At 61.6% G+C, this 57,671-nt stretch carries 45 protein-coding genes (2 of these 45 running past the window's edge); 18 read left to right on the top strand and 27 right to left on the bottom strand.

All coding sequences use genetic code 11. The features are described from left to right. The 9 genes from GM655_RS01545 to GM655_RS01505 all read right to left on the bottom strand — a co-directional run. A protein-coding gene (locus GM655_RS01545; RefSeq protein ID WP_155432874.1) for a ribonucleoside-diphosphate reductase subunit alpha crosses the window boundary here: on the bottom strand, window positions 1-2,433 show its 5' portion. It extends 480 nt beyond the left edge of the window; 2,433 of the gene's 2,913 nt are visible here — the first part of the coding sequence; its start codon is at window positions 2,431-2,433; its stop codon lies beyond the left edge, outside the window. Between the two features lie 278 nt (window positions 2,434-2,711). After that, on the bottom strand, window positions 2,712-3,341 hold the full coding sequence (gene ampD / locus GM655_RS01540) for a 1,6-anhydro-N-acetylmuramyl-L-alanine amidase AmpD (RefSeq protein ID WP_155434068.1): 630 nt from the start codon (window positions 3,339-3,341) through the stop codon (window positions 2,712-2,714). 29 nt (window positions 3,342-3,370) lie between these two features. Further along, window positions 3,371-4,930, bottom strand: coding sequence for a sigma-54-dependent transcriptional regulator (locus tag GM655_RS01535; protein WP_155432873.1), 1,560 nt, complete (start codon window positions 4,928-4,930; stop codon window positions 3,371-3,373). Window positions 4,931-4,942: 12 nt separating this feature from the next. After that, window positions 4,943-6,625, bottom strand: a complete 1,683-nt coding sequence (locus GM655_RS01530; RefSeq protein WP_371866678.1) for an ATP-binding protein — start codon at window positions 6,623-6,625, stop codon at window positions 4,943-4,945. Between the two features lie 6 nt (window positions 6,626-6,631). Then, the gene (locus GM655_RS01525) at window positions 6,632-6,913 is read right to left on the bottom strand and encodes a PP0621 family protein (RefSeq protein ID WP_155432872.1); all 282 of its coding nucleotides are present in this window, start codon (window positions 6,911-6,913) and stop codon (window positions 6,632-6,634) included. After that, window positions 6,910-7,713, bottom strand: a complete 804-nt coding sequence (locus GM655_RS01520; RefSeq protein ID WP_155432871.1) for a cytochrome C assembly family protein — start codon at window positions 7,711-7,713, stop codon at window positions 6,910-6,912. Before GM655_RS01520 ends, GM655_RS01525 begins: the two co-directional genes overlap by 4 nt. 22 nt (window positions 7,714-7,735) lie before the next feature. Continuing rightward, entirely contained in the window at window positions 7,736-8,533 is a 798-nt protein-coding gene (locus tag GM655_RS01515; RefSeq protein ID WP_155432870.1) for an ABC transporter ATP-binding protein, read from the bottom strand. After that, the gene (locus tag GM655_RS01510) at window positions 8,533-9,372 is read right to left on the bottom strand and encodes an ABC transporter permease (RefSeq protein WP_229632331.1); all 840 of its coding nucleotides are present in this window, start codon (window positions 9,370-9,372) and stop codon (window positions 8,533-8,535) included. The genes GM655_RS01515 and GM655_RS01510 overlap by 1 nt, the downstream gene beginning before the upstream one ends. Further along, on the bottom strand, window positions 9,372-10,355 hold the full coding sequence (locus GM655_RS01505; protein WP_155432869.1) for an ABC transporter substrate-binding protein: 984 nt from the start codon (window positions 10,353-10,355) through the stop codon (window positions 9,372-9,374). Before GM655_RS01505 ends, GM655_RS01510 begins: the two co-directional genes overlap by 1 nt. Before the next feature lie 163 nt (window positions 10,356-10,518). Here GM655_RS01505 and ffh point away from each other — a divergent pair, with 163 nt between their 5' ends. Both ffh and GM655_RS01495 read left to right on the top strand, forming a co-directional pair. Next, a complete protein-coding gene (ffh, locus tag GM655_RS01500; protein WP_155432868.1) occupies window positions 10,519-11,886 on the top strand; it encodes a signal recognition particle protein in 1,368 nt (455 codons plus the stop codon). Between the two features lie 193 nt (window positions 11,887-12,079). Further along, entirely contained in the window at window positions 12,080-12,469 is a 390-nt protein-coding gene (locus tag GM655_RS01495) for an SWIB/MDM2 domain-containing protein (protein ID WP_155432867.1), read from the top strand. Between the two features lie 526 nt (window positions 12,470-12,995). Here GM655_RS01495 and GM655_RS01490 read toward each other — a convergent pair. Both GM655_RS01490 and GM655_RS01485 read right to left on the bottom strand, forming a co-directional pair. After that, on the bottom strand, window positions 12,996-13,658 hold the full coding sequence (locus GM655_RS01490; protein WP_371866677.1) for a lytic transglycosylase domain-containing protein: 663 nt from the start codon (window positions 13,656-13,658) through the stop codon (window positions 12,996-12,998). Further along, a complete protein-coding gene (locus GM655_RS01485) occupies window positions 13,655-15,391 on the bottom strand; it encodes a proline--tRNA ligase (RefSeq protein WP_155432866.1) in 1,737 nt (578 codons plus the stop codon). The genes GM655_RS01490 and GM655_RS01485 overlap by 4 nt, the downstream gene beginning before the upstream one ends. Before the next feature lie 203 nt (window positions 15,392-15,594). On the opposite strand from GM655_RS01485, the gene GM655_RS01480 reads away from it, so the two are divergent. Both GM655_RS01480 and GM655_RS01475 read left to right on the top strand, forming a co-directional pair. Next, window positions 15,595-16,269, top strand: coding sequence for an RNA pyrophosphohydrolase (locus GM655_RS01480; RefSeq protein ID WP_229632330.1), 675 nt, complete (start codon window positions 15,595-15,597; stop codon window positions 16,267-16,269). A 97-nt stretch (window positions 16,270-16,366) separates the two neighbouring features. After that, on the top strand, window positions 16,367-16,789 hold the full coding sequence (locus tag GM655_RS01475) for a DUF1841 family protein (protein WP_155432865.1): 423 nt from the start codon (window positions 16,367-16,369) through the stop codon (window positions 16,787-16,789). A 102-nt stretch (window positions 16,790-16,891) separates the two neighbouring features. Here GM655_RS01475 and GM655_RS01470 read toward each other — a convergent pair whose 3' ends face one another. Further along, window positions 16,892-17,233 (bottom strand): c-type cytochrome, encoded by a 342-nt coding sequence (locus GM655_RS01470; protein ID WP_155432864.1) that lies wholly within the window; start codon window positions 17,231-17,233, stop codon window positions 16,892-16,894. Window positions 17,234-17,243: 10 nt separating this feature from the next. After that, window positions 17,244-17,576: a c-type cytochrome gene (locus GM655_RS01465; RefSeq protein WP_155432863.1), complete on the bottom strand. Its 333-nt coding sequence runs from the start codon at window positions 17,574-17,576 to the stop codon at window positions 17,244-17,246. Between the two features lie 220 nt (window positions 17,577-17,796). Here GM655_RS01465 and GM655_RS01460 point away from each other — a divergent pair, with 220 nt between their 5' ends. The 3 genes from GM655_RS01460 to GM655_RS01450 are packed head-to-tail and all read left to right on the top strand — an operon-like array spanning window position 17,797 to window position 20,436. Further along, window positions 17,797-18,651, top strand: a complete 855-nt coding sequence (locus GM655_RS01460; RefSeq protein WP_155432862.1) for an AAA family ATPase — start codon at window positions 17,797-17,799, stop codon at window positions 18,649-18,651. Next, window positions 18,651-19,265, top strand: a complete 615-nt coding sequence (locus GM655_RS01455) for a GNAT family N-acetyltransferase (RefSeq protein WP_155432861.1) — start codon at window positions 18,651-18,653, stop codon at window positions 19,263-19,265. The genes GM655_RS01460 and GM655_RS01455 overlap by 1 nt, the downstream gene beginning before the upstream one ends. Window position 19,266: 1 nt before the next feature. Then, window positions 19,267-20,436, top strand: coding sequence for a vWA domain-containing protein (locus GM655_RS01450; protein ID WP_155432860.1), 1,170 nt, complete (start codon window positions 19,267-19,269; stop codon window positions 20,434-20,436). Between the two features lie 19 nt (window positions 20,437-20,455). Here GM655_RS01450 and kdpE read toward each other — a convergent pair whose 3' ends face one another. The 7 genes from kdpE to GM655_RS01415 all read right to left on the bottom strand — a co-directional run bounded on the left by kdpE (window position 20,456) and on the right by GM655_RS01415 (window position 29,633). Beyond that, window positions 20,456-21,154, bottom strand: a complete 699-nt coding sequence (gene kdpE / locus GM655_RS01445) for a two-component system response regulator KdpE (RefSeq protein ID WP_155434064.1) — start codon at window positions 21,152-21,154, stop codon at window positions 20,456-20,458. Next, the gene (kdpD, locus tag GM655_RS01440) at window positions 21,147-23,939 is read right to left on the bottom strand and encodes a two-component system sensor histidine kinase KdpD (protein WP_155434063.1); all 2,793 of its coding nucleotides are present in this window, start codon (window positions 23,937-23,939) and stop codon (window positions 21,147-21,149) included. Before kdpD ends, kdpE begins: the two co-directional genes overlap by 8 nt. A gap of 15 nt (window positions 23,940-23,954) precedes the next feature. Next, window positions 23,955-24,560, bottom strand: a complete 606-nt coding sequence (gene kdpC, locus GM655_RS01435) for a potassium-transporting ATPase subunit KdpC (protein WP_308807399.1) — start codon at window positions 24,558-24,560, stop codon at window positions 23,955-23,957. A 24-nt stretch (window positions 24,561-24,584) separates the two neighbouring features. Next, a complete protein-coding gene (kdpB, locus tag GM655_RS01430; protein WP_371866740.1) occupies window positions 24,585-26,663 on the bottom strand; it encodes a potassium-transporting ATPase subunit KdpB in 2,079 nt (692 codons plus the stop codon). 60 nt (window positions 26,664-26,723) lie between these two features. Then, complete coding sequence (gene kdpA / locus GM655_RS01425; protein ID WP_155432858.1) at window positions 26,724-28,550, bottom strand: potassium-transporting ATPase subunit KdpA; 1,827 nt, start codon at window positions 28,548-28,550, stop codon at window positions 26,724-26,726. After that, on the bottom strand, window positions 28,550-28,639 hold the full coding sequence (kdpF, locus tag GM655_RS01420) for a K(+)-transporting ATPase subunit F (RefSeq protein ID WP_155432857.1): 90 nt from the start codon (window positions 28,637-28,639) through the stop codon (window positions 28,550-28,552). Before kdpF ends, kdpA begins: the two co-directional genes overlap by 1 nt. Before the next feature lie 226 nt (window positions 28,640-28,865). Then, on the bottom strand, window positions 28,866-29,633 hold the full coding sequence (locus GM655_RS01415; protein ID WP_155432856.1) for a TorF family putative porin: 768 nt from the start codon (window positions 29,631-29,633) through the stop codon (window positions 28,866-28,868). A 330-nt stretch (window positions 29,634-29,963) separates the two neighbouring features. Between GM655_RS01415 and GM655_RS01410 the strand changes: the two genes are divergently transcribed. The 4 genes from GM655_RS01410 to GM655_RS01395 all read left to right on the top strand — a co-directional run bounded on the left by GM655_RS01410 (window position 29,964) and on the right by GM655_RS01395 (window position 36,251). Further along, window positions 29,964-31,961, top strand: coding sequence for a DNA topoisomerase IV subunit B (locus GM655_RS01410; protein ID WP_155432855.1), 1,998 nt, complete (start codon window positions 29,964-29,966; stop codon window positions 31,959-31,961). Window positions 31,962-32,168: 207 nt separating this feature from the next. After that, entirely contained in the window at window positions 32,169-34,610 is a 2,442-nt protein-coding gene (parC, locus tag GM655_RS01405; RefSeq protein WP_229632431.1) for a DNA topoisomerase IV subunit A, read from the top strand. 206 nt (window positions 34,611-34,816) lie between these two features. Next, entirely contained in the window at window positions 34,817-35,017 is a 201-nt protein-coding gene (locus GM655_RS01400; protein ID WP_155432854.1) for a hypothetical protein, read from the top strand. A gap of 40 nt (window positions 35,018-35,057) precedes the next feature. Next, on the top strand, window positions 35,058-36,251 hold the full coding sequence (locus GM655_RS01395; RefSeq protein WP_155432853.1) for a sensor domain-containing diguanylate cyclase: 1,194 nt from the start codon (window positions 35,058-35,060) through the stop codon (window positions 36,249-36,251). A 15-nt stretch (window positions 36,252-36,266) separates the two neighbouring features. Here the strand turns inward: GM655_RS01395 and GM655_RS01390 are convergent, their stop codons facing one another. The 4 genes from GM655_RS01390 to GM655_RS01375 all read right to left on the bottom strand — a co-directional run bounded on the left by GM655_RS01390 (window position 36,267) and on the right by GM655_RS01375 (window position 43,326). After that, complete coding sequence (locus tag GM655_RS01390) at window positions 36,267-37,751, bottom strand: IgA Peptidase M64 (protein WP_155432852.1); 1,485 nt, start codon at window positions 37,749-37,751, stop codon at window positions 36,267-36,269. Window positions 37,752-37,824: 73 nt separating this feature from the next. Then, entirely contained in the window at window positions 37,825-39,057 is a 1,233-nt protein-coding gene (locus GM655_RS01385; RefSeq protein WP_229632329.1) for a cyanophycinase, read from the bottom strand. Between the two features lie 74 nt (window positions 39,058-39,131). After that, window positions 39,132-40,430: a cyanophycinase gene (locus GM655_RS01380; protein WP_229632328.1), complete on the bottom strand. Its 1,299-nt coding sequence runs from the start codon at window positions 40,428-40,430 to the stop codon at window positions 39,132-39,134. Between the two features lie 142 nt (window positions 40,431-40,572). After that, window positions 40,573-43,326, bottom strand: a complete 2,754-nt coding sequence (locus GM655_RS01375; protein ID WP_155432850.1) for a TonB-dependent receptor — start codon at window positions 43,324-43,326, stop codon at window positions 40,573-40,575. 171 nt (window positions 43,327-43,497) lie between these two features. Between GM655_RS01375 and GM655_RS01370 the strand changes: the two genes are divergently transcribed. The 7 genes from GM655_RS01370 (at window position 43,498) to GM655_RS01340 (ending at window position 53,895) form a co-directional block, all read left to right on the top strand. Beyond that, complete coding sequence (locus GM655_RS01370) at window positions 43,498-44,637, top strand: succinylglutamate desuccinylase/aspartoacylase family protein (RefSeq protein WP_155432849.1); 1,140 nt, start codon at window positions 43,498-43,500, stop codon at window positions 44,635-44,637. A 12-nt stretch (window positions 44,638-44,649) separates the two neighbouring features. Continuing rightward, window positions 44,650-46,074, top strand: coding sequence for a YfcC family protein (locus GM655_RS01365; RefSeq protein WP_155432848.1), 1,425 nt, complete (start codon window positions 44,650-44,652; stop codon window positions 46,072-46,074). A 147-nt stretch (window positions 46,075-46,221) separates the two neighbouring features. Next, window positions 46,222-47,619 (top strand): argininosuccinate lyase, encoded by a 1,398-nt coding sequence (gene argH / locus GM655_RS01360; RefSeq protein WP_155432847.1) that lies wholly within the window; start codon window positions 46,222-46,224, stop codon window positions 47,617-47,619. A gap of 129 nt (window positions 47,620-47,748) precedes the next feature. Next, window positions 47,749-48,321 (top strand): TRAP transporter small permease subunit, encoded by a 573-nt coding sequence (locus tag GM655_RS01355; protein WP_155434059.1) that lies wholly within the window; start codon window positions 47,749-47,751, stop codon window positions 48,319-48,321. 62 nt (window positions 48,322-48,383) lie between these two features. Beyond that, the gene (locus GM655_RS01350; RefSeq protein ID WP_155432846.1) at window positions 48,384-50,030 is read left to right on the top strand and encodes a TRAP transporter large permease; all 1,647 of its coding nucleotides are present in this window, start codon (window positions 48,384-48,386) and stop codon (window positions 50,028-50,030) included. 206 nt (window positions 50,031-50,236) lie between these two features. After that, window positions 50,237-52,489, top strand: coding sequence for a M4 family metallopeptidase (locus tag GM655_RS01345; RefSeq protein ID WP_229632430.1), 2,253 nt, complete (start codon window positions 50,237-50,239; stop codon window positions 52,487-52,489). A gap of 176 nt (window positions 52,490-52,665) precedes the next feature. Next, window positions 52,666-53,895 carry a M24 family metallopeptidase gene (locus GM655_RS01340; protein ID WP_155432844.1) on the top strand — a complete coding sequence of 410 codons (1,230 nt, stop codon included), beginning with the start codon at window positions 52,666-52,668 and terminating at the stop codon, window positions 53,893-53,895. 62 nt (window positions 53,896-53,957) lie between these two features. Here the strand turns inward: GM655_RS01340 and paaZ are convergent, their stop codons facing one another. The 3 genes in view from paaZ to pcaF are tightly spaced (at most 16 nt apart) and all read right to left on the bottom strand, a layout consistent with a single transcriptional unit that may run on beyond the window. Next, the gene (gene paaZ / locus GM655_RS01335) at window positions 53,958-56,009 is read right to left on the bottom strand and encodes a phenylacetic acid degradation bifunctional protein PaaZ (protein WP_155432843.1); all 2,052 of its coding nucleotides are present in this window, start codon (window positions 56,007-56,009) and stop codon (window positions 53,958-53,960) included. Window positions 56,010-56,024: 15 nt separating this feature from the next. Further along, on the bottom strand, window positions 56,025-56,636 hold the full coding sequence (gene paaY / locus GM655_RS01330; RefSeq protein WP_155432842.1) for a phenylacetic acid degradation protein PaaY: 612 nt from the start codon (window positions 56,634-56,636) through the stop codon (window positions 56,025-56,027). Between the two features lie 16 nt (window positions 56,637-56,652). After that, window positions 56,653-57,671, bottom strand: the 3' portion of a protein-coding gene (pcaF, locus tag GM655_RS01325) for a 3-oxoadipyl-CoA thiolase (protein WP_371866676.1). The gene runs 196 nt beyond the window's last position; only the last 1,019 of its 1,215 coding nucleotides appear in the window; its start codon lies beyond the right edge, outside the window; the stop codon is at window positions 56,653-56,655.

The raw sequence follows: 57,671 nt of genomic DNA, 5'->3' as shown, positions 1-57,671 counted from the left end.
GTCACGTACCAGATAGGCGTTGATCTCGGTGAACTCACCCGACAGGTTGGACTTCACGTACAGATTCTGGAAGGTCGGCTCGATACAGGCCGACACACCGATGATATTCGAAATGGTCGCAGTCGGAGCGATCGCCACGCAGTTCGAGTTACGCATACCGAACTTCTGGATGCGCTCACGTACCGGCGCCCAGTCCATGCTCGCCGACAGATCCTGCTCCAGATAGCCGCCGCGCTCTTCGGCCAGCAGCTTGACGGAATCCTGTGGCAGGATGCCGCGGTCCCACAGCGAACCTTTGTACGACTGGTACTGACCGCGTTCTTCGGCCAGCTCGGTCGAAGCCAGATAGGCGTAGTAGCACACCGCTTCCATCGAGGTATCGGCAAAGGCCACGGCTTCGTTGGACGAGTAAGGAATGCGCATCATGTGCAGGCAGTCCTGGAAGCCCATCACGCCCAGACCGACCGGACGGTGACGCATATTCGCATTACGGGCCTTGTCGACGGCGTAGTAATTGATGTCGATCACGTTATCCAGCATGCGCATGGCGGTGCGGATGGTCTTCTTCAGCTTGACGTGATCCAGCTTGCCTTCTTTCATGTGGGCCGGCATGTTGACCGAACCCAGATTGCAGACGGCGATTTCGTCGGCATTGGTGTTCAGCGTGATCTCGGTGCACAGATTCGAGCTGTGGACCATGCCCACGTGCTGCTGTGGCGAACGGATGTTGCATGGGTCTTTGAAGGTGATCCATGGGTGGCCGGTTTCGAACAGCATGGACAGCATCTTGCGCCACAGGTCCAGCGCAGCCACTTTCTTGGAGACGCGGATTTCGCCGGCAGCGGCCTTGGCTTCATAGGCCAGATAGGCCTTTTCGAAGGCTTTGCCGACCAGATCGTGCAGGTCAGGCGTATCCGAAGGCGAGAACAGGGTCCAGTCGCCTTTTTCCATCACACGCTTCATGAACAGGTCGGGAATCCAGTTAGCCGTGTTCATGTCGTGGGTACGGCGGCGGTCGTCGCCCGTATTCTTGCGCAGGTCGAGGAATTCCTCGATGTCCATGTGCCAGGTTTCCAGGTAGGCGCACACTGCGCCCTTACGCTTGCCGCCCTGATTCACCGCCACGGCAGTGTCGTTGACCACTTTCAGGAACGGTACCACGCCCTGCGATTTGCCGTTGGTGCCCTTGATGTGGGCGCCCAGTGCACGTACTGGCGTCCAGTCGTTGCCCAGACCGCCGGCGAACTTGGCCAGCAGTGCGTTTTCCTTAATGGCGTCGTAGATGCCTTCCAGATCGTCGGAAACGGTGGTCAGGTAGCACGACGACAGCTGCGAACGCTGGGTGCCAGAGTTGAACAGGGTCGGGGTCGACGACATGAAGTCGAAGGTCGACAGCAGGTTGTAGAACTCGATGGCGCGCGCTTCGCGGTCGGTTTCGTTCAGGGCCAGACCCATGGCGACACGCATGTAGAAGGCCTGCGGCATTTCGATGCGGATGTCGCGCACGTGCAGGAAGTAGCGGTCGTACAGGGTCTGCAGGCCGATGTAGCCGAACTGCAGATCGCGGTCGGCCACCAGTGCCTTGGCCAGACGGGCCAGATCGAATTCGGCCAGTTTGGCGTCCAGCAGATCGGCGGCGATACCTTTGGCGATGTATTGCGGGAAGTAAGTCACGTACTCGGCGGCAGCGGCAGCCTGTGCCACTTCCTTGCCGAAGACTTCCTTACGGATGGTGTGCAGCAGGATGCGGGCCGTCACTTGCGAGTAGGCCGGATCTTTTTCCATCAGCGCGCGCGCCGCCAGAATGGCCGACTTGTGCAGTTCTTCCACCGGCACGCCGTCGTACAGGTTTTTCATGGTCTCGGCCAGAATCGCGTCGGCATCGACATGCTTTTCCAGACCGGCGCAGGCGGCATTGATCAGATTCGACACGCGGTCCAGTTCCAGCAGCTTGCGCTCGCCGTTTTCCAGCACGTGGATCTGCGGTGCGGTGATGGCGGTGGCGCCGGCGGCTTCCTTGGCGGCGCGGCGCTCTTCCATCTGCTTGGCGCGGTACAGCACGTAAGCACGCGCCACATCGTGTTCGCCCGAACGCATCAGCGCCAGTTCAACCTGATCCTGCACATCTTCGATGTGGAAAGTGCCGCCCGAAGGCTGGCGGCGCACCAGTGCTGCCACCACGCTGGCGGTCAGCTGTTCTACCAGTTCGCGGATGCGGGCCGAAGCCGCGCCCTGACCGCCATTCACGGCCAGGAAGGCTTTGGTCATCGCTACGGCGATCTTCGACGGTTCAAACGCGACGACCGCGCCGTTACGGCGAATGATGCGGTAGTCACCGAGGTCGCTGGCGGCCGTAACAGGGCTGCTGGCGGTGCTCGCAGCAACTGAAGGAACCAGTGCCGGATTGATGGTGATGTCTTGAGTAGATTGCATTTAAGCTCCCCGAAAACAGCGTGCAGTCAGTGCTGCGCGACGTAATGTTGTATAAAAAAGGCCGAAATACTGCGTTCAGCCCTGATTGCTGGCTGACTCAATTGCCAAATAAGCTGCAATAAAAAGCGTGATCGACTGGTCTCAACGAATTGCAAATAGTTTAAGAACCAGTGTCTTGGGAACTACTATATCTAGTGATAGACGTGAATCGATACACTGATTGTAGTGATCGGAGTGGGCTAAGACAAGTGGAAATTTTGCTATAAACGGCAATTTTTCTATTGACTTTGCAGGAGCCCTTTTACAAAGCGCAGTTCCCCGAGAGCGGCCACTAACGTACCGCATTGCGACATTGCCAACTGCCTGTTTTTGCGCCAGCTTTGCTGGTAATGTGACCAGTCAAACAACACTCCGGGATCGGTCTTGCGGCCCGGCGCAATGTGTTCATGACCTAGCACATCGGCCAGCGGATAGCGCTCCTGCAGTGCCAGCGTCAGCACCGCCAGTGCCTCGTACTGGGCCGCTTCAAACGGCGTGTCATCCGTACCTTCGAGTTCGATACCGATAGAAAAATCATTACATTTTTCCCGTCCGCAGAACTCGGAACGTCCGGCATGCCAGGCCCTCGCGTTAGCAGAAACATACTGCAGCACGCGGCCGCCACGGCGGATGAAAAAGTGGCTGGACACTCTCAGCCCGCGCAGGTCGGCAAACGAGGGGTCAGCATTATAATCGAGACGGCCGGTAAACAGGTCGGACACGTGCGGCCCGCCGAACTGGCCGGCTGGCAGCGAGATATTGTGGATCACCAGCAGGGTGATATCGGCCGGGTCGGGCCGCTCGTCGTAGTGCGGGCTGTCGTAGCGCTGTGCCAGCGGCCACCAGCCGCCGTCATCCACCGGCGTCATGTCCGGCACGGCGTTGGACGGGGACGGGTTCACGTGTCCGGCTCCTGAATATCGAGCTTCTGCATCTGGTAGCGCAACTGGCGGAAGCTGATGCCCAGCAACTGGGCAGCCTGGGTGCGGTTGAACTGGGTCTGGGCCAGTGCTCTTAATATGAGCTCGCGCTCGATGCGGTTGAGGAAGTCCGGCAAATTCGGCGGCAGCACATCGATCTGCGGCAGCGGCGGCCAGTCGGCTGCGCTTGCGCCTGCGGGTGCAAGCTCCTCGCGGTCCGCCGCAGTCACGGGGGCTGCCTGCGCTGAAGTTGGGGCCGGGGCCAGCAGACTCCCCTCGGCCAGCGGCAGCCGCATGGCCGCCGCTTCGCTGGCCGCCAGATAGGGTGCCGGCGTGGTCGGCGTCGGCAGCGGCACGGTGGCTTCCACCACGCGCGCGCCTTTGAGCGCCAGATCGGCCACTTCGATCACGCCGTCATTGGCAAATGCCAGCGCCCGTTCGAGGATGTTTTCCAGCTCGCGCACATTGCCGGGGAAGGAATAGCTGCGCAGCGCATCGAGCACGCCCTCGCCCAGCCTGACCTTGGATTCGAAAGTGCCCAGCCTTTCCAGTATGCCGTCGGTCAGCACAGCCAGGTCGTCAAGCCGCTCGCGCAGCGGCGGCAGACTCAGTTCGATCACATTCAGGCGATAGTAAAGGTCCTGACGGAAGCTGCCCTGCTCCACACACTGGGCCAGATTCTTGTGGGTGGCGCTGATGATGCGCACATCCACCGGCTCTTCGGCGGTAGCGCCTATCTTGCGCACGCGCCGCTCCTGGATGGCGCGCAGCAGCTTGACCTGCATGGCCAGCGGCAGGTCGGCCACTTCATCGAGCATCAGGGTGCCGCCATTGGCCGCCTGGAAGAAGCCATCGCGCTCGTCCGCCGCGCCGGTGAACGCACCTTTGCGATAGCCGAAGAACTCGGCCTCCATCAGCGCTTCGGGGATCGCGCCGCAGTTGACGGCGATAAATGGCTTGGCCGCGCGCGAACTCTGGGCATGAATTTCCCGCGCCGCCAGTTCCTTGCCGCTGCCCGACTCGCCGTTGATGGCGATAGGCGCCATCGAGCGCGCCAGCCGCGCGATCTGGGCGCGCAGCGCTTCGATCACGGCCGAATTGCCACGCAGCCGGCTGGCTGCCGGCTTGGCGGCAGGCGCTTCATCTTCGGGCTGGCCGGCACTCAGACGCAGGGCGGAACGCACCATCACGCGCAACTGGTCCAGCGCCACCGGCTTGGAAATATAGTCGAAGGCGCCGGCTTTCAGCGCCACCACGGCATTTTCCGCACTGCCGAAAGCCGTCACTACGGCGATAGGGGTATTGCGGTGGCTGGCACTGACTTCGCGTACCAGTTCCAGCCCCAGCCCGTCGGGCAGGCGCATATCAGTCAGCACCAGCTGGTATTCCACCCCGGCCTGCGCCAGCAGCGCGCGCGCTTCGCCCAGCGTGGCGGCGCAATCGACCTCCAGCCCCATCTTGAGCAGAGTCAGTTCCAGCAACTCGCGCAGGTCGGCTTCATCATCTACCACCAGCACGCGAGGGAATCGAACAGTCATCAAACTACCTCTCTACTTCTGGGCCGGATGGGCGAAAGTGATGACGAAACGCCCGCTCGAGCGCGGCTTGCCGCTGGCATCCTGCTGACCATCGAAACGGTATTCATAGTCCAGCCGCGCCTCGTTATTCAAACATAATTCCCGCGCCAGATACAGCCCCAGCCCCGTGCCCTTGCTCGACGTGGTGTAGAACGGCTCGAACAGGTGGGCCCGTACTTCCGGTTCTATGCCGGGACCATCGTCCTGCACATGCAGCTCCAGCGCGTGCGAGGGCAGGCTGCGCAGGTCCAGCCGGATAGAACGGCTGCCGCCACTGGCATAGCGCACGGCATTATTGAGCAGGTTAAGCAGCACTTCACGCAAATGCAGGGCGTCGAAGCGCACCGGCGCGGCCTCCGCCAGCGTGAGTCCCAGCATGTCGGCCGGCAGGCCATGGGTTTCGGTAAATTCCTGTACCAGCTCGGTGAGGAAGCCTTGCAGCGCCAGCGGTTCATTATATGGCTGCACTTTGCGCGACAGTTGCAGGATGTCCTCCACCATGCGGTTCACCCGGCTGACGTTATCGCCTATGATCTTCAGCAAGCGGGTCTGCACTCCGTCCGTCATGTCCTCGCCCAGCAGCGCGGTGGCGTGGCCGATGGCCGACAGCGGATTGCGTACTTCATGGGCAATACTGGCCGTCAGCCGGCCCATCGAAGCCAGTTTTAGCTGCTGCGCCTGATTTTCTATGCCCGTCACATCCTGCAGGAAGATCACGCTGCGCTCCGTGCCCAGCCCTGCCGTGTCAACGGCAGCAAAGCGCACTTTCAGGTGGGCCGACAAGTCGCGCCGCACGCTCCATGCCGCCGTTACCTGCTGCAGGGCGTCGTCGGCATACGGCTTGATGGTGACATACGCCGTGCTGCGGCTGCGTTCTTCGCACCAGGCGGCATAAGCTTCGGCCAGCGGCGCCAGCGCGCCCGAATCGGCCAGCCTGAAATCCTGCTGCGCGCCCAGCATGCCCAGCATCTGCTGCGCCGCCGGATTACTGGCATATATATGGCCGGCACGGTCGGCTACCAGGATGCCATCGCCCACATTGGCCATCACCAGCTGGTTGACGGCCTGCTGCACATTCACTTCCACCCCGCGCTGGATGGCCAGTTCTTCCTGTCCGATCAGGCGCGCCGCCAGCCGGTTCACCACCAGCACGGCAGCGAAGAAGGCCGCGCCATACAGGCCGGCCTGCAGGAAGGGCCGTTCGCTTTCCATCATCAGTACGCGCCAGATGCTTTCGCCCAGCATGAACAGCGCGACCAGCGCCGTGCAGAACAGCGACAGCAGCAGCGGCGCAAGGATGGCCGCACCGGCCAGCGGAAACAGATACAGGATGGCCAGCCCGCTACGCAGGCCGCCACCGACCATGAACAGCAGCGAAATGATTGCCAGATCGGCCGCGATCTGGGAGAGCAGCTGCCAGCGGAAGCGCTGCTGCCAGTACACGGCCAGCAGGGCATAGCCGAGTGCCACCATCAGGTAGACCACGCAGATCTGCAGATTCAGGTAGGAGCTATCGGCGCGCAGGCCGTTACGGTCGAAACTCAGATACACCAGCAGCACCAGCGCGATCACGACGCGCGAAATGCTCAGCGTCTGCAGCGAGCGCCAGAACGAGGCGCGCGCTTCGGCCGGAGCGGCGGTGTGGCCGGATTCCACGCTGGATCAGGCCGGCGGCATGGCCGCGTGGGCTGCGCTGCAGTAGTCGCGTCCGCGCGCCTGCACCGTTTCGGAAGCGGGATAGAACACGCCGCAGTGGGCGCATTGCAGCATGGTCTCGATTTCGGCGTTGCCGTGCTGGCGCGCAGCGGGGCCAGGGGCCGGGCCGGCACCGGCCGGCGGCGGCTGATTGAACGGCTGCTGACGCTTCTGCGCCTCGCGGATCTTGCTACGGATGGCGAAACCGACCAAGAAGATCAGCGCCAGCCAGAACAGCAGACGGCTCATATCGCCCCCTTGTGCAGCAGTACTTCCAGCACAAAGCGGCTGCCCACATAGGCCAGCAGCAGCGTGGCGAAACCGGCCAGCGTGAAGCTCAGCGCCGTGCGGCCACGCCAGCCACGGAAGCGGCGGCCGGCCAGCAGGGCGGCAAACAGCAGCCATGACAGCAGCGTAAAGACGGATTTATGGTCCCACTTGAGGGCCTGGCCGAACACCTGTTCCGAGAACACGATGCCAGAAAACACGGTCAGGCTGAGCAGCGCAAAGCCGAAACTGATCATACGGAACAACAGCTTTTCCATGGTCAGCAAGGCCGGCAACTGATCCAGCGCATTCGTCAGGAAGGTTTTGCGCTGGGTGGCCGCGTGCAGGTGGCGCTCCTGCAGCGCCATCAGCACGGCATGGAAGGCAGCGACGGTCAGCGTGCTGTAGGCCATGGTGGCAATCGCGATATGCCAGCCGAACAGGGGCGACTTATCTTCCAGCGCGATCACACTGCCGGGGAAGCCCACCTGCAGCGCAACGACCAGCGCGGCATTCGGCATGACCAGATGGCGCATGCTGTCCAGACTGAAGTTGCGGTTCTCCACCCAGTAGGCCGCGACTGACACCCACAGCGCGGACGACAGCATGGCGGCAAAGCCGAGACGGATGGTGCCGACAGTGGCCAGATCGAACCACAGACCGGCGCCATGCAGCAGCCAGGCCAGCGCCGTCATGGCGGAAATCAAACCGGCACGGCGCGATGGCAGCGCCGCACATACGAGGTACAGCACGATGGCTGCGATGAGTAGGAAATTCTGCATAAGCCCCAGTTTACACTATCGCTCAGTCCACGGCAGCCATGCGCAGTTCATCGTTATGGTGGCGCTGCTGTTCTTCCATCACCAGCTGCCCCAGTTCGCGCTTGAGCGCATTGAATTCCGCCGCGGCCGGATCGCGCATGCGCGGCAGTTCCACCATCAGGTCGCGCTTGACGGTGCCGGGGCGGTAGGTCATGACGATGATGCGGTCGGCCAGGTAGATGGCTTCCTCTATGCTGTGGGTGACGAAGATGATGGTCTTTTTCAGCTCGGCCCAGATGCGCAGCAGCTCGTCCTGCAGATTGCGCCGGGTCAGCGCATCGAGCGCGCCGAACGGCTCGTCCATCAGCATGATGGGCGAATCGAGCGCCAGCACGCGGGCGATGGCCACCCGCTGGCGCATGCCGCCCGATAAATCTTTCGGATAGCGGCTGCGGAAGTCGCTCAGCGACAGCATGGCCAGCAGCCGATCCACCGTCGCGTTGATCTCGGCCTTGGCTAAGCCCTTGATCTGCAAGCCGAAAGCGATATTTTCCGCCACCGTCATCCAGGGGAAGAGCGCATATTCCTGAAACACCATGCCGCGTTCCGGCCCCGGTGCCGTCACCGCCTGACCATCGGCCACGATGCTGCCGCTGCTGGGCGGGGCAAAGCCGGCAATCGCATTGAGCAGGGTGGATTTGCCGCAGCCCGAAGGGCCCAGCAGGCAGACGAACTGGCCGCGCGGAATTTCCAGATTGATGTCCTGCAGGGCCACCACGGCGCGTTCGTCCGTCTGGAACACCTTGCTGACATGTGCCACGCTGATATGTGCGCTATCCATTAGTTCTCCAGACCGCGGTGCCAGCGCAGCAGATAGTTATTCAGTTTGTTGACGGCGCTATCGATGGCCAGCCCCAGCAGACCGATGGTGATCATGCCAGCCATGATCTTGTCCGACCAGAAGTACTCGCGCGCTTCCAGGATGCGGAAACCGAGGCCATTGTTCACGGCGATCATCTCGGACACGATCACCACGATGAAGGCAGTGCCGATACCGATACGTACGCCCGACAATATATAGGGCACGGCAGCGGGAAGAATCACGCGGATGAACAGCGTGCTGCCGCTGGCGCCCAGATTGCGCGCCGCGCGTAGATAGATACCGTCCACCTGCCGTACTCCGGCGATGGTATTCATCAGCACCGGGAAGAAGGCACCGAGCACGATCAGGAACACGGCCGGTGCATTCCCCAGCCCGAACCACAGGATGGACAGGGGAATATAGGCGATGGGCGGGATAGGGCGCAGCAGCTGCATCAGCGGGTTAAACCAGGCATATACCAGCGGGCTGGCGCCCATCAGCAGGCCCAGTGGCAGCGCCAGCGCCGCGCCTATGGCAAAGCCCAGCGCCACGCGGTACAGGCTACCCAGCGCATCGAGAATCAGCTCACCCGATACCGCCCACGCCAGCCAGCTACCCTGCTCCGCGCTATACGGCTGCACGGGCAGCAGATAGGCCAGCCAGCGCTCGGCCACCGCCAGCGGCGAAGGCAGCATCTGCGGATTGGCCCAGCCCTGAGTCGCGGCCAATTGCCAGATGGCGATCACGATGACGGGCACGATCATGCCCACCACCAGCTGCCGCCAGCCCTGCCCTGCTTTGCGCGCCGCCCCGGCCATTATTTAACGCCCACGCTTTTCTTGGCCGCGTCCAGCAGGTCGGTCTTGACCCACTCTTTGGCAGCCGGCGGTTTGGCCATGCGCCCTACGCCGGTCTTGAACATCACGTCCGTGGTGATCTGGATGTGTTCCGGCGTGATGTCATAGGAATACGGCGAATTGCCGATGGCATCGTCGAAATCATCCTTGGTGATCTGGCCTTTGAACACGGTTTCGCGCACATATTTTTCGGCCAGCGCCGGCTGTTCGATAAAGGTCTTGGTAGCTTCGACGAAGCAGCGCATGAATTTCTCGGCCAGCGGGCGCTTCTCTTTATAGAACTTCTCCGTCATCACCATGGTGCGGATAGGTTCGCCGATAGGCGTGTCGTAAGGCTTGATGATTTCCGTGCCAAAGCCCTTGTTGATGGCCTGCGAAGACTGCGGCTCGGAGTTCATCATGGCGTCGATGTTCTTGCCGATCAGCGCCTGATTCAGGTCAGCGAAAGGCAGATAGATCAGCTGCACATCCTTGCCCGGCTGGTCGGATGCCGACAGCCCCGCCGTCTGCAGCTCGGCCAGCAGCAGCACTTCCTGGATGCCGCCACGGGTCACGCCCACGCGTTTGCCCTTGAGGTCCTTGACGGATTTGAGTTTCAGATCGGCGCGGCTGACCAGCCGCGCACCGCCCTTGGCAAAGCCGGCCACCACCACGATGGGCGCGCCGCTGGCACGGCCCGAAATCGCTGCTTCCGACGCCGTGGTGCCGACATCGAGCTCGCCCGCGATGATCCCCTGCATCACATCCAGGCCTTTGGCGAACACGCGCTCCTCCACCTTGATGCCGCATTTGGGAGCAATCTCCTTAATATAAGAGACCGCGCCGTAGTGGGCGAATTTCAGATTCCCCAGTCGCACCACTTCCTGCGCCTGTGCCGGGGTCAAGGCTTGCGCCGTCATCAGGGCGCCCAGCGCCAGCGTCTTCCACCAGATCGTACGTTTCATCGTGTTCATCCTCCCGATTCTTGTGATCACTGCATCATACCAACAGCTTGCGCTGCGCTGTCTGTTTCCATACAAGAATATAAACCATAAGCGCCTCCGTGTCGGGGGACTAGTCGCAGTGGATGGGGTAAAATGGCGGCCACTGTTTTAATCCGGGTTCATCATGCTAGACAATCTTACCCAACGCCTTGCCAAGGTCGTTAAAACCATGCGCGGCGAGGCCCGCCTGACGGAAGCCAACACCGCCGAAATGCTGCGCGAAGTGCGCATGGCCCTGCTCGAAGCCGACGTGGCCCTGCCAGCCGTGCGCGAATTTATCGCCCGCGTCAAAGAAAAAGCGCTGGGTGAAGAAGTCATCGCCTCGCTGTCGCCGGGTCAGGCGCTGGTCGGCGTGGTGCAGCGCGAACTGGCCGCCCTGATGGGCGCCGATCTGGGCGCGGAAGCCACCCAGCTCAGCTTCGCCCAGCAGCCGCCCGCCATCATCCTGATGGCCGGTCTGCAGGGTGTGGGTAAAACCACCACGGTCGGTAAGCTGGCCAAATACCTCAAAGAAGAGAAGAAGAAAAAAGTGCTGACGGTGTCGGCCGACGTGTATCGTCCGGCCGCTATCGCCCAGTTGCAATCGGTCACGGGCCAGGTTGGCGCCGATTTCTTCCCTTCCACCGCACAGGACAAGCCAGTCGATATCGCCCTCGCTGCGCTGGACTGGGCCAAGAAGCACTACCACGATGTGCTGATTATCGATACGGCCGGCCGTCTCGGTATCGATGAAGAGATGATGCGCGAAATCGCTGCCGTGCACAGCGCCGTCAAACCTATCGAAACCCTGTTCGTGGTCGATGCCATGCTGGGTCAGGATGCCATCAACACGGCCAAGGCCTTTAACGATGCGCTGCCGCTGACCGGTATCGTGCTGACCAAGCTCGATGGCGATTCGCGCGGTGGTGCGGCGCTGTCGGTGCGCCACATTACGGGCAAGCCGATCAAGTTTGCCGGTGTGTCGGAAAAGCTCGACGGTCTGGAAGCGTTCGACCCTACCCGTATGGCCAACCGCGTGCTGGGCATGGGCGACATTCTGGCGCTGGTGGAAGAAGCGCGCAAAGGCGTGGACAGCAAGGCCGCTGCCGATCTGGCCAACAAGATCAAGGTGGGCGGCAAGTTCGACATGAACGACTTCAAGGCACAACTGGGCCAGATGAAGAAAATGGGCGGCATGGCCAATCTGATGGACAAGCTGCCAGCCCAGTTCCAGCAGGCCGCCAACGGCGCCAACATGGATCAGGCGGACAAGCAGGTACGCCGCATGGTCGGCATTATCGACTCGATGACGCCGCAGGAACGCGCCAAGCCGGAGCTGATCAAAGCCACCCGCAAGCGCCGTATTGCCGCCGGTGCCGGCGTGCAGGTGCAGGAAGTGAACCGCATGCTGACCCAGTTCGAGCAGATGCAGACCATGATGAAAAAGCTCTCGGGCGGCGGCATGATGAAGATGATGCGCTCGATGAAGGGCATGATGCCGGGCATGCGCTAGGCAAAGCCATAAGTAGAAAAATGCGGGGCAAAACGCCCCGCAACGTTGTGCCTCCCTCGGGAAAGCCCGTGTTTACGTGGTGTTTCCGGGAAAAAACGCGAAAAACACTTGCACATACCGCAAATCACCACCAATATTAACCGGTGCGATCAATTGCGCAATTTTTCCATGTGTTCGTTAAGGAGGCTCGAATATGGCAACAGCCAAAAAAACCCCAGCAGCACCCGCTAAGAAAGCTGCGGCCGCTAAACCGGCAGCCGCGAAGAAAGCCGCACCAGCCAAGGCAGCAGCCGCCAAGCCTGCCGCAGTGAAAAAAGCGCCGGCCGCACCGCGCAAACCCAACGCCGCCTTCATGAAGGCCATGACCCCATCGGCCGCACTGGCCGCCGTGGTGGGCGCAGCTCCGCTGCCACGCACTGAAGTCACCAAAAAAGTCTGGGATTACATCAAGAAGCTCGACCTGCAAGATCCGGCCAACCGCCGCATGATCAATGCCGACGACAAGCTGAAAGCTGTATTCGGCGGCAAAGCTCAGGTGTCCATGTTCGAAATGACCAAGCTCATTTCCGACCACCTGAAGTAATCGCAGTACTGCGCTGTAACCCTTTAAATCAAAGGGTTACAGAATTCCCCTTGTTGCGTTTCCATCCCTTCCGCGCAACCTTCTGCCGACTCCGCTTACTCCTTTGAGCGCCGTCAAACACCACCCCGAATTTCAAACTCCACACTTAGCGGCAACGATGCCGGACCGGCGCAATTCGGCTAGACTGGATAAATCATCCAGATTAGTGCGAGGCCGCCATGGCTAGGCTAAACCGTCCTCACGAAACACCAGCAAAGGCCCGCTGCGAGAGCCCCGTCGCCCAAGAAGAAACCATAGAGCAAGCTCGTGCCCGCCGCATGGCTGCACTCCGGAAGATCGCCGGCTTGTGGGCAGAACGGGAAGACATTCCTGCAGATGGACTGGATTATCAGCGCGCTCTGAGGGCTGAATGGCGCTAGTCCTTTTCGACAGCAACATCCTCTATGAACTGCACACGCAGACGCTGGTTCAGGTCGTGAATATCGTCGCACCTGATGCGGCGCGCGGTCAGTAAGCAAGTAGCCGGCTAGCGCGCATTACCCACTGCCATGCGCGGCGCGATCGCGTTGCCTATTTCGGCGGGCAGCTTCCAGTGGTTCCATGCTGCCAGTACGGCATTCGGATAATCGGACTTGCCGCGGCTGCCGTTGTAGCGGCCCAGCGCCAGAAACAGATTGCCTGCTTCCATGTCCAGATACATGCGCAGGATGGCGCAGCCATAGCGCAGATTGGTCTGCATATTAAATAGCGCGCTGCGATTATGGTCGCCGATCACGCTGGTCCAGAACGGCATTACCTGCATATAGCCGCGCGCGCCCACCATCGACACGGCATATTTACGATAGGCCGATTCCACCTGTATCAGGCCCAGCACCATGGCCGGATCGAGTCCGGCACGGCGCGCTTCATACCACACGGTGGCGAGGAATTCAGTACGGGTCTGGTGATCGGGCAGGCGCCGCTGCAGGCGTGCCGACATCTGCTCCAGCCATTGCTGGTAGCGCTGACGCTCCGCTTCCGTGCGGAAGCTCGGCTGGGGTGGCGCCGCATCGCGGATCGCGTTCGCCAGCGCCAGCCGCACGGAGTCGGCCAGCGCTTCTTCCTTCTGGTTGCCGGCCAGCGCGGGCAGCGTTGCGGCCAGTAACACTGCCGCAGCGCCCCAGCGCACTAGCCTGCGTTGCCGTTTCACGCTGCGATCTTGCCTTTGATGAAGCTGATCACATCGGCCACCGGCACGGCAGTCGCTTCGGTATCGCGACGGCCCTGGTATTCCAGATTGCCTTCTTTCAGGCCACGGTCGCCAATCACCACACGGTGCGGTACGCCGATCAGTTCCCAGTCAGCAAACATGCCGCCCGGACGCAGACCACGGTCGTCCAGAATCACGTCGATGCCAGCCGCCACGGCTTCTGCATACAGGCGCTCGGTGGTTTCCTTGACGGCTTCGCTGCGGTCCATACCCATAGGGCACAGCACCAGCTCGAACGGCGCCAGCGCGGCTGGCCAGATGATGCCCTTGTCATCGAAGTTCTGCTCAATGGCGGCGCCCAGAATACGCGTCACGCCGATACCGTAGCAGCCCATCTGCAGCGGCGCAGGTTTGCCGTTTTCGTCGAGGAAGGTAGCTTTCATCGATTCCGAATAGGCCGTACCCAGCTGGAATACGTGGCCCACTTCGATGCCGCGCTCGATGGCCAGCACGCCTTTGCCGTCCGGCGAAGCGTCGCCAGCGACCACGTTACGCAGGTCGGCGACGATGCTAGGCTCGGCCGTATCGCGGCCCCAGTTGGCGCCCGTGTAGTGGAAACCGGCGTCATTCGCGCCGCAGACGAAGTCGGCCATGTTGGCCACGGTGCGATCCGCCACCACGGTGACTGGCGCCTTGGTGCCGACCGGGCCCAGATAGCCCGGTACGCAGCCGTAGACTTCCAGAATTTCCGCTTCGGTCGAGAAACGGTAAGCGCCCAGACCGGCCACTTTGTTAACCTTGACTTCGTTCAGTTCGTGGTCGCCACGCAACAGCAACATGAAATACTGTTTAGTCAGTTTGCCGTCGGTTTCCGTTTCCACCGTCAGGGCAATGGTTTTCACGGTACGGCTCAGATCGAGCTTGAGCTGTTCGGCCACGGTTTCACACTTGGTGGCGTCAGGCGTGGCGACCTTGGTCAGCGCTTCGGCAGCGGCCGGACGGCTGGCGACCAGCGGCAGCGCTTCGGCCGCTTCCATATTGGCGGCGTAATCGGAATCGGCGCAGTACACCAGCGCGTCTTCGCCGGTGCTGGCGATCACGTGGAATTCGTGCGAACCGGTACCGCCGATGGCGCCGTTATCGGCCGCCACGGCGCGGAATTTCAGGCCGAAGCGGTTGAAGATGGACACGTAGGCGTCGAACATGCGCTGGTAGGACTGCTGCATGCCGGCCTGATCGCGGTCGAAGGAATAGGCATCCTTCATGGTGAACTCGCGGCCACGCATCAGACCGAAGCGTGGACGACGCTCGTCGCGGAACTTGGTCTGGATGTGGTAAAAATTCAACGGCAGCTGACGGTAGGATTTGATTTCCGTACGGACCACGTCGGTAATCACCTCTTCCGAAGTCGGCTGGATGGCGAAGTCACGGCCGTGGCGGTCTTTGACACGCAGCAGTTCCGGGCCCATTTTGTCCCAGCGGCCAGTCTCCTGCCACAGTTCGGCTGGCTGTACCAGCGGCATCAGCAACTCGATAGCGCCGGCCTTGTTCATCTCTTCACGTATGATGGCTTCGACTTTACGGATGATGCGCAGGCCCATAGGCATATAGGTATAGATACCGGAACCGAGGCGTTTGATCATGCCGGCGCGCATCATCAGCTGGTGGCTGACGATCTCGGCGTCGGAAGGAGCTTCTTTAAGCGTGGAAATAAAAAATCGTGAGGCGCGCATACGGTGAATTCTTTTTAAAAAGAGAGGGTTATAATCAACCTAATTTTAAAGGATTAGCTGGCTGATGCGTCCATACTTTATACAAATGCGTTCAATTGATGCCTGTCCGGCCGCTTTCGTACCCCGAAAGACGTGCCGGCGTGCGGTTTTGTGGGCAAAAATATAAGCAGGGAGCTCAGTCGCAGAAAGTATTGAGGTGCAATATGCTCGATCGTGAAGGGTTTCGGCCCAACGTCGGCATTATCCTGCTAAACGCCCAGAACGAGGTGTGGTGGGGTAAACGGGTGCGCGAGCACTCATGGCAATTTCCGCAAGGCGGCATTAAATATGGAGAAACGCCGGAACAGGCGATGTACCGGGAGCTGGAAGAGGAAATCGGATTAAGGGCAGAACATGTAAAAATCGTCGGTCGCACGCGTGACTGGCTGCGTTACGAGGTACCGGATCACTTTATCAAGCGGGAAATCCGTGGCCATTACCGTGGCCAGAAGCAGATCTGGTTCCTGTTGCGCATGTGCGCACGCGACAACGATGTGAATCTGCGCCTGACCGACCACCCCGAGTTCGACGCTTGGCGCTGGCATGACTACTGGGTGCCGCTGGATGTGGTGATTGAATTCAAGCGCGATGTCTATCAGCGTGCCTTGCAGGAGCTGTCGCGTTTCCTGACCTGGCCCGCCAACGGCCAGGATCGCCGCCACGGTGCACGTTATCTGCGCCAGCCGCGCAACAACCCGCCGGCTGCCGTGCAGAACAATAGCACCGGCAATGTTGCCCAGGCGACGGCAGGGTCTGCGCCGACCGCCCAATGCGGCAACGCAGCAGAAGCTACCCCGGAAACGGCCAGCAACGACACTGTCGCCGGCAAAGACAGCTGATCACAGCACTGCATCGCAGCGCAACAAACACCAACGGGACAGCATGCTGTCCCGTTGTCATTTCTGCCCGCAACGGCGTAGCAGGTACAATACCGCCATGTTTAATCCATCTTCCGACGACGTCCGCCGCTTCTTCTGCGAGACCTTCCGCAAGCAGCGGGCCAACGAACTCCTGACTCCGCTTGAAGCCATGGCCAGCGACTGGATACGCCACCACCCCGAATACCACGATGTGCTGGCTGATGTGGAACACGCACTGACGCGCGACTACTCGGGCGGCAATGTCAGCAATCCCTTCCTGCACTTGTCCATGCACCTGTCGATTGACGAGCAGATCTCGATCGACCAGCCGCCTGGCATCCGCGCCGCCGCCACAGCATTAACGTTGAAGCTGGACGACGCCCACGCTGCCCAGCACGCCATCATGGAATGTCTCGGTGAAATGATCTGGAACGCCCAGCGCAACGGCACCCAGCCTGACGGCCTGGCGTATATCGAAGCCGTACGCCGTCTGCTCTAAAAGTAACAAGGGGTCAGGTCGGGCATTGGCGCAGAGTCCGCTACGAAAGTAGCGAGCTCTGCGCCAATGCCCGACCTGACCCCGGTGTGGCTTGAAGTTGGCTTAGCGGTGCGACACCAGACTGCCCGGCAGGCTGTGCAGGTAAGCCGCGATGTCGCGGATGTCCTGATCGCTCAACGCTTTAACCTGACCACCCATGATGGCGTTGTTACGGCCGTTGGCCGCGTCGCCGCGCTTGTAGGCGGTCAGCGCGTGCTCGAGGTAATCCTTGTGCTGGCCAGCCAGTTTCGGATAGCTCGGATCGATAGGGCTGTTGTAGTCTTTGCCATGGCAGGCGAAGCAGCTGTATTTCTCCGTCAGGGCTTTGCCTGCATCGATATTGCCACCCGCAACAGCGGAGTAGGACACGGTGGCGCATGCCAGTGCGATTAACAGTTTTTTCATGTCCCTATCCTTATTTTGCGCTAGCCGTTTGCTGCGAATAGTACGCCGCCACATCCGCGATATCCTGATCCGACAGGCTGGCCGCAATACCCTTCATGCTCGGGTGCTTGCGATCGCCCTTCTGGTAGGCCTTCAGCGCGCCTTCGATGAACTTGGCCGACTGGCCGCCTATCATCGGCACTTGGAACGACTCAGGGAAGCTGGCTTTGTAGCCGGGAATCCCGTGACAACCGATACACATTTCAATCTTTGCTTTGGCATTCTGGGCATTGCCCACGAGGTCAGCTGCTGAAGCCAAACTAGCGCAACCAGCGAGCACGAGGAGTGCGGAGATTTTTTTCATAGTGTGTGCAAGGTAAGTAATCGGATACTACCGCGGATGCAAAAACTTGACATTTGCATTGAGCTTGCGATTCTAACTCAAGAAATATTGCGCGGCTACGCAATTCATTGCCATTACAACACACTGCCCCGCACTCTGTTGCGCGCAGCATCCGAGCCCCGCCTCTAGCGTTCTCCCCTATACTGACGTTTCCCTTTTTTACTGTAGAAATCAAAGCCCCATGTCTGCTACACCGCGCTTCGAAGGTTCCGCTCAATACGTCGCTACCAATGACCTGAAACTGGCCGTGAATGCGGCTTTGACGCTGCAACGCCCGCTCCTGATCAAGGGTGAACCGGGCACCGGCAAAACCATGCTGGCGGAAGAAGTGGCCGCCGCGCTGGGCATGCCCTTGCTGCAATGGCATGTCAAATCGACCACCAAAGCCCAGCAGGGCTTGTATGAATACGACGCCGTTTCGCGTTTGCGCGATTCCCAGCTCGGCGACGAGCGCGTGCGCGAGATCAATAACTACATCGTCAAAGGCGTGCTGTGGCAAGCTTTTACAACAGATCAGCCGGTGGTGCTGCTGATCGATGAAATCGACAAGGCCGACATCGAATTCCCCAACGATCTGCTGCGCGAACTGGACCGCATGGAATTCTATGTCTACGAAACCCGCGAAATGGTGCGCGCCAAACACCGTCCGCTGGTGATCATCACGTCCAACAACGAGAAGGAACTGCCGGACGCCTTCCTGCGCCGCTGCTTCTTCCACTACATCCAGTTCCCGGACCGCGACACCATGGAGCAGATCGTGCAGGTGCACTACCCGCATCTGAAGAAGGAGCTGCTGGCGCAGGCACTGCAAACGTTCTACGACCTGCGCAACGTACAGGGTCTGAAGAAAAAGCCATCCACTTCGGAATTCCTCGACTGGCTCAAGCTGCTGATGGCAGAAGACATTCCGCCCGCCGCGCTGCGCAGCGACGATGCCAAGGCCATCGTGCCACCGCTGCATGGCGCCCTGCTCAAGAACGAGCAGGATGTGCACCTGTTCGAACGTCTGGTCTATATGTCACGGAATAATCGCTGATGCATACTCTCGCCCACCCTGCCGCACCGATCGCGCCCGTCACGCTGGAACTGCATGGCGTACGCCTAGAGCCACTGGGCCCGCAGCATGCGGAAGGCCTGCGTGCCGCTGCCAGCGACGGCGAGCTGTGGAAGCTGCGCATCACCTCCGTGCCGGAACCGGATCAAGTCGACGCCTACATCGCCAAGGCACTGGGCCAGCGCCCCGAACGGCTGGCGTTTGCCGTGCTCGATGCGGCCAGCGACAAGGTGCTGGGCACCACCAGCTACCACGATATCGTGCCGGCCATCGCCCGGCTCGAAATCGGCTATACCTGGTATGCGCGCAGTGCCCAGCGCAGCCACGTCAACACTACCTGCAAGCTGATGCTGATGACCCACGCCTTCGAAACACTGGGTGCGGCACTGGTCGGCCTGCGCACGGATAATTTCAACCACGCTTCGCAGGCCGCCATCGAGCGACTCGGCGCGAAGAAGGATGGCGTGCTGCGCCACCACGCCCTGCGCCGCGACGGCACCGTGCGCGACACCGTCATGTACAGCATCACGGCCGGCGAATGGCCGGAAATCAAAGCCCACCTGCGCTACAAGCTGGCGCAACACGGAACCGTCTGACATGCTGATCGATTTTTTCTACACGCTGAGGGACGCCAAGATCCCCGTCACCATCAAGGAGTTTCTCACCTTGCTGGAGGCTTTACAGAAGCAGGTGATCGACACCTCCTTCGATGATTTCTACTATCTGGCCCGCATCACGCTGGTCAAGGACGAAGCCCATTTCGACAAGTTCGACCGCGCGTTCAGCCTGTACTTCAAAGGCATACAGGCTGCCTTTGAGCAGAACGGCACGATACCGCTGGACTGGCTGGTGCAGCGCATGAAGCGCGAACTGAGCGAAGAGCAGCGCGCCGCACTGGAAAAGTACGGCTACGACAAGCTGATGGACCGCCTGCAGGAGCTGCTCAAGGAGCAGAAGGAACGCCACGAAGGCGGCAGCAAGTGGATAGGCACGGGCGGCACATCGCCGTTCGGCCACGGCGGCACCAATCCCGAAGGCATACGCATAGGCGGTAAGGGCGGCAACCGCAATGCCGTCAAAGTGTGGGAAGCCCGCAACTACAAGGACTACGACGGCGAACGCGAAATCGGCACGCGCAACATCAAGGTAGCGCTGCGCCGTCTGCGCAAGTTCGCGCGTCTGGGCGCAGCGGAAGAACTGGCGCTGGACGCCACCATCCGCGCCACCGCCAGCAACGCCGGCTACCTCGACATCAAGATGCAGCCCGAGCGCAAGAACAACATCAAGGTACTGATGCTGTTCGACGTGGGCGGCACCATGGACGACCATATCGAGCGCACGGAAGAACTGTTCTCGGCCGCCCGCAGCGAATTCAAGAACATGGAGTTCTTCTACTTCCACAACTGCGTGTACGACTACCTGTGGAAGAACAACCGTCGCCGTCACGCCGAACGTTTTCCGGCCTGGGACATCCTGCGCAAATATCCGCCCGATACCAAGCTGATTTTCGTCGGCGACGCCACCATGAGCCCCTACGAAATCCTGCAGCCGGGCGGCTCGGTGGAGTACAACAATCAGGAAGCGGGCGCGGTCTGGCTGCAGCGTTTTACCGCTACCTTCCCCAAATTTGTCTGGCTCAATCCCGAACCGGCCGGCGTCTGGCAGTACCGCCAGTCCATCTCCATCATCGACCAGCTGATGAACCGGCGCATGTTCCCCCTCACCATGGACGGGCTGGAACGGGCCATGCGCACCCTCAGCAAATAGGCGCGGCTCAGGCTAGCGCCTAGAGCGGCAGCTGCAAACGGTAACCCACTGCCGTTTCCGTCAGCAGGTAGCGCGGCTGGGCCGGATCGGCTTCCAGCTTGTGGCGCAGATGGCCCATGTAGATGCGCAGATAGTGGCCGTTCTCGGATTGCGAAGGCCCCCAGACGGCGCGCAGCAACTGGGGATTGCTCATCACCCGCCCGGCATTGCTGACCAGGACTGCCAGCAGGCGGTACTCGGTCGGCGTCAGATGGACAGGCGTGCCGGCGCGGGTCACGCGGCGCTGCTGCAAGTCCACCGTGATGTCGCCGAAATGCACCAGCCCCGCCGTATCGGCAGCTGGCTGGCGCTGGCGCCGCAAGGTGGCGCGCACACGCGCCAGCAGCTCGCCTACGCCGAACGGTTTGCTCAGATAATCATCGGCGCCCGCATCGAGCGCGCTGATCTTGTCGCTTTCATTGACCCGGGCCGACAGCACGATCACGGGCACGCTGGACCACTTGCGCAAGTCCGCGATGAAGCTCAGGCCATCGCCATCAGGCAGACCCAGATCGAGGATCACCAGATCCGGCTTGCGTGTGCCCGCATCGATCAGGCCCCGCTGCAAAGTGGCCGCCTCATGCACCTGCCAGCCTTCCTGCTCCAGCGCTGCGCGCACGAAACGGCGGATTTGCGGTTCGTCCTCCACCAGCAGTGCCGTTGGTGCCAACTCATTCATCATCTTGTCCTGTCAGTTCTTCCGGTTCCGGCATGGCGGGCGGGCTGCCCAGCGGCAGGGTCAGCACAAATGCCGCGCCCCCCAGCGGTGAAGGCGCGGCTGTGATGCGGCCGCCATGGGCTTCCACAATAGCACGGCAGATCGCCAGCCCCAGCCCGACGCCCGGCTTGGCCGATTCGCGCTCGCCACGGGTAAATTTTTCGAAGATGGCTTCCTCGCGCCCGGCCGGCAGGCCGGGGCCATCGTCGGCCACCGTCAGCTGCAGCCAGGTGCCGTGCACTTCGGCCGACAGTTCTATCTGCGCGCCTGCCGGCGTGTATTTGGCAGCATTCTCCAGCAGGTTGCAGAGCACCCGTTCAATCAGCACGGCATCGAAGCGCAGCAGCGGCAGATCGGCCGGCAGTACGGTGCGCAGCACATGCTGGCGCAACTGGCTGGCACTGGCGCGCAAGGCACTGCCCACTACTTCTTCCAGCGACTGCCATTGCAAGTTAAAGCTCACTTCCCCACTCTGGATGCGTGCCATATCGAGCAGATTGGCGACCAGAGTACTCATCCGCAGCGCCTCTTCGTGCAGGCTGCGTGCCATTTCCTGCTGGGCTGCGGCTAGCGGCGGCTCGCTGTGCCCCAGTCCTTCCGATAGCCCCACCAGCGATGTGAGGGGCGTGCGCAGGTCATGTGACAGCGCCGCCAGCAGCGAATTGCGCAAGCGCTCGGACTCCATGCTCACCAGCGCATTCTGCGCCACTTCGATGTAATGCACGCGCTCCAGCGCAATCGCGGCCAGCGCGCCGAAGGTATCGAGCTGCTGGCGCTGTTCCGGTATCAGTATCCAGCGCGATTTTTCCGGCTCTATGGCCAGCACACCGCGCGTACGCATGGGCGCAACCAGCGGCAGGTAGAACACGGCGCTGGCCGGCAAAGTGTCTGTACCCAGTCCGGCTACTTCGGCACGGTCGAACGACCACTGGGCTATGCCCATATCCAGTCCACCCAGATGGGAGGCAGCGCTGGCTTGTGCCGGCGCCGCAGCGGATGTATCCGGCGCCGGCAGCTGCAGGTGCCCCTCGGCATCCGGCACCAGCAAGGTGGCACGGGCCTGAAAGGCACGCTGGATGAACAGACGGGTGGTATCGAAAATCTGCTCGGCCTGCAGCGCGCCGGACAGCTCGCGCGAAAATTCGTAAAGCGCACGGGCGCGCCTCTCGCGGTTGAAGGCCACTTGCGCCTGAAAACGCAAACCGGCCGTCAAATGGCCCGTGATCAGACCTACGGCCAGCATCACGCCAAACGTCACCAGATACTGGAAATCGCTGATCGCCAGCGTGAAGCGCGGCGGCACAAAGAAGAAGTCAAAGCAGGCCACGCTGACACAGGTTGCCAGCACACTGGGGCCGCGGCCGAAGCGCGCCGCCACCAGCAGCACCACCAGCAGGAACAGCATGGCGATGTTGGCCAGATCCAGATAGGCCAGTAGCGGCGTCGCGACCAGCGCCATGGCCACACTGGCCAGCACCGCCGCGCCATAGGCCAGCAGCCGCTGGCGCAACAGCGTATCCGGCTCGCCGCTATCGTTCTGCGGGCTGGCTGCCGCGCCGCCCACGACGCCGGCGCCCGAGCGCTGCTTCAGCGCTGCCAGCGCCTCACTGGGCGCGCCGATTTCGATCAGGTCGAGATCCGGCGCCGCCGCGGCTAGCCGACGAATCAGGCTGGTGCGCCATGGCCAGCCGGGGCCGGCCCGCCCCAGCATCAGCTTGGACAGATTATGTGCGCGTGCATATTCCAGCGCGGCCTGCGCCACATCCTGTCCGGCCACGACGGCCGTCGTGGCGCCCAGTTCTTCGGCCAGCTTGAGCGACCGCAGCATGGCTACGCGCTGCGGCTCGGACAGCCGCTGCAAGGCCGGCGTTTCCACATACACGGCGTGCCAGCCCGTCCCCAGCTGGCTGGCCAGCCGTGCCGCACTGCGTACCGTGTGGTCGGCGTGGTCGCCGGGGCCGACGCAGGCCAGCAGCGCCGCGCCAGTCTTCCAGATATCGGCTATCGACTGTTCGATGCGGTAGGCGCGCACATCGCCTTCGATGCGGTCGGCCGTACGGCGCAAGGCCAGTTCGCGCAGGGCGATCAAATTCCCCTTGCGGAAAAAATGGCGCGCCGCCCGTTCTGCCTGCGGCGCCTGATAGACCTTGCCTCCTTTCAGGCGGGCCAGCAATTCGTCGGCCGGCAAATCCACCAGCACCACTTCATCGGCCTGATCGAACACCGTGTCCGGCACCGTCTCGCCTACCCGTATGCCGGTAATGCCGCCCACCACATCGTTCAGGCTTTCCAGATGCTGAACATTGACCGTGCTATACACGTCGATACCGGCATCCAGCAACTCCTCCACATCCTGCCAGCGCTTGGGGTGGCGCGCACCGGGCGCATTCGAATGGGCCAGTTCGTCCATCAGGATCAGGGCCGGACGACGTTCCAGCGCGCCATCCAGATCGAACTCCGCCAACTGCCTGCCACGATAGCTGACTGCTTTCAGCGGCAGCACCTCGAGTCCTGCCAGCATGGCCGCCGTCTCGCTGCGGCCATGGGTTTCCACCACGCCCACCAGTACCGGCTGCCCCTCGGCCTGCAGCTTGCGGGCGGCCGCCAGCATGGCGTAGGTCTTGCCGACACCGGCGGAGGCACCGAAATAGATGCGCAAGCGGCCACGCGCAGCGCGCCGCTCCTGCGCCTGCACCTGTGCCAGCAAGGCATCGGGATCGGGACGCTGGGAGGGATGGGGAAACATGGCCATGCGCTGATTCTACTGCGTATGGCCGGACCGTGCCGCAGGTGACCCCGCCAGACTATCCAGTGCCAGATTCAGCGCCAGCACATTCACGCGCGCCTCGCCGAACCAGCCGGCCAGCGGCAACAACTGCTGGCCTTCTATCAGTGCCAGCACTCGGGCCGCATCGAGACCGCGCGCCCGCGCCACGCGGCCAGCCTGATAGCGTGCTGCCGCCACGCTGATTTCGGGATCGAGCCCGCTGGCCGAAGCCGTAACCAGATCCACCGGCACCGGCAGTACGGCAGCAGGATCGGCCGCCTTGAGTGCCGCAATACGGCTACGCACGGCGTCGGCCAGCGCCGGATTGAGCGGCCCCAGATTGGAACCGCCCGAAGCGGCAGCATTGGCTGGCATGGGCGCCGTGGCCGAAGGCCGGCCCCAGAAATACTGCGGCGCGCTGAACGACTGGCCGATCAGCAGCGAGCCTACCGGCCTGCCCTGCTGTTCGATGATGCTGCCGGCCACCTGCGACGGAAACACCGCGCGGCCGATGGCAGTGACGGCCAACGGATACAGCACGCCACATAGCAGCGTCAGGGCGCCGAATAGCACGATGGCTGGACGCAGCTGGGACTTCAAATGGGTATTCAGCATGATGGCTCCTTAAACCAGATGGAATGCAGACAGCAGCAAGTCGATCAGCTTGATGCCGGCGAACGGCAGCAGCAGGCCGCCCACGCCGTATAGCAGCAGGTTGCGGCGCAGTAGCGCGACCGCACCTATGGCACGGTATTGCACGCCTTTCAGCGCCAGCGGAATCAGCGCCACGATGATCAGCGCATTGAAGATCAGCGCCGACATGATGGCCGACGCAGGGCTGGCCAGCTGCATGATGTCCAGCGCCTTCAGCTGCGGATAGGTGCCGACGAAGGCGGCCGGTATGATGGCGAAATACTTGGCCACGTCATTGGAAATCGAGAAGGTGGTCAGCGAACCGCGCGTCATCAGCATCTGTTTGCCGATTTCGACGATTTCCAGCAGCTTGGTGGGATTGGAATCGAGGTCCACCATATTGCCCGCTTCCTTGGCGGCCTGCGTACCGGAATTCATCGCCACGGCCACATCGGCCTGCGCCAGCGCCGGTGCATCGTTGGTGCCGTCGCCCGTCATGGCCACCAGCCGGCCCTCAGCCTGATACTGCCGGATCAGCTTGAGCTTGTCTTCCGGTGTGGCTTCGGCCAGAAAATCGTCCACGCCCGCTTCCGCCGCAATCGCCGCTGCCGTCAGCTGGTTATCGCCCGTGATCATCACCGTCTTGATACCCATACGGCGCAATTCGGCAAAGCGTTCCTTGATGCCGCCCTTGACGATATCCTTGAGTTCCACCACGCCCATCACGCGGCCCTGATCGGCCACCACCAGCGGCGTACTGCCGCGGCGTGCCACATCATCGACACTGCGCGCCACCTCGGCCGGATAGCTCTGGCCCTGCGCTTCCACATATTTGCGCAGCGTATCGGCTGCGCCTTTGCGGATCTGGCGCTGGCCCAGATCGATCCCGCTCATGCGCGTGTTGGCAGAAAATGGCACGAACACGGCCTGCAGCGCAGCCATCTCGCGCTCGCGGATATTGAACTTCTGCTTGGCCAGCACCACGATGCTGCGCCCTTCCGGCGTTTCATCGGCCAGCGACGCCAGCTGGGCCACATCGGCCAGCTGCTGTTCGCTCACGCCCGGCGCCGGGAAGAAGGCCGAGGCCTGGCGGTTGCCCAGCGTGATGGTGCCGGTTTTATCCAGCATCAGCACATCCACATCACCGGCCGCTTCCACGGCACGGCCCGAAGTGGCGATCACATTTGCCTGCATCATGCGGCTCATGCCGGCCACGCCTATGGCCGACAGCAGGCCGCCTATGGTGGTCGGTATCAGGCATACCAGCAGGGCAATCAGCACGGTGATGCTGATCGGCGTGCCGGCGCCGGCCGCCGCGACCGAGAACAGCGAGAACGGCAGCAGCGTCACCGTCACGATCAGGAACACAATGGTCAGCGCTACGAGCAAGATGGTCAGGGCGATTTCATTCGGGGTTTTCTTGCGCTTGGCGCCTTCCACCATGGCGATCATGCGGTCGAGGAAGGTCTCGCCGGGATTCACCGTCACCTTCACCACCAGCCAGTCGGACAACACGCGGGTACCGCCCGTGACGGAGGAAAAATCGCCGCCCGATTCGCGGATCACGGGGGCAGATTCACCCGTGATGGCGCTCTCGTCCACCGATGCGACACCTTCGATTACCTCGCCATCGATGGGTATCACGTCGCCCGCTTCGACCAGTATGTAATGGCCTTTGCGCAGATCCTGCGCCGGTTGCGGCAGCCAGGTAGTGCCATGCTGCGGCGTGGCCAGCTTTTTGGCCATCACCATCTGTTTCAGGCTGCGCAGCGAGGCTGCCTGCGCCTTGCTGCGGCCTTCGGCCATGGCCTCGGCAAAATTCGCGAACAGCACGGTGAACCACAGCCAGATGGCCGTGGCCAGTATGAAGCCGGCCGGCGCTTCGCCCTGCCCCAGCAGGGCCTGCACATACAGCAGCGAGGTGATGATGGCGCCGGCGTACACCACGAACATCACGGGGCTGCGCAACTGCACGGCCGGGTGCAGCTTGCGCAAGGCATCGGCCAGCGCAGGGCGCAGCAGCCCCGCATCGAACATGCTGAATTTGCGCATGGGTGGATGGGAAAACATGGTGATCTCTTGTTGTGTCATAGGTAGGTTCGACATAAGCGACTCCTGATGGAAAGCGGTTTATCTGGCGAATAGCTGCAGGTGTTCGACCAGCGGCCCCAGTGCCAGCGCCGGGACATAATTGAGCACGCCGACCAGCGCCACCACGCCGCACAGCAGGCCGATGAACATGGCGCCGTGGGTAGGCAGGGTGCCGCTATTGGCTTCCAGCCGCTGCTTGCCGGCCAGCGAGCCGGCAATCGCCAGTATCGGCATGATCACGGCAAAGCGGCCGAACCACATGGCGATGGCCAGCATGCTGTTATAGAACGGCGTATTGGCAGACAGGCCGGCAAATGCGCTGCCGTTGTTGTTCGCGGCCGAGCTGAAGGCGTACAGGATTTCGCTGTAGCCGTGGGCGCCGGGATTGGCGATGCCGGCCTTGCCGGCCTCGCACAGCACGGCGATGGCGGTCCCCGCCAGCACCAGCGTGGGCGTGACCAGTATCGCCAGCGCAGTCATTTTGATTTCGTAGGACTGGATCTTCTTGCCCAGATATTCAGGCGTGCGGCCTATCATCAGGCCGGCGATGAAGACCGCCATGATGGCAAACACCAGCATGCCGTACAGGCCGGAACCCACGCCGCCGAAGATCACTTCGCCGAACTGCATCAGCAGCAGCGGTATCAGACCACCGGCCGGCATGTAGGAATCGTGCATGGCATTCACCGCACCGCACGATGCCGCCGTGGTCACTGCCGCAAACAGGGCCGAAGCGCTGATGCCGAAGCGGGTTTCCTTGCCCTCCATATTGCCGCCTGCCTGCCAGACACTGGCTGTCTGGTCCACCTGCAGGCCTTGCAGCACGGGGCTGGCCTGCTGCTCCGCCCCCAGCACCGCTACTGCGCACAGCACGAACAGCAAGGTCATTGCGCCCAGCACGGCCCAGCCCTGACGCTGGTCACCCACCATGCGGCCGAAGGCGAAACACAGCCCGGCCGGAATCAGGAAGATGGCGATCATCTGGAAGAAGTTGCTCAGTGGCGTAGGATTCTCGTACGGGTGGGCCGAGTTGGCATTGAAGAAGCCACCGCCATTGGTACCCAGCATCTTGATGGCTTCCTGCGAAGCCACCGGCCCCATGGCGATAGTCTGGGTGCGGGTACTCAGGGTTTCCATCACCGGCTGGCCCTGGGCATCGAGCACGGGCTGGCCATCGGCCGCCGTTTTGGGCTGGCTATAGCTCACCGCGTCCAGCCGCTGTACTTCCTTGTAGGGCGAGAAGTTCTGGATCACGCCCTGCCCCATCAGGAAAACCGCCAGCAGCAGCGACAGTGGCAGCAGCACATACAGCGTGGAGCGGGTGACGTCAGCCCAGAAATTGCCGATAGCGCGCGCCGAGCGGGCGGCAAATCCCCGTATCAGCGCATAGGCTACGGCCATGCCGGTGGCAGCAGAGAAGAAGTTCTGCCCTGTCAGCACCAGCATCTGGGTCAGATAGCTCATGGTCTGTTCGCCGCTATAACCCTGCCAGTTGGTGTTGGCGACAAAGCTCACCGCCGTGTTGAAGGCAGAATCCGGACTCACATTGGCCAGCCCCTGCGGGTTCAGCGGCAGATACTGCTGCAGCCGCTGCAGCCCGTACACGGCCAGCGCACCGACGCCGTTGAACAGCATCAGCGCAAAAGCATAGGCCTTCCAGCTCTGGCCTGCCGGCTGGCCGTCTTTGCCGGCGATGCCGGCCGCGCGATACAGCGCCCGTTCCAGCCTGCCCAGCCAGCCCATCCAGGCCGGTACAGGCAGGTCAGCCCCCTGCCCCACACGGGCCAGCAGAATACCGAGCGGATAAGCTAGTGCCAGCAGCACCAGCAGGAAAACCAGCAATAGCAGTAGCGAGGCAGGGTTCATCACAGCTCCTCCGCTTTCAGCAATGCGACGACCAGATACACCAGCAGGCCGGCCGCAACGCAGCCGCCTAGCAGATAAAACAGATTCATGGCTGGCCTCCCAGTTGTTCGCAGGCGGCAGCAAACGCTATGCACACAGCGATAAACGCTGCCAGAGCACCAATAAATACGACATCCATCACACCCTCACAGGTCTTGTTTTGACAGTGAACAGCTTATCGCCAGGGGTCTAAAGATTTTGTAAAGACTGGGGGACGCGGTGTAAACAAAGCGTAAAAATTGGCGTGGCCGGCAGCGTAGCGCGCCGTGCACAGGCTCAGAACACCTTGCTCAGGGTGAGCTGCAGCGCGGTCTTGCCCAGATAGCGGCCATCGGCAGGCGAGGCATACGCGGTCTTGCTGGCGGTGGTGCCGATCACGGCCAGCGCGCCCGTCAGCACACCGAAGTCGCGCGTCAGGCCCAGCTTCCAGTCGCTGTAGCTGGCGGCGCCGTTGCGCTGCACCTGCTGGCGGCCCGCGTGCAGGTTCAGGGTGTAGCCACCATCCAGTTCCAGATTGGCGCCCGCATCCAGATAGCCGCTATGCCGGCTATCGACGAAGCCGAACAGGTTGGTCACGGCATACGAGTATTTGAGGTAGACCGGGCCGGCGCCTAGCTGGGCATACAGCTCGGTAGTATTGGCATTGGCGTAGCCACTCACGCGCGCCAGCGCATTGGCGGGATAGAGGTAACGCAGCACACCGAAGTCGTAGCTGTAGCGGCCCTGTGCGTCCAGCTGGCCGCGCCGGCCCGCGTACAGATCCCATTCGAGCATGCCGCTGCCACCGGCATCGCGGGTCCACTGGATGGTCGATAGCCAGCTACCCGCATACAGGCCGCTGGGGCTATGGCTGTAATCGAAACCGCCCTGCACGGCGGGCCGGAAGCGGGTTTGCGAGATGCCGCGGTAGCGATAATCCGTAACCACGGCAAGGTTGTAGCTACTTGCATGTTCGGCGCTAACAGCACTGCTGGCGTCGTCCGTCTGGGCCCAGCTGGCGCCCGAAATAGTGGCCAGAGCTGCGGCGATGATCAATTTCTGCATGGTGGGTTCTTTCAGTCAGTGATTAAAAAACAGGCACGCGCAGGGAGTGAGGCCAGTTAGCCACGCCCTGTCCGGCCCCTGTAATGACTGCCGAAAGCACGGAAAAACACTGACAGATCAAGGCCTTGCCATCCCCCCTGCGCTGCCGCACAGCTTAGACAATGGCCTGTAAAAACGGTCTAAAAAGGTATCGCCGCCCCGTAAACATCGTGTATAAATTAGCGCGCGCCGATTTTTTGCCGCGATTGCCGTCAGTTGAGGATAGAATACGCAAACGTTCGCACAAAACTGTACATAAACACAGTATTTAAATTATCAGCTTGATCACGTATGGCCACTAAAAAACCCGTTTCCGACTATAGCGAATCCTCTATCCGCGTCCTCAAGGGACTGGAACCAGTCAAGCAACGTCCGGGCATGTACACCCGCACCGAGAACCCGCTGCACATCATTCAGGAAGTCATAGACAATGCCTCCGACGAAGCGCTCGGTGGCCATTGCAAGAATATTATCGTCACGCAGAATGCCGACGGCAGCATCACCGTCGAGGATGATGGCCGTGGTATTCCCGTCGGTCTGCATCCCGATGAAGGTGTGCCGACGGTGGAAATCGTCTTCACCCGTTTGCACGCGGGCGGCAAGTTCGACAAGGGTTCGGGCGGTGCCTATGCCTTCTCCGGCGGTCTGCACGGCGTCGGCGTGTCGGTCACCAATGCGCTGTCCAAGCGACTCGAAATTACCGTGTGGCGCAAGGAGCCGGACGGCACCGGCCTGCACAAGCTGGCCTTCGAACATGGCGACGTGGTGGAACCGCTGGCTTCCGTGGTGGCGCCGCGCGACGGCAAAAAATCCGGCACCCGCGTCACGGCATGGCCCGATGGTAAATACTTCGATTCGCCGAATATCTCGCAAGTCGAGCTGCAACGCCTGCTGCGCTCCAAGGCCGTGCTGCTGCCCGGCGTTTCCGTCACGCTCAACAACGGCAAGACGGGCGAATCGCAGACGTGGAAATACGACGATGGCCTGCGCGGCTATCTGACCGAAACGCTGGCCCAAACGGGCAATGGAGAAACCCTGATTCCGCTGTTCGAAGGCGCGCAGTTTGCCGGCCCCGATGCGGAAGGTTTTGCCGAAGGCGAAGGCGCGGCTTGGGTGGTGGCATGGACGGAAGAAGGCGCCATCGTGCGCGAATCCTACGTCAACCTGATCCCTACTGTCAGCGGCGGCACCCACGAATCGGGCCTGCGCGACGGTCTGTATGGCGCCGTGAAGAGCTTCGTCGAACTGCACTCGCTGCTGCCTAAGGGCGTCAAGCTGCTGCCGGAAGACGTGTTTGCGCGCGTATCCTTCGTGCTGTCGGCCAAAGTGCTGGACCCGCAATTCCAAGGGCAGACCAAGGAACGCCTGAACTCGCGCGATGCCGTGCGTCTGGTGTCGACCTTCTCCAAGCCGGCGCTGGAACTGTGGCTCAACCAGCACGTTGACCACGGCAAGAAACTGGCCGAACTGGTGATCAAACAGGCGCAATCGCGTCTGCGCTCGCTGCAGAAAGTCGAGAAGAAGAAATCCTCGGGCGTGGCGGTTTTGCCGGGCAAGCTGACGGATTGCGAATCGTCCGACGTAACCCGCACCGAACTGTTCCTCGTCGAGGGTGATTCGGCAGGCGGCTCGGCCAAGATGGGGCGCGACAAGGAATTCCAGGCCATTCTGCCGCTGCGCGGCAAGGTGCTGAATTCGTGGGAAACCGATAAAGACCGCCTGTTCGCCAACAACGAAATCCACGACATCGCCGTGGCGATCGGCGTTGATCCACACACGGCCACCAGCACGCCGGATCTGAGCGGTCTGCGCTACGGCAAAATCTGCATCCTCTCCGATGCAGACGTGGACGGCTCGCACATACAGGTACTGCTGCTGACACTGTTCTTCCGCCACTTCCCGGCACTGATCGCCAACGGCAATATATGCATCGCCCGTCCACCGCTATACCGTGTGGATGCACCGGCACGCGGCAAGAAGCCTATTCAGAAGCTGTATGCGCTCGATGACGGCGAACTGACCGCGATCGAAGACAAGCTGCGCAAGGATGGCCTGAAAGAAGGCGCATGGTCGATCTCGCGCTTCAAAGGTCTGGGTGAAATGAACGCCGAACAGCTATGGGAAACCACCATGAATCCCGATACGCGCCGTCTGCTGCCGGTTGCGCTGGGGGGCTTCGGCCTGACGGAAGCCTCGTCCCGCTTCAATATGCTGATGGGTAAAGGCGAAGCCGCCGCCCGTCGCGCATGGATCGAAGAACACGGTAACGAAGCCGACGCCGATATCTAACTATTACTGATCATGACTCAAGCAAATCTCTTTGACGAACCGGCCAACGAGCCGGCCGCAAACAGCAGCGCGTCCGCCAGCACGGCCGGCGCGCCTGCCCACAAAACCGCGGCAGCACCTGCCGCAGTAGAGGGCGATCTGTTCGAATCCGGCGACGACGTAGCGCTGGCCGATGACAACAGCAGCGACACCGCACTGGCAAGCAGCATGGCCGACGCCAGCAATAGCAACGATGGCCAGAGCGGCGACGGCGGCGATAATGGTGATGGCAGCAATGGCGGCGGTGACGGCGACGGCAGCGATAATGGCAGCGGCGACGGTAACGGTGGCAATGGCGGCGAAGACAACGGCGTATTCGGCAACGGCGACGGTGGCGATGGCGGCGACTCGCTGACCCTGTCCACCTTCGCAGAACGCGCCTATCTCGATTACGCCATCTCGGTGGTCAAGGGCCGCGCCCTGCCCGACGTGTGCGATGGCCAGAAACCGGTACAGCGCCGCATTTTGTACGCAATGAATGAAATGGGACTGAACTCCAGCGCCAAGCCGCGCAAATCGGCGACGGTGGTGGGTGACGTGCTCGGTAAGCTGCACCCGCACGGCGACCAGTCCGTGTACGACGCGATGGTACGTATGGCGCAGGACTTCTCGCTGCGCTACCCGCTGATCGACGGTCAGGGTAACTTCGGTTCGCGCGACGGCGACGGTGCCGCAGCCATGCGATACACCGAAGCCCGTCTGACGCCAATAGCCAAAGTGCTGCTGGACGAAATCAATCTGGGCACGGTGGAATTCCAGGCCAACTACGACGGTTCGACGGAAGAACCGGCCCTGCTGCCAGCGCGCCTGCCTATGGTGCTGCTGAACGGAGCCTCCGGTATTGCCGTGGGTCTGGCGACGGAAATCCCGTCGCACAATCTGACCGAGGTGGCGCAGGCCACGGTGGCCATGATCAAGAACCCGAAGATCAGCCACAGCGAACTGATGGAACTGATCCCCGGTCCGGACTTCCCCGGTGGTGGCCAGATCATCACGCCAGCATCGCAGATCAGTGATATGTACGCGACCGGCCGTGGCAGCATGAAAGTGCGGGCACGCTGGAAGATCGAAGAGCTGGCACGCGGCCAGTGGCAGGCCGTGGTGACGGAACTGCCGCCCGGTACTTCGGCGCAAAAGGTGCTGGAAGAAATCGAAGAACTGACCAACCCGAAAATCAAGCTGGGCAAGAAGACGCTGTCGCCGGAGCAGCTCGCGCTGAAGTCGCTGATCCTCAATTCGCTCGATACCATCCGCGACGAATCGGGCCGCGCTGCGCCTGTGCGTCTGGTGTTCGAGCCAAAATCGAAGAATCAGGACCAGACCGAATTCATGCTGCTGTTGCTGGCGCATACCTCGCTGGAATCGTCGGCCTCCATCAATCTGGTGATGATAGGTGGCGATGGCCGTCCGCGCCAGAAAGGCCTGTCCGAAATTCTGCAGGAGTGGATCACCTTCCGCTTCGCTACCGTGACCCGCCGTAGCCAGTACAAGCTGGGCAAGGTCGATGCGCGCATCCATATTCTGGAAGGCCGCGAGACGATACTGCTGAATATCGATGAAGTCATCCACATCATCCGCAATTCGGACGAACCGAAAGCGGCGCTGATGGAACGCTTCCGCCTATCGGAAATCCAGGCCGAAGATATCCTGGAAATCCGTCTGCGCCAGTTGGCCCGTCTGGAAGCCATCAAGATCCAGCAGGAACTGGCCGAACTGCGCAAAGAGAAAGGCATCCTGCAGGATCTGCTGGACAACCCGAACTCGATGAAGCGCGCCATCATCAAGGAAATCGAGACGGACACCAAGCAGTATGGCGACGCACGCCGTACCCTGATCGAAGAAGCCCAGAAAGCCGTGGTGGAACAGAAGGTGGTGGACGAACCGGTCACCGTCATCATTTCGGAAAAAGGCTGGATACGCGCGCGCAGTGGCATAGGCCACGACTCGGCCCAGTTCACCTTCAAGGCAGGCGACAGCCTGTATGGCGCGTTCGAATGCCGCACGGTAGACCACCTGCTGGCCTTCGGCAGCAACGGCAAGATCTACTCCGTGCCCGTAGCTGCGCTGCCGAACGCGCGTGGCGACGGCGTGCCGATTACTACGCTGATCGATCTGGCCAGCGGCACCCGCATCCTGCATTACTTCGCCGGTAGCGGCAGCACCCAGATGATGCTAACCACCAGCGCCGGCTTCGGCTTCGTGGCCAAGGCAGGCGATATGGTCAGCCGCATCAAGGGCGGCAAGAACTACATCACGCTCGACGAAGGCGCGACGCCGTTGCCACCGGCCGTGATTCCCGATACGGCCAGTGCCGTGGCGGTGCTGTCGGCCAATGCGCGCGTGCTGGTATTCGGTCTGGACGAAATGAAGGTGCTGACCAACGGCGGCCGTGGCGTGATCCTGATGGAGCTGGAAGACAAGGAAACCCTGATCGCGGCCCAGCCTATCAGCCAGAAAGGTGTGATCGTGTCCGGCATAGGCCGTGGCGCCAAGCCGCAGGAGGAACGCCTGTCGGCATCGGCGCTGGCAGTCCACTTCGGCAAGCGCGCGCGCAAAGGCAAAGCACTGGCTACCAAACTGAAACCTACCACGCTGACGCCTATCGTCTAGGTGCCCAGTATCGCATTGCTACGGCCGCTAACGGAAAATCTGGCGGCTGTAGCGTACGCGCACTTCATTCCAAGGATCAGGTAGGCTATGATCAAGCGACAGTAATGTTATGCTTACGGGCATGAACCGTTGCAGGTGCAAAAGCTAAGGCAAACGCCTAAGCCGGCGGCACAGGCAGGCGAAGACCAACCAGCCAGGAAAACCAGATGAGCTCACTGTCCGATATTTCACCCGTGCTGATTCCCGTCATAGCAATGCTGATTCCGCTTGCCTTCATCATCGCCTGGGCGGTGATTAAGATCACACGGCTGAATCTACTGCACGAAACGGTGCGCCAACTGAGTGCCCATGGCCAGCCTATTCCGCCTGAATTGTTGTCGGAAATAGTCAATAACAAGCGGCACTAAGAACAGCAGCAGGTACAAAGGCTACGGTGATGTACGGATCATGAAAAAAAGCATACAAAAAGTAGCCGATTTAATGCTGGACGCAATTTTTCTAGTGCAAGAGCATGGTCAGATCGTCTTCGTCAATCAGGCTGCCAGCAACATCCTCGGTTACGACGCCGAGGAACTGGTGGGCCGCAATTTACGTGAGTTTATCTATTCCAAGGATCTGGGCAGCACTGAGGCCGCGATGGAAAAAGTGCTGCAAGGCCAGCGTTCGCGCAATTTCGAAAATCGCTATGTGCGCAAAGATGGGACGATAGCCTACCTGCAATGGAGCGCCTACTGGATGGCAGAAGAGCAGATCCGGATAGGGGTTGCGCGCGATGTGACGGAGCGCGTTCAATTATCGCGCACCTACGAGTCCATGGCGGAACTGGCCACTGCCGCTCATCAATCGAGCACGCTGGAAATGCTCTGCACTAGTTTCTACGCCATTCTGCAACGCCGCGCATTCTGCTGCGGACTCGCCATCGCTTGCGACGGCGAACGCTGGTCGACTGTCAGCAGTGGCAATGTGGCACCGCGGGCTGCGGCACCGGTGCACTACCCGCTGGAACAGGCCGGGATAAAAGTGGGAGAATTGCAGGTCCATCTGGGCCACCAGCATAGCAACGACGAGGAAATATTCCGCTTCGCAGCGATGCAGGCCAGTGCGGCTATCCAGCGCATTACGCTGCAGGCTGATTTGCTGGAGGCGGCACAATGCGACGAACTGACCGGCCTGCCCAACCGGCGTCTGTTCCAGGACCGTGTCCAGTCTGCCATACTGCGGGCGCAGCGCGACAGCACAGGGGGCGCATTGCTCTTCATTGATCTGAATAATTTCAAGGCGATCAATGACGAGCACGGTCATGATGTGGGCGATATCCTGCTCAAAACTATCGCCGCAAGAATTTCCCAATGCGTCAGATCGGTCGATACCGTTGCCCGCATCGGCGGCGATGAATTTGTCGCCGTACTGGAGAGCGTCACGAGCCCGGAACAGGCCGAGGTGGTGATTGATAAAATCCGGCGCTGCGTGGCCCAACCGGTGCTGCTTAAAGATATCTGCCTGTATCCGTCCGCAAGCATAGGCCTGTCGCTCTACTTGCAGCATGGCGACAGCATACGGGAGTTGATGCGCCACGCCGACAAGCAAATGTACGCCGACAAGATGCGGCAGAAATCCGCACCTGCCGATTTACCAAGCTGACGCCGCCTTCTGCTGCTAACGATCCGCCGGGCGCGAGTACAGATCAATGATGGTGCTGATCGCATCGGCACACACGGCGCAGAACTTCTCGCTGCGGTCGAACATGATGCACTGCATCTGCGGGCGGTAGTAACCGCTCGCTTCATAGTTGGCGCCCTCGAATGCGCCTACCGAATGGTAGTGCGGATCGGGCGTGAACAGCGCCGTGCTCTCGGCCAGATCCTTCTTGAACAGCGCACTCATCTCCGCTTCGGGACGCTGCGCCGCACGCAAAGCGGCACGCTCTTTCTGGTAGGCGCGCGAGGCCGTTTCATAAGTCTGTTTAGGCCATGGCGTCGGCAGCGGCGTGCCGGCCGTGACAAAACGCTTCCATTTCAGGTTGGCCGGATCGCGCAGCGCCGTGGCATTCGGCTCCCATGGTTCGGGACGGGCAGTACCCGACTGATAGGCCACGGGCGAAGTGTAGTACTCGTCGGCCAGACCGGCGAAGTGGTGGCCGAATTCGTGCACGAACAGGTAGTTGGCCCAGTCATTATTTGCGGCCGCCGTGCTGAACTGGCCGAAGATGCCGCCACCGCCATAGGTCTCGTTATTCACCAGAATTTCGATGAACTCGTACGGTGCATACTGTGCCAGTTCGCGCAGCGCGCGGTTATCCGTGGTCAGCACATAACGCTCGCTGCCGAAGATATCGTAACGCGTGCCCAGTGGCGAGGCATGATGCACGCCCGTCGATGGGCGCGATACGCCAGATTCCGCCGTCGGCAAGGCCAGTGCCCATACATTGAAATCGCTGGCGCGCTCCTTGAACGGCGAGGTGGCGAACAGATGGTCGGCCAGCTTGCGTGCACTCGCTTCAAACTTCGGCATCTCGGCCGCAGTGTAGCCATCGCCAACGATCAGCAGATCAACCTTCTGCGGCGACGGGCCGTTGACGCGGATCGCTATCGGCTTTACCGGCGCGGCAGGCAACTTGCGCACCACGTCCATGGCGTCGCTATCGATTTCAGCAGTCCACACCACCGAAAACGCATTGCGGTCATCACGCTTGAGGATGCGCACCCGCACCGGACGGTCCGGTTTGGGGAAGCGCACCGATTCCTGAAAACCGCGATTGGCATGTTGCGCTTCTTCGGTGGTGCGCCACTCGGCAAACACGGTGGAGAAGCCGCGCGAGTACAGCAACTCACCCGTCTTGCTGTCCACCACTTCGAGCATATTGTTGCCACGGTTGGTGTCGTCGATGGCGCGGCGCATATCGCCTGCCCATGGCAGCGGTTCGATCACGACCCGCTCGAGCGCATAGTTTTCATTCAGCGCATTCCCGCTATGCATATAGTCGACCCGCACGGTGGCTGGCTGCACGGCTTTGACGGAAGCCGCAGCAACGGCGGCGGCACTGGCCGCAGCTTGGGCAGTCAGTGGAAGCAGTGCGGTCAGGCCGCAAGCCAGCGCACTGGCCAGAGCACGCAGCGGCGTGCGGGAAGCAAACAGGGACATGATCTTCCTATCGGTGTAAGGGTGGCAGGCCATCATTCTAATCCGGCCCGCTACGCAGCGGCATGCCCGCATGCTAGTTCTTTTGCAGCAGCGACTGACCGATATCGAGCGGACGGATATCGAGCCGCATATTCAGGATGGAATAGCTTTGCAGCGCGGCCGAGGCATAGCCCACGCTATCGCGCGTTTTGCTGAAGGTGAACTGGAAGCCTAGCTCCGGCAACGGCGAATTGCGGCCGCTGGTGGCGATGCCTATGGCTTCGCTGCGGCGGTTATTGATCAGGTTTTCCATCAGCTCCACCAGCGCATTGCGTGCCAGTATATCGGCCGAAAACACGGGCTGCGCCATCTGCACGGCACGGCCATCGAGCTTGCCGCCAGCCTTGGCCTGCGAAGGAATGAAGGTATGGCTGGCCAGATCGTAGCGGTCGCCCTTGTCCAGATAGCTGATCATGGCATTGGCGACATTGAAGCCGCCATGGCTGGCATCCGTGGTGGCGCGGCGCAGATCGACCAGCAGCGCACCGCGGTGGCCGACGATTTCCACCTGACGCCGGCTGTCCACCACCATGGCCGTGTTCTCATCGATGCCCAGGCCGAATTTATAACCCTTCTTGAGCATGGCGGGGATCATGCGGGCAAACCGTCCGCGCACGAGGAAATGCTGGTCGACGAACACGTCGTCGCCGATAAAGCCGAGTCCCGGCGCGATTTCGCGGCCGTCCGTCACGCCGCCACGCAGCGCGGAAAATACCGGGCCGGGGGCATAGAACATGGTGCTGCTCATGATGGCGGCACCGGCGCTATTGCCAGCCACCACACCGCCATTGCGGTACAACTCCCACACTGCTTCCAGCACGGCGCTGCGGCTGCCATCCGGCCGTACCAGCGCCTGCGTGATGCGGGCCTGATCGCCGCCGGCAAAGAACACGCCGCCCGCGCTGCGCACGGCTTCGGCCAGTTGCGGATCGTCGGCCACCTGCCGGTAGTCGCTATCGGCCAGTTTGACGGCCAGCGGCACCAGAAACGCATCAGCCCCATAGGCGCGAAAACGCTCGACGATGGCAGCGCCTACGGGCGCCGGATCGGCCGCAGCAGACGGCAGCACCGCCAACCGGGCACCGGGGCCACCGGCCAACTGGACGATGCGCTGCCAGACTTCGGCGTTGTCGGCCTGCAGATTGCCGCCTATGATGACCAGCGAGCCCTTGGGCGCATTCGCTGCCGCTTGTGCCGCGCCGAACGGAACGGCCAGCATCAGTGCTGCCTGCGCTACTCTGTGCCACCATTTGTCCGCCCTACGCATTGCCGCCTCCGCAAAGAAAAAGGGATGGCGCATCACACGCCATCCCTTCAATATACCTGATTTTCTGCCCGCTGCTAGCGGTAGCGGTAGAGCGGGGCCTGTAACTGTATCGGCCGCACATCCATACGCAGTTTGAGCACGGAATATGCCTCTACTTCGGTCGAGCTATAACCGACGCTGTTGATAGTTTTACTAAACCTGAACTCGAAACCGATATCTGGGTAAGCGTCGCGCGGATTGCCGAAGGCGATGCCTATGGCTTCCTGCTGGGCGTTGTCGATCAGGTTGACCATCAGATCCAACACGGCGTTATTACCCAGAATATCGTTGGTGAACACGGGTTCGCGGGTTTCCGGCTGATTCGGATCGAGCTTGTTGTCGGCCTTGTCCGGCGACGGGGTAAATTCGCGTGTCACCAGATTGAACTTGTCGCCCCGGTCCAGATAGCTGATGGTGGCATTGCTGATGTTGAAGCCCTTGATGCCACGGTCGGTAATCGCCGCCGACAGGTCCAGCAGCAGTGCGCCGCTATAGCCGATGATCTCCACATCGCGCTTGGCGTTGACCACCATGGCGGTGTTTTCATCGATGCCCAGACCGATCTGATAACCCTTCTTCAGCATCACGGGAATCATGCGGGCAAAGCGGCCGCGTACCAGCAGGTGCTGGTCGACGAACACGTCGTCACCGATGAAACCCAGTCCGGCCGAAATCTCGTTCCCTTCCGTGACGCCCTGCTTGAGCATTTCCAGTGTGCTCTTGGCGTCATAGAACATGGTGGTACTCATGATCGCGGCGCCCGCACTGGAACCGGCCACCACGCCACCATCGCGGTACACATCCCACACCGCATCGAGTGCGGCCGTATGTTTGCCGTCGGGCCGCACCAGCGCCCGGGTGATGCGCGCCTGATCGCCGCCGGTGAAATAGATGCCGGTAGCCGAATGGATGGCCGCCACCACTTCCGGATCTTCCGCCGCCTTGCGGTAGTCGCTATTGGGCAGCGTTACGCCGAGCGGAATGAAGAAGGCCTGCGCGCCGTACTGATTGAGTTTGTTGATGGTGTTCTGGGCCGATTGCTCGGGATTGATCGAGGCCGAACCGAATACGCCGATACGGGCGCCCTTGCCGCCTGCCAGTTGGACGATGCGCTGCCAGACTTCGGCGTTGTCGGCCCGCAGACCGCCGCCGATGATGACCAGATTGCCGGCTGGTGGCGCCAGCACCGGCTTGGGCGGCGGCACCGCCTTGGCCGGCTTGCTCGAGCTTTTTGCAGCCTGCTGCGGTTTGCTCGCCGGTGCCTTGGCGGCCGGCGTGCTGACCGCTACCTGTGCCGCCTGCACACTGGCGCCGCATAGCAGCAGCCATAGCAAAAGCACTCGCAGTAGCTTAAAACCTGAGAAATTCATGTAACCCTTCCTAGTAAAACCGGCGCCGCACTCACGCGCGGCGCCGTCGTAGCGCAGATCATACCAATCAATTGGCCTGTCTGGCTTAATGCATCATTACATTACCTTATTTGAACGCGTAATTAGCCGTGGCAAAGATACGACGACCACGTGGATCGGTGTAGGTCGGATCGTAGCCGGAGATGAAGTAGAAGGCCTGATTCGAGTACGGTGGCGCCGTATCGAGCAGATTCTGCACGCCGGCACGCAGTTTCAGTGCCTTGTTCACCTGCCATGCGCCCGACAGATCCCACAGCGAGTAGGCTTTCACGCGGTTTTTCGCTACCACCGAACCATCGTCGATGTTGATCGCCGTGTTCTGGTCTTCATAGCCGCTCGAATAGGTGTTCGACAGGCTGGCCGAGAACGGGCCTTTATCCCAGTCGAGGGTGATGGTATGGCGCCAGCGCTGCACCACGCTATCCGTCACAAAGCGGCCCAGATTGCTCAGGTAGACATCGCCGACGCTGTTCTGGATCTTCGAATTCAGCACATAGGTGCCGGACAGGTGGCCACCGAAACGGCCCAGCGCCGTCTGCACGCCGCGATAATCGATGGTCAGGTCCAGACCGGAGGCGATTTGCGCGCCACGGTTTTCCTTGCGCAGTTCGATGTAGTCGATCAGGCCATCTTCATCGCGGTGTACCAGATCGCCGTATTTGGCCAGATTCCCCAGAATCACATCGTCACCGAGTTCGCTAATCAGGTCGGTGCGCTTGATGTTCCAGTAATCGAGCGACAGCGAAGCATTCTTCACCGGCTCCAGCACCATGCCCAGCGAGTACTGGCGGCTGCGCTCAGGTTTCAGCTTGTCGTTGGAATAGCGGCGGGTATCCCAGTTGTCGGCGCAATCGGCGAAGTTGTTGTCCACGGTGGCGCAATACACGGGGTCCGGCAAAGTCGCCGTGGAGCTGTACACGGTAGGACGGTACAGATCCGACATCGAAGGTGCGCGGAAGCCGCGGCCGGCCGAAGCGCGGAACAGCATGGTCTTGGTCGGGGTGTAGCTCAGGCCCACTTTCGGGCTGGCGGCGCCGCCCACCACCTGATAGTGGTCGTAACGGGCCGATACCTGCGCCTGCAGCTGCTTGGTGAACGGCAGCAGCAGCTCGCCATAGATGGCCTGCACGCTGCGCTTGTCGCTGGTCGGGCGGCCGCCTTCCGGTGCGAAGTCGTTATTGATGTTATCGCTCATCAGCAGCGCCGACGGCGTGAAGTCGGTGCGTTCGTGGCGTACTTCACCGCCGACCGCCATGGCAGCATCACCGCCGCCCAGTGCGCCCAGCGTATGCGATACCTTGAAGTCGATCGAATCCATCACACCGCGCGCATGGCGTACATCATCGTTGACCTGGATAGAATCGAGCAGGGCAACGCCGGCAGCGCCGGACGGGCCGAACGGATTGATCACGCCATTGTAGATACCTTCCATCAGTTTGTCGTACAGCACGTAGCCGTGGGTGTCCTTGTCCTTGATGGTATTGACGCTGTGGTTCAGGCCCACGTCGTAATCCCAGCCGCCGGCACTACCCGTCAGGCCCAGCACGATGCGCTGGCTTTCGCTGGTCAGTTCGCTGGTACGGCGGCCTGCTTCGTTCAAGCGCATACGCAGCGTAACATCGCCCACTACGTCATCATCGGCACTCGCAGCTTCCGAGGCCAGATCATATTTGGCCAGTGCCGGAATGCGCTTGTAGTTGACCACGCCCGTTACCCGCGCCGACGAGCCCACATAATTGGTTTTGGCGCGGCTCAGCGCCACTTCGGCAAACAACTGGTTGTCCGGATTGAGTTGCAGCACGCCGCGCGACAGCAGGTTGACCTTGTCCGATTTCGGATACAGCTCGGTATCGCCCATGTAGTTGTAGGTACAGGCATCCACCCCGCCGGTACCGTTAGGCAGGTACAGATTGGCCGGCGGTGCGCAGTTCGGCAGCGACAGGTTGATGGTGCGGTTGGTGATAGGCTTGCCGTTGATGGTAAAGCCCTGCTCCTGCAGGTAATCACGCTGGGCGCTGGTCAGGCGGATGTTGGCCGGGCTGGTGTAGCCGGACAGCAGGTGCGGCAGACGTTCGGCGATGTGCAGATCGTCGATAAATTTGCGCTGCGAGGTATTCAGTGCGCCCGTGCGCTGCACGTCCACCACGGCAAACACATTGTAACCATCGCGGCCCAGATCACCCGTGCCGGCGCTCAAGCTGGCCGTACGCTTGCCGGCGCCGCCTTCCTGCGTCTTGCTGCCGTAGGCATTCAGTTCCAGACCCTGGAAGTCCTTGCGGGTGATGAAGTTGATCACACCGCCGATAGCATCCGTGCCGTACAGCGCCGATGCGCCGTCCAGCAGCACTTCCACGCGCTGGATGGCAGCGGCCGGGATGTTGTTCAGGTCCACGCCCGTATCGTCGCCGGGCGAAGCAAAGTTGGCCATGCGGCGGCCGTTCAGCAGCACCAGTGTGGACGAGGTGCCGATGCCGCGCAGGTTGGCGCTATTGAAGCCGCGCTGGTCGCCGCCCACGTTGATGGAAGCGCCATCGGTCAGGCCGCCCACGTTGGCCGATACGCGCGCCATCAGTTCGGAAGCGGTGGTCACGCCGGCCTTGTCGATTTCTTCACGGGTGATGACCTGCACCGGCAGTGCGGTTTCGGATTCGATGCGGCGTATGGCCGAACCGGTGATCTCCACCTTGGGCACCGGCACGGCGCTGACGGCCGCCTCCTGCGCCTGTACCTGCTGCATCAGGCCGACCACGGCCCCCACTCCCAGCGCCAGCTTGACTGCCAGCGCCATATTCGAAACCTGCAATTTGCGTGCTGCACCCATATTATTTGCTCTCTCAGTTGAAGAAATAATTACATTAAACTAACTGTACGCACATCATGACTAAAACTCAAGAAAGCCCGTGCAGATTCCGCATATGTACATTTACTTTGTGAAAATAGTGCTACATACTCAATCTTTGTCGAATTATTCATAGGCGTAGACTAGGCCATCATGCAAGTTCACCAACATCCCATCTCCGGCGCTCACAGCAACGCCCATTACCAGCTAACCAGTCTGCATTTCGGCACGCCGGGCAGCGGCAAAAAAGTGTATATACAAGCCTCGCTGCATGCGGACGAAGTGCCCGGCATGCTGGTGGCCCAGTTCCTGCGCAAGGAGCTGATCGCGCTGGAAGCGGCGGGCCGCCTGCAGGGCGAAGTGATCCTGGTGCCGGCCGCGAATCCCATCGGGCTGGCGCAGGCCATCCACGGCGCCGCCTTCGGCCGATTTGATCTGACCACCGGTATCAACTTCAACCGCGCCTACAAGCATGTGGCAGACGACCTGAAAGCTTCGCTGGCCGGCCTGCTGGGTCAGGATGCCGACGCCAATGTGGCGCTGATCCGTGCCCACGCGCGCACTTCCATCGCCGCCTGGCATCCGGCCACGGATGCGGAAGCGCTGAAAAAAATCCTGATGACCATGGCCATCGATGCCGACATCGTGCTCGATCTGCATTGCGACAACGAAGCGGCGCTGCACATCTATGCGGGCACGCCGCTGGCCGAAGCCATCGCGCCACTGTCGGCCATCATGGGCGCGCAGGCCGTGCTGCTGGCCTATCAGGCTGGCGGCGAACCGTTCGACGAAGCCTGCAGCCGGTTGTGGTGGGATCTGGAGCGCCACTTCGAAGGTCGCTACCCGATACCGCCGGCCTGCGTGTCCACCACGGTGGAGCTGCGCGGTGAACAGGAAGTGAGCTATGCACTGGCGCAGAAGGATGCGGCCGGCCTGCTGCAGTTCCTCACGCTGAATGGCGTGGTGCTGGCGGCCGATGCCGCCGCCGAAGCGGCCGCCCGCGTGCTACCTGCGCCGCTGTGTGAAGCCACGCCGCTGGAAGGCGTGGAACCGCTGTATGCGCCCCACCCCGGCATTCTGGTCTACACGCGCGAGCTGGGCGAGCGCGTGGCGGCAGGCGATGCGATTGCCGACATCATCGATCCCGTCAGCGGCGAAACCAGCGTGATCCATGCGGGCGTGGCCGGGGTGTTCTTTGCCCGCAGCGCGCACCGCCATGTGATCCGTGGCATGAACATCGGCAAAATCGCCGGTGCCACGGCCTACCGCGCCGGCGATCTGCTGAGCCAATAAGAAAGCGCGCCCATGAGCACTCCTAGCAACCATGCCGCCCCGGGCAGCAAAAAGAAACTCAAGCTGCCGCATACTTTCGTCCTGCTGTTCATCATCCTCGCGCTGATTGCCGCGGCAACGTGGCTGGTCCCGGGCGGCAAATACGATACCCATCTGGTCAACGGCAAGCAGCTAATCGATCCGGCCAGCTTCCACTACATCCCCAGCGTGCCGCAAGGCTTTACGGCGCTGATCAAGGCACCCATCAAGGGCTTTGTAGAAGCGGCGCTGATCATCGGCTTCGTGCTGGTGGTGGGCGGCGCCTTCGCCGTGCTGCAGAAGACCGAAGCCGTCGATGCCATGATCAAGGCACTCGCGCGTGCGCACGACAGCTCGCCCTTCATCCAGAAGGCGCTGATCCCCGTGTTCGTCACCATGTTCTCGATAGGCGGCGCCACCTTCGGCATGAACGAGGAAGCCATCCCCTTCGTGATGATCTTTGTGCCGCTGGCACTGGCGCTGGGCTATGACACGGTCACCGGCGTTTCGATACCCTTCCTCGGCTCGCAGGTGGGCTTCGGCGCGGCCTTCCTCAACCCGTTCAACGTCGGCATTGCACAAGGCATCGCCGGGGTGCCGGTGTTCTCGGGTTGGGGCTACCGTTTGATCGTGTGGGTGATCGCCACCGGCGTCACCATCGCTTTCCTGATGTGGTATGCGGCGCGCATCAAGAAGAATCCGCAACTGAGTCCTACCTATGCGCTGGACTTGGAGAAGCGCAAGGAGCAGCCGCATGGTCTGGGCGACTTCCACGGCATTACGGGCCGGCACAAGCTGGTACTGGCCATCTTCGTCGCTGCGCTGGCCATCATGGTGGGCGGCGTGGTGGGCTATGACTGGTATATCGATGAAATCGCCGCGCTGTTCCTCGTGATGGGCATCGTCATCGGTCTGGTCGGCAAACTCGATTCCACCCAGATCGTCGAGAGCTTCATACAGGGCGCGCGCGATCTGGTCGGCACAGCGCTGGTGATTGCACTGGCCCGCGGCACCATGATCCTCGCGCGCGACGCCCACATCATCGACACCATGCTGCACGGCCTGATGCCGCTGGTGCAGTCCTCGCTGCCCGTGTTCGCGGCGTGGAAAATGTTTGGCATCCAGACCGTGATCAATTTCTTCATCCACTCCGGCAGCGGTCAGGCTGCGCTGACCATGCCCATCATGGCGCCGCTGTCCGATCTGGTCGGCGTGACGCGCCAGACGGCGATTCTGGCTTTCCAGCTGGGCGAACTGACCACGCCTATGATCCCCACCTCGGGCATCACGGTCGGGGTGCTGGCACTGGCCCGCATCCCCTGGATTACCTGGGCCAAGTGGATGATACCGCTGCAGCTCATCTACGCCGCACTGGCGCTGGCCATGCTGGTACCGCCCTGCCTGATGAACTGGCAGTAAGGCCTCATTCAGCAAAAAGCGCAAAAAAATAGGGGAGGATGCCTGATTTTAGTAGGCAAAAACGCAAGGTTGACATATTTTTGAGCAGCCCCGGTTTATAATCACCACTGACTTACTTCCGCATCCCCCTCTGCCTTTACCTTTTATATGACTGCACAACTTTCCAAGAAAAGCGAAGCCTGGTCGGCCCGCTTCAACGAACCGGTTTCCGATCTGGTCAAACGCTACACTGCCTCGGTTTTCTTCGATAACCGCATGGCCAAGGCCGACATTCAGGGTTCGCTGGCTCACGCCGAAATGCTGGCCGCTCAGGGCATCATCAGCGCCGCAGACCGCGCCGAAATCGAACGCGGCATGGCGCAGATCAGCGCCGAAATCGAAGCCGGCACCTTCGAATGGCTGCTCGATCTGGAAGATGTGCACCTGAATATCGAAAAACGCCTGACCGAACTGGTAGGCGATGCCGGCAAGCGCCTGCACACGGGCCGTTCGCGTAACGACCAGGTAGCCACCGACATCCGTCTGTACGTGCGCTCCGCCATCGACGATGTGCTGGCCCTGCTGCACTCGCTGCGCAGCGCGCTGGTGGATCTGGCCGAGAAGAACGCCGACACCATCCTGCCCGGCTTCACCCACATGCAGGTAGCCCAGCCGATCACCTTCGGTCACCACATGCTGGCCTATGTCGAAATGTTCGGCCGCGATGCCGAGCGTATGCTGGACTGCCGCAAGCGCGTCAACCGCCTGCCGCTGGGCGCCGCCGCACTGGCCGGCACCACCTTCCCGATCGACCGCGAGCGCGTCGCCAAGACGCTGGGCTTCGACGATGTGTGCCACAACTCGCTCGATGCCGTGTCGGACCGCGACTTCGCCATCGAATTCACCGCTGCCGCATCGCTGATCATGACCCACGTGTCGCGCATGTCGGAAGAACTGATCATCTGGATGAGCCCACGCGTAGGCTTCATCGATATCGCCGACCGCTTCTGCACCGGTTCGTCCATCATGCCGCAGAAGAAAAATCCAGACGTGCCGGAACTGGCCCGTGGCAAGACCGGCCGTGTGTACGGCCACCTGATGGGTCTTCTGACCCTGATGAAAGGCCAGCCGCTGGCCTACAACAAGGACAATCAGGAAGACAAGGAACCGCTGTTCGACACCGTCGATACGGTAGTCGATACGCTGCGCATCTTTGCCGACATGGCTGGCGGCATCAGCGTCAAGCCGGACGCCATGCGTGCCGCCGCCCTGCAGGGCTACGCTACTGCCACCGATCTGGCCGACTATCTGGTGAAAAAAGGCCTGCCTTTCCGCGACGCCCACGAAGCCGTGGCCCACGCCGTACGCGCCTGCGACGGCCTGAAGATCGATCTGGCCGAAATGACGCTGGAACAACTGCGCGCCTTCTCGCCGCTGATCGGCGACGACGTGTTCGCCGTGCTGACGCTGGAAGGCTCGGTCGCTGCGCGTGACCACGTGGGTGGCACTGCCCCGGCGCAGGTACGCAAAGCCATCGCGCGCGTACGCGCCCAGTTGGCTGGTTAAATCCTGCCCCAGCCGCGCCGGACCAGGATAGTCCGGCGCGGCTGATACCATCAAACTGGCTGGCTACCCTGCCGCCACCGTGGTGTATCTGCCGGAGACGTTGCCGGACGTAGAGGAGTTCTCATGTTCATGAAGCTTGCCCGCGCCATCGACCGACTCAACGAAGCCATCGCCCATGCCGTGGGCTGGGCCTTGCTGGCTGCTGTAATGATCTGCAGCGGCAATGCGCTGATGCGCTACACCTTCAGCCTCAGTTCCAACGCCTGGCTCGAGATCCAGTGGTATCTGTTTGCCACCATGTTCATGCTGGCTACCGCCTACACCCTCAAGCGCGACGAGCATGTGCGCATCGACGTCATCACCAGCCGCTTTTCACGCCGCACGCAGGTGTGGATAGACCTGCTGGGATTTATCCTGTTCCTGCTGCCGATTGCGCTGCTGATCCTTTACTACGGCACCCCGTATGCACTGCTGTCGCTGCAGAGCGGCGAAATGTCGCCCAATGCCGGTGGCCTGATCGTCTGGCCCGCCAAGCTGCTGGTGCCGCTGGGCTTTCTGTTGCTGGTGCTGCAGACGCTGGCCGAAATCATCAAGCGCATCGCCTTTCTGGCCGGACGCATAGACGATAGCAGCTTCACGCGCGCAGCCCACAACCCCCAGCAAGAAATCGCTGCCATCAAGGCTGCCAATCAGCTCGACTAATCCGCTCGATTAATCCGCTCCACTAAACCGCCCGCTCCACCCATAGGTCATAAAGGAAGTCCATGGAAGCATTCCTGACGGCGAATCTCGCCCCCATCATGTTCGCGGTACTGGTGCTGTTCCTGCTGTCGGGCTTTCCCGTGGCGTTTGCACTGGCGGCCAACGGCCTGTGTTTCGGCCTGCTGGGCATAGAACTGGGGCTGCTGAAACCGGAACTGCTGCAAGCCCTGCCCAACCGCATCTTCGGCATCATGGCCAACGACACCTTGCTGGCCATCCCCTTCTTTACTTTCATGGGGCTGATACTGGAACGCTCAGGCATGGCGGAAGACCTGCTCGACGCCATAGGCCAGCTATTCGGCCCTATCCGCGGCGGCGTGGCCTATGCGGTGATTTTTGTCGGCGCCCTGCTGGCCGCCACCACCGGCGTGGTTGCTGCATCGGTGATTTCCATGGGCCTGATTTCGCTGCCCGTGATGCTGCGCTATGGTTACGACCGCAAGCTAGCAGCCGGTGTGATCGCTGCATCCGGCACGCTGGCGCAGATCATACCGCCCTCGCTGGTGCTGATCGTGATGGCCGACCAACTGGGCCGCTCGGTGGGCGATATGTACCGCGCCGCCTTCGCCCCCGGCCTGCTGCTGACCGCTCTTTATGCTGGTTATGTGCTGGCCCTGTCCATCTTCAAGCCGGCCGCCGTGCCGGCCCTGCCGCTGGAAGCGCGCAACCTGCGCCAGCCCAACGGCGACAGCGGCGTACGTTCGCTGCTGGTACTGGTGCTGGGCGCGGTTGCTGCCGCATGGCTGTTCGCGCATTACTGGGGCGAGCGCCATCCGGCCATGGCCAGCGATGAACTGGGCATCGCCGCCGCTTCGCTCGGCATCGTCGGTGCCTTTCTGTTCGCCCTGCTGAACCGCCAGTTCAAACTGGGCCTGCTGTCGCGCATGGCGGAAAAAGTCGTGTTCGTGATGGTGCCGCCACTGGCGCTGATCTTCCTCGTGCTGGGCACCATCTTCATCGGTCTGGCCACGCCGACCGAAGGCGGCGGCATGGGTGCCATGGGCGCACTGCTGCTGGCACTGTTCAACCGGCGCCTGACGCTGGACCTGACCAAGCAGGCCATGCACAGCACCACCCGTTTATCCAGCTTCGTGGTGTTCATCCTGATCGGCTCTACCGTGTTCTCGCTGGTGTTCCGTGGCGTGAATGGCGACCTGTGGGTGGAGCACCTGCTATCCGCCCTGCCCGGCGGCAGCACCGGCTTCCTGATCGTGGTTAACCTGCTGTTCTTCGCGCTGGCCTTTTTCCTCGACTTCTTCGAGCTGGCCTTCATACTGGTGCCGCTGGTAGGCCCCGTAGCCGACAAGCTGGGCATCGATCTGATCTGGTTCGGCGTACTGCTGGGCGTGAATATGCAGACTTCCTTCATGCACCCGCCGTTCGGCTTTGCGCTGTTCTATCTGCGCTCGGTGGCGCCCAAAGAAGTCAAGACCAGCGATATCTACTGGGGCGCCATCCCGTTCGTGCTGATCCAGATCCTGATGGTGGCCCTGATCATAGGCTTCCCCCAGCTAGTCACCGTGGGCAAAAAGGTCGATATGAAGGAGCAGCTCGAACTGCGGCTGGACAGCCCTGCACCGGCCGCTGAAGAGCACAAGGATGGCGAACAGCCGCCGCTGAATTTTTCCGTCGACGACGAGAAAAAATAATCTTCTGGCCTAGGGCTGACTATGCAGGCGCCCGCCCAATCTTGACTGCTCATTAATGAAAGTGTGGCATAACGACCGCACGTAAAATTCACACTCGCATCACCCTTGATTTGTGACAGTACCGTTGTCTCTGCGCGGCACTAGCGTGCTCTATCCGCCGCGCGGAATGGGCCGCAATGGCGCGATCGATATCAAGGGAGACGATGATGAAACCTGCACCTCTAAGCGCGCTGTGGCCTTTACTAGCCACCATGGCTGGCTACTGCACTGCCGCCCACGCCGCGCCCCAGCTCATGGCGCCGCCTGTCACCACGCTAAGCCCGCAGCAGAGCAGCAATCTGCTGACCCAGCTCACTGCCATGGATGCAGCACGCGGACTGGCGCCCGAGCTCAGTGTGCGCCTGAGCAGCCAGCATCCGGGCGCCGCTGGCCAGAAAATCGTCCGCACCCAGCACACCTACAAAGGCTTGCGTATTTTTGGTTCCGAATCCGTGGTGGTCACCGATACGGCCGGCACCATCGTCAGCGTGGCCAGTACCGACCGGCGCGCTGTCTCGACCGGCGGACTGGCACCACTCGCTGCAGCCGATGTGCCGCCCGCGATCAGCCCCGCCGAAGCAATCCGCATCGCTGCCAGTTCGGTCGCACCGCGCGGGGTGGACCGCTGGCCGCCCAGCGCCGAGCTGCTGATATTCCCCATCGCCCGTAGCGTGCGCGTGCCGGCGGCGCAAAGCAAACAGGAAACCGAACTGAATGCTGCCGATGTGCAGGAAGTGATAGATCGTTACGCGCTGGCCTATTACGTCAAGACCCGCATGGCGCAGGATAACAAGCCGGTGTACTACGACACCATCATCGATGCCAATACGGGCGCCATCCTGGCCCAATGGCCCGCACTCAAAACTGTGGTCGGTAGCGGCAACAGCCAGTACAACGGCGTTGTGCCCATCAATACCAGCGTGGCGACCAGCGGCTTCCAGATGCTGGACACCACGCGCGGCAGCGGCGGAAAGTACGGCGGCATGGCCATCACCAATGCCAACCACAGTTCGGCCGACAATCCCGACCCCGGCAATATCTACACCAACAGCAGCAATAGCTGGGGCGATGGCAAGCAGTATGTAAACGGCGGCAGCACCACCAGCGCCAACGGCCAGACCGCTGCGGTGAATGCGCTGTGGGGGCTGATGAATACCTACGACGCCAACCGCAATGCGCTGGGCTGGCACTCACTCGATGGCAACAACACCGCCACCTACATCGCCGCCCACGTCGACACCAGCTACGACAATGCCTTCTACGACGACGGCTGCAAATGCATGTACATCGGCGACGGCAACCATTTCAACAGCCTGGGCGCGATCGACGTGATCGGCCACGAAATGTCGCATGGTGTGACTGCTGCCACGGCCGATCTGGTGTATGCGGGCGAATCGGGCGGACTGAATGAATCGAACTCGGATGTCGGTGGCGAAATGGTGGAAGCCTATGCGCGCGCTGGAGGAACGGGCGGCGTGATCCCTGCCAGCGGCAATGACTGGATGATGGGCACGGAGATCAGCAAGAATGGCCAGCCGCTGCGCTGGATGTACCGCCCCAGCAAGGATGGCAGCAGCCCCGATGCGTGGAGCAGTTCGCTCAAATACCTCGACGTGCATTATTCGAGTGGTCCGAATAACCGCATGTTCTATTTCCTCGCGCAAGGCTCCAAGGCCGATCCCACCTCGGACTACTACAGCAAATACCTGACCCGCACACCGGCCGCCATGCACGGCATAGGCAGCGACAAGGCTTACCGCATCTGGTTCAAGGCGCTCACCACCAAATTCACTTCGACCACTGGCTACGCCGATGCCCGTGCCAAGGTACTGGAAGCGGCGCAGGAGCTGTATGGCGCCAGTTCCAAGGAAGCTATCGCCGTGCAGCGCGCCTATGCGGCCATTAACGTGGGGGACGATATCGACGAAGCCGATGGCGGCGGCGGCGAGCCGCAGGGCACGGAGCGCATCATCAATGGCGGCTTCGAGGACGGCATAAACGGCTGGAAAGGTGCTACGGCCGTCATCGGCAGCGACCCTGCGCAGGTGGCCTACGAGGGCACCCGTTACGCCCGCATGGGCGGAAAGGGCCACACCACCAATCAGGTGCTGACGCAGAGTGTGAACATACCGGCCAGCGCCACGCAGGCCACGCTGAGCTTCGCCACCCATATCGAGACGGGCGAAGTGCATCCCGTGGCGTATGACCAGCTTACGGTGACACTCAAGGATGGCGCCGGCAAGGTGGTACGCACGCTGGCGCGCTACAGCAACAAGGATGCGGTAGCGGGCTACCAGCTGCACAGCTTCGATGTGCTGGCACAGAAGGGCAAGACCCTGACCCTGAGTTTTGCCATGCACGAGGATAATTCCAAACCGACCTTCTTCGTCATCGACAAGGTCAGTCTGCTGACCAACTAGCCCTGCGGAGCTAGGGTATGCCGGGCACTGAGCCGGATTACGAGCCGATGCCGAAATCGGCATACCCTAAATGCCGCCAAGGCCGGCTGTTACTGGCCTGCCGCCATAAAGCTGCTATGATCCCCGCCTGACGCTTACCGGCGTATCACTCAGAGATATAACTCAGGGATATAAAAATGACCATAGGTGGAAAAACCATCGAAGAGGCGCTGGCCTCCCTGTCGGACATGACTGCGGGCGCGGTCCCTATCGGCAAAGACGAACATCTGCAACGCATCGCCAAGGCGCAGGCTTATATGCAGGCGCAGGGCATTGCCGCCATCTACATCAATGCGGGTGCCAATCTGATGTACTTCACCGGCACGCGCTGGTATCCGAGCGAACGTATGGTGGGCGCCATCCTGCCCGCCAGTGGCCCAGTAGAATACATCGCCCCGGCTTTCGAAGAGAGCACGCTGAAGGACTTCATGCTGGTGGAAGGCCGCGTCAACACCTGGCACGAGCACGAGAGCCCATACCAGCTGTTCGTCGATACGCTGCAGCGCATGGGCATAGCGCCAGCTGCTGCCGGTGCCAGCGCGCCGCGCATCGGTATCTGCGAAAGCGCCGCCTTCTTCATCTACGATGGTATCCGCCCGCTGGCGAACGGCTATGCACTGGAAAATGCACGCAGCGTGACGGCGCACTGCCGCACCCGAAAATCCGTCAACGAAATCGCGCTGATGCAGCGGGCCAAAGACATGACGCTGGCCGTGCATGTGGCGACAGCCAGCATCCTCAAGGCTGGCATTACCACCACCGAAGTGGAAGAGTTCATCAACCTCGCGCACCGCAAGGTGGGCGCTTCCGGCTCCTACTTCGTGATCGTGCTGTTCGGTGAAGCCACGGCCTACCCGCATGGCGTGAGCTATGTGCAAACGTTGCGCGAAGGCGACACCGTGCTGATCGATACAGGCTGCAAACTGCACAACTACATTTCCGACATCACCCGCACCTATGTGTACGGTACGCCGAGCGAGCGCCAGCGCTCCGTGTGGAACAGCGAAAAGGCCGCCCAGCAGGCCGCCTTCAATGCTGCGCAACTGGGCGTGCCTTGCGAAGAAGTGGATGCGGCTGCGCGCCGCTCGCTGGAAGCTGACGGCTTTGGCCCCGGCTACAAGCTACCGGGCCTGCCGCACCGTACCGGCCATGGCATAGGCCTCGATATCCACGAGTGGCCATATCTGGTGGGGGGCGACAAGACGCCACTGGATGTGGGCATGTGCTTCTCGAACGAACCGATGATCTGCATCCCGGGCGAATTCGGCGTGCGCCATGAAGACCATTTCTACATGACGGAACATGGCCCGAAATGGTTCACCGAACCGGCGCACAGCATCGACGACCCGTTCGGCCTGCGTAAGTAAGCCCTTCACCTTGCCCGCAGCGGCGCCCATCCGGGTAGCCGCTGCGCGTTTCCTCAGGCGGCCTAGTGCCGCTTCATCACCAGCGTCAGAATGTCGTAACTGGCAACCAGTTCGTCGTTCTGATTGGTGACCTGTACATCCCACGCCACCACGCCCTGCCCTATGCCTTTGTCATCGGTGCGGTTACGGTCCACCTTGCGCTTGCAGGTCAGACGGGCGCGGATGGTATCGCCTATCGCCACCGGCGTAATGAAGCGCAGGTTATCCAGACCGTAGTTCGCCAGCACCGGCCCCGGTGCCGGCGAGACGAACAGACCCGCAGCGGCCGACAGCACGAAGTAGCCGTGCGCGATGCGTTTGCCGAACTGGGTATCTTTTGCGGCGATGTCGTCGAAGTGCATGTAGAAGTAGTCGCCCGAGACGCCACCGAAGTTGACGATATCGGCCTCGCTGACGGTGCGGCGATGGGTCAGCAGGGAATCGCCCATCTTCAGGTCTTCGAAGTATTTGCGGAACGGATGCTGCTCGCTTTCCTGCACTTTGGCGCCGCGCACGTATTCGCCCGTCACGGCAGCCAGCATGGTGGGCGAGCCCTGTACCGCAGCGCGTTGCAGGAAGTGGCGCACGGCGCGGATGCCGCCCAGCTCTTCGCCGCCACCGGCGCGGCCCGGGCCACCGTGCTTCAGCTGTGGCAGCGGCGAACCGTGACCGGTGGAATCCACCGACGCCTCACGGTCCAGTATCAGTACACGGCCGTGCGAGGCAGCCGCCATGGGCACGGCATAAGCTGCCGTGGCGGGATCGCGCGTGACCAGCGTGGAGACCAGCGAACCACGGCCACGGGCGGCCAGCGCCATGGCCTGCTCGATACCGTCGTAGCTGATGATGGTGCTGACAGGGCCGAAGGCTTCCACATCGTGCACGGCATCGTTGCGCATGCCGTCGCGGCACAGCAGCAGAGTCGGCGCATGGAAAGCGCCTTCGCCGACGCCTATGCCGATGGGGCTGAAGCCATCACGCTCGCCAAACAGCACTTCGTTACCCTGCGCCAGCAAGGCCACGCGCTCGGCCACATCGCGCTGCTGATCCTTGGACGCCAGCGCGCCCATACGCACGCCTTCCACCGACGGATCGCCCACGCTGACCTTGGCCAGACGCTCGCGCAGGCGCGTACCCACGGCATCGACCAGACTTTCGGGTACGAGGATACGGCGGATGGCGGTACATTTCTGCCCTGCCTTGCCCGTCATTTCGCGCGCTACTTCTTTGACGAACAGATCGAACTCGGCATCGTCCGGCGTGACATCGGGCGCCAGTATGGCGCAGTTGAGCGAATCCGCTTCTGCCGTGAAGGGTACGGAATTGGCGATCAGGTTACGGTGGGCGCGCAGCTTGGCGGCCGTATCGGCCGAACCCGTGAAGGTCACCACATCGGCGCCATTGACGCGGTCGAGCAGATCGCCGGTGGAGCCTATCACCAGTTGCAGCGCGCCTTCCGGCAGCAGGCCGGATTCATGCATCATGCGCACCAGTGCTTCCGTCAGGTAGCTGGTGGCCGTGGCAGGCTTGCCTATGCACGGCATGGCAGCGAGAAAACTCGGCGCAAATTTTTCCAGCAGGCCCCAGATGGGGAAGTTGAAAGCGTTGATGTGCACAGCGAGGCCGCCGCGCGGCACCAGTATGTGGGTGCCGGCGAAGCCACCGCTCTTACCCAGCGACATAGCCGGGCCTTCGTGCAGCACATTCGAGGATGGCAGCTCGCGGCTGCCCATGCTGGCGTAGGCAAACAGGGTGCCGGTGCCGCCTTCGATATCCACCCAGCTATCGGCACGGGTGGCGCCGGTCAGGTGCGAGATGGCGTACAGCTCTTCCTTGCGGCCCAGCAGATACAGCGCCAGCGCCTTCAGGCGCGCCGCGCGCTGCTGGAAATCCATCTTCATCAGGGCCGGTACGCCGGTCTTGCGGGCGTAGGTCACCGCCTCGTCGAAATCGATCTGCTCGGCGTGGGTGTGATAGATCAGCGCATTGTTCAGGGCGCCGCGCAAAGGCAGGGCTGCCTCATTGCCGATCCAGCGCCCGCCGATAAAGCTTTGCAGGGTTGCTACTTGTGTCATCTCATGTCTCCGATTTTATGCCGAGGCGTTTTTGTGCAGGTGCAGTGGCAGCGCGCTGTCCCACTCCATGCGTGGCCGCTCTGCAGGCAGTTCCGTCAGCGCTTCCGTTTCGCGCATGGTGCGCATGGAGCGCACCGCCAGTTCCTGATACTGCGCCGTACCGGCGCTCTTCCATTGAATTTCATCGTCGCGCAGAGCACGCGCTACTTTGGCAGGCGAGCCGACCACCAGACTGCGCTGCGGCACTTCCATACCGGCTTTCACAAAGCTCATGGCGGCGACGATGCTTTCCGCACCGATCACGGCGTTATCCATCACCACGCTGTTCATGCCCACCAGCGCATTGCGGCCTATGCGGCAGCCGTGCAGCACGGCGCCGTGGCCGATGTGGCCATCCTGCTCCACCACCGTATCCGCGCCCGGAAAGCCGTGCATCACGCAGGTATCCTGCAGGTTGGCGCCTTCTTCCAGTATCAGGCGGCCGAAGTCACCGCGCAGCGAAGCCAGCGGGCCGATGTAGCAGCGCGGACCGACGATGACATCGCCGATCAGCACTGCACTAGGGTGGACGTAGGCCGTCGGATGTACCACGGGCGTGACGCCATTGATTTCATAGACTTTGACCATGCAGCCTCCTCACCCGCTATACGTGCTCAACGCGCTCGATCACGACGGCGATGCCCTGCCCCACGCCTATGCACATGGTGCACAGCGCGTAGCGGCCGCCCGTGCGTTCCAGCTGATTGACAGCCGCCAGCACCAGCCGCGCACCGGAGGCACCGAGCGGGTGGCCGATGGCGATGGCGCCGCCATTCGGGTTCACGTGGGCCGCATCGTCGGCCAGCCCCAGATCGCGCGTAACAGCCAGACCTTGCGCAGCAAAAGCTTCGTTAAGTTCGATCACGTCCATCTGGGCTATGCTCAGACCCAGTTGTGCCAGCACTTTTTTCGAGGCGGGCGATGGGCCGAAGCCCATGATGCGTGGCGCCAGACCGGCAGTGGCCATGCCCAGCACGCGGGCGCGCTTCTTCAGACCGTATTGCTCTGCCGCGCTGGCGGAAGCCAGCAGGATGGCGCAGGCGCCGTCATTCACGCCGGAGGCATTCCCTGCGGTGACGCTGCCGTCCGGCCGCACCACGCCTTTCAGCCTGGCCAGCATTTCCGGCGTGGTGTCTGGGCGCGGGTGTTCGTCCGTATCGATGATTTTCGGATCGCCTTTTTTCTGCGCCAGCGTGACGGGTTCGATTTCGTCACGGAATACCCCGGCAGCATGGGCCGCGGCCCAGCGCTGCTGGCTGCGCAGTGCAAAGGCATCCTGATCGGCGCGGCTGATGGCAAATTCCTGTGCCACGTTTTCCGCCGTCTCCGGCATGGAATCGATGCCGTACTGCGCCTTCATCAGCGGATTGACGAAGCGCCAGCCTATGGTGGTGTCTTCGATTTTGGCTGCGCGCGAAAAGGCGCTATCGGCTTTGCCCATGACGAAGGGTGCGCGCGTCATGCTCTCGACGCCACCGGCAATAATCAGCCGGGCTTCGCCCGACTTGATGGCGCGTGCCGCCATGCCCACGGCATCCAGACTGGAACCGCACAGGCGGTTGATGGTGGAGGCAGGTACTTCCACCGGCAGGCCGGCCAGCAGCGCAGCCATGCGGGCGACGT

The organism is Pseudoduganella danionis (assembly GCF_009720775.1).
Classification (GTDB): domain Bacteria; phylum Pseudomonadota; class Gammaproteobacteria; order Burkholderiales; family Burkholderiaceae_D; genus Rugamonas; species Rugamonas danionis.
The sequence above is the reverse complement of the archived record's forward strand: the minus strand, read 5'-3'. Positions and strand labels throughout refer to the sequence as shown.

Bases quoted from the DNA above. Each gene is read 5' to 3' on its own strand.
- ampD (WP_155434068.1), bottom strand. From the start codon at position 3,341: ATGACGCCGGTGGATGACGGCGGCTGGTGGCCGCTGGCACAGCGCTAC.
- GM655_RS01535 (WP_155432873.1), bottom strand. From the start codon at position 4,930: ATGACTGTTCGATTCCCTCGCGTGCTGGTGGTAGATGATGAAGCCGAC.
- GM655_RS01525 (WP_155432872.1), bottom strand. From the start codon at position 6,913: ATGAGCCGTCTGCTGTTCTGGCTGGCGCTGATCTTCTTGGTCGGTTTC.
- GM655_RS01520 (WP_155432871.1), bottom strand. From the start codon at position 7,713: ATGCAGAATTTCCTACTCATCGCAGCCATCGTGCTGTACCTCGTATGT.
- GM655_RS01515 (WP_155432870.1), bottom strand. From the start codon at position 8,533: ATGGATAGCGCACATATCAGCGTGGCACATGTCAGCAAGGTGTTCCAG.
- GM655_RS01510 (WP_229632331.1), bottom strand. From the start codon at position 9,372: ATGGCCGGGGCGGCGCGCAAAGCAGGGCAGGGCTGGCGGCAGCTGGTG.
- GM655_RS01505 (WP_155432869.1), bottom strand. From the start codon at position 10,355: ATGAAACGTACGATCTGGTGGAAGACGCTGGCGCTGGGCGCCCTGATG.
- ffh (WP_155432868.1), top strand. From the start codon at position 10,519: ATGCTAGACAATCTTACCCAACGCCTTGCCAAGGTCGTTAAAACCATG.
- GM655_RS01495 (WP_155432867.1), top strand. From the start codon at position 12,080: ATGGCAACAGCCAAAAAAACCCCAGCAGCACCCGCTAAGAAAGCTGCG.
- GM655_RS01485 (WP_155432866.1), bottom strand. From the start codon at position 15,391: ATGCGCGCCTCACGATTTTTTATTTCCACGCTTAAAGAAGCTCCTTCC.
- GM655_RS01480 (WP_229632330.1), top strand. From the start codon at position 15,595: ATGCTCGATCGTGAAGGGTTTCGGCCCAACGTCGGCATTATCCTGCTA.
- GM655_RS01475 (WP_155432865.1), top strand. From the start codon at position 16,367: ATGTTTAATCCATCTTCCGACGACGTCCGCCGCTTCTTCTGCGAGACC.
- GM655_RS01470 (WP_155432864.1), bottom strand. From the start codon at position 17,233: ATGAAAAAACTGTTAATCGCACTGGCATGCGCCACCGTGTCCTACTCC.
- GM655_RS01465 (WP_155432863.1), bottom strand. From the start codon at position 17,576: ATGAAAAAAATCTCCGCACTCCTCGTGCTCGCTGGTTGCGCTAGTTTG.
- GM655_RS01460 (WP_155432862.1), top strand. From the start codon at position 17,797: ATGTCTGCTACACCGCGCTTCGAAGGTTCCGCTCAATACGTCGCTACC.
- GM655_RS01455 (WP_155432861.1), top strand. From the start codon at position 18,651: ATGCATACTCTCGCCCACCCTGCCGCACCGATCGCGCCCGTCACGCTG.
- GM655_RS01450 (WP_155432860.1), top strand. From the start codon at position 19,267: ATGCTGATCGATTTTTTCTACACGCTGAGGGACGCCAAGATCCCCGTC.
- kdpE (WP_155434064.1), bottom strand. From the start codon at position 21,154: ATGAATGAGTTGGCACCAACGGCACTGCTGGTGGAGGACGAACCGCAA.
- kdpD (WP_155434063.1), bottom strand. From the start codon at position 23,939: ATGTTTCCCCATCCCTCCCAGCGTCCCGATCCCGATGCCTTGCTGGCA.
- kdpB (WP_371866740.1), bottom strand. From the start codon at position 26,663: ATGTTTTCCCATCCACCCATGCGCAAATTCAGCATGTTCGATGCGGGG.
- kdpA (WP_155432858.1), bottom strand. From the start codon at position 28,550: ATGAACCCTGCCTCGCTACTGCTATTGCTGGTTTTCCTGCTGGTGCTG.
- kdpF (WP_155432857.1), bottom strand. From the start codon at position 28,639: ATGAATCTGTTTTATCTGCTAGGCGGCTGCGTTGCGGCCGGCCTGCTG.
- GM655_RS01415 (WP_155432856.1), bottom strand. From the start codon at position 29,633: ATGCAGAAATTGATCATCGCCGCAGCTCTGGCCACTATTTCGGGCGCC.
- GM655_RS01410 (WP_155432855.1), top strand. From the start codon at position 29,964: ATGGCCACTAAAAAACCCGTTTCCGACTATAGCGAATCCTCTATCCGC.
- parC (WP_229632431.1), top strand. From the start codon at position 32,169: ATGGCCGACGCCAGCAATAGCAACGATGGCCAGAGCGGCGACGGCGGC.
- GM655_RS01400 (WP_155432854.1), top strand. From the start codon at position 34,817: ATGAGCTCACTGTCCGATATTTCACCCGTGCTGATTCCCGTCATAGCA.
- GM655_RS01395 (WP_155432853.1), top strand. From the start codon at position 35,058: ATGAAAAAAAGCATACAAAAAGTAGCCGATTTAATGCTGGACGCAATT.
- GM655_RS01390 (WP_155432852.1), bottom strand. From the start codon at position 37,751: ATGTCCCTGTTTGCTTCCCGCACGCCGCTGCGTGCTCTGGCCAGTGCG.
- GM655_RS01385 (WP_229632329.1), bottom strand. From the start codon at position 39,057: ATGCGTAGGGCGGACAAATGGTGGCACAGAGTAGCGCAGGCAGCACTG.
- GM655_RS01375 (WP_155432850.1), bottom strand. From the start codon at position 43,326: ATGGGTGCAGCACGCAAATTGCAGGTTTCGAATATGGCGCTGGCAGTC.
- GM655_RS01370 (WP_155432849.1), top strand. From the start codon at position 43,498: ATGCAAGTTCACCAACATCCCATCTCCGGCGCTCACAGCAACGCCCAT.
- GM655_RS01365 (WP_155432848.1), top strand. From the start codon at position 44,650: ATGAGCACTCCTAGCAACCATGCCGCCCCGGGCAGCAAAAAGAAACTC.
- argH (WP_155432847.1), top strand. From the start codon at position 46,222: ATGACTGCACAACTTTCCAAGAAAAGCGAAGCCTGGTCGGCCCGCTTC.
- GM655_RS01355 (WP_155434059.1), top strand. From the start codon at position 47,749: ATGAAGCTTGCCCGCGCCATCGACCGACTCAACGAAGCCATCGCCCAT.
- GM655_RS01350 (WP_155432846.1), top strand. From the start codon at position 48,384: ATGGAAGCATTCCTGACGGCGAATCTCGCCCCCATCATGTTCGCGGTA.
- GM655_RS01345 (WP_229632430.1), top strand. From the start codon at position 50,237: ATGAAACCTGCACCTCTAAGCGCGCTGTGGCCTTTACTAGCCACCATG.
- GM655_RS01340 (WP_155432844.1), top strand. From the start codon at position 52,666: ATGACCATAGGTGGAAAAACCATCGAAGAGGCGCTGGCCTCCCTGTCG.
- paaZ (WP_155432843.1), bottom strand. From the start codon at position 56,009: ATGACACAAGTAGCAACCCTGCAAAGCTTTATCGGCGGGCGCTGGATC.
- paaY (WP_155432842.1), bottom strand. From the start codon at position 56,636: ATGGTCAAAGTCTATGAAATCAATGGCGTCACGCCCGTGGTACATCCG.